The 55303-nt window shown below is 73.4% G+C and carries 54 protein-coding genes (1 of these 54 only partly in view); 12 read left to right on the top strand and 42 right to left on the bottom strand.

Annotation, left to right across the window (positions count from 1 at the left end; translation table 11 throughout):
• The 8 genes from ACFC0Z_RS16600 to ACFC0Z_RS16565 form a co-directional block, all read right to left on the bottom strand.
• Window positions 1-200, bottom strand: partial view of an ABC transporter substrate-binding protein gene (locus ACFC0Z_RS16600; RefSeq protein WP_376437894.1) — the beginning only. 1507 nt of this gene lie to the left of the window's left edge; the window shows 200 of its 1707 coding nt (coding positions 1-200); the start codon lies at window positions 198-200; the stop codon falls past the left edge of the window.
• Between the two features lie 185 nt (window positions 201-385).
• Window positions 386-1399 (bottom strand): agmatine/peptidylarginine deiminase, encoded by a 1014-nt coding sequence (locus tag ACFC0Z_RS16595; protein WP_376437892.1) that lies wholly within the window; start codon window positions 1397-1399, stop codon window positions 386-388.
• A gap of 161 nt (window positions 1400-1560) precedes the next feature.
• Window positions 1561-3339 carry an urease subunit alpha gene (locus ACFC0Z_RS16590; RefSeq protein ID WP_376437890.1) on the bottom strand — a complete coding sequence of 593 codons (1779 nt, stop codon included), beginning with the start codon at window positions 3337-3339 and terminating at the stop codon, window positions 1561-1563.
• Window positions 3336-4043 (bottom strand): urease subunit gamma, encoded by a 708-nt coding sequence (ureA, locus tag ACFC0Z_RS16585; protein ID WP_376437887.1) that lies wholly within the window; start codon window positions 4041-4043, stop codon window positions 3336-3338. Before ureA ends, ACFC0Z_RS16590 begins: the two co-directional genes overlap by 4 nt.
• A gap of 121 nt (window positions 4044-4164) precedes the next feature.
• A complete protein-coding gene (locus ACFC0Z_RS16580; protein ID WP_376437885.1) occupies window positions 4165-5442 on the bottom strand; it encodes an ABC transporter permease in 1278 nt (425 codons plus the stop codon).
• Window positions 5439-6182: an ABC transporter ATP-binding protein gene (locus tag ACFC0Z_RS16575; RefSeq protein ID WP_376437882.1), complete on the bottom strand. Its 744-nt coding sequence runs from the start codon at window positions 6180-6182 to the stop codon at window positions 5439-5441. The genes ACFC0Z_RS16580 and ACFC0Z_RS16575 overlap by 4 nt, the downstream gene beginning before the upstream one ends.
• Window positions 6179-7318, bottom strand: coding sequence for a peptidoglycan-binding protein (locus tag ACFC0Z_RS16570; protein WP_376437880.1), 1140 nt, complete (start codon window positions 7316-7318; stop codon window positions 6179-6181). Before ACFC0Z_RS16570 ends, ACFC0Z_RS16575 begins: the two co-directional genes overlap by 4 nt.
• A 5-nt stretch (window positions 7319-7323) precedes the next feature.
• Window positions 7324-7857 (bottom strand): hypothetical protein, encoded by a 534-nt coding sequence (locus ACFC0Z_RS16565; RefSeq protein WP_376437877.1) that lies wholly within the window; start codon window positions 7855-7857, stop codon window positions 7324-7326.
• Between the two features lie 177 nt (window positions 7858-8034).
• On the opposite strand from ACFC0Z_RS16565, the gene ACFC0Z_RS16560 reads away from it, so the two are divergent.
• Both ACFC0Z_RS16560 and ACFC0Z_RS16555 read left to right on the top strand, forming a co-directional pair.
• Entirely contained in the window at window positions 8035-8691 is a 657-nt protein-coding gene (locus tag ACFC0Z_RS16560; protein WP_376437875.1) for a response regulator transcription factor, read from the top strand.
• Window positions 8688-9935 (top strand): sensor histidine kinase, encoded by a 1248-nt coding sequence (locus tag ACFC0Z_RS16555; RefSeq protein WP_376437872.1) that lies wholly within the window; start codon window positions 8688-8690, stop codon window positions 9933-9935. Before ACFC0Z_RS16560 ends, ACFC0Z_RS16555 begins: the two co-directional genes overlap by 4 nt.
• Before the next feature lie 19 nt (window positions 9936-9954).
• Here the strand turns inward: ACFC0Z_RS16555 and ACFC0Z_RS16550 are convergent, their stop codons facing one another.
• From ACFC0Z_RS16550 to ACFC0Z_RS16540, 3 genes are all read right to left on the bottom strand, one after another.
• Window positions 9955-10536 (bottom strand): TetR/AcrR family transcriptional regulator, encoded by a 582-nt coding sequence (locus ACFC0Z_RS16550; protein ID WP_376437869.1) that lies wholly within the window; start codon window positions 10534-10536, stop codon window positions 9955-9957.
• A gap of 257 nt (window positions 10537-10793) precedes the next feature.
• Window positions 10794-11954 carry an agmatine deiminase family protein gene (locus tag ACFC0Z_RS16545; RefSeq protein ID WP_376437867.1) on the bottom strand — a complete coding sequence of 387 codons (1161 nt, stop codon included), beginning with the start codon at window positions 11952-11954 and terminating at the stop codon, window positions 10794-10796.
• A gap of 144 nt (window positions 11955-12098) precedes the next feature.
• Window positions 12099-13649 (bottom strand): serine/threonine-protein kinase, encoded by a 1551-nt coding sequence (locus ACFC0Z_RS16540; protein ID WP_376437864.1) that lies wholly within the window; start codon window positions 13647-13649, stop codon window positions 12099-12101.
• A 142-nt stretch (window positions 13650-13791) separates the two neighbouring features.
• Between ACFC0Z_RS16540 and ACFC0Z_RS16535 the strand changes: the two genes are divergently transcribed.
• The 3 genes from ACFC0Z_RS16535 to ACFC0Z_RS16525 all read left to right on the top strand — a co-directional run bounded on the left by ACFC0Z_RS16535 (window position 13792) and on the right by ACFC0Z_RS16525 (window position 16664).
• Window positions 13792-14343 (top strand): TetR/AcrR family transcriptional regulator, encoded by a 552-nt coding sequence (locus ACFC0Z_RS16535; RefSeq protein WP_376437862.1) that lies wholly within the window; start codon window positions 13792-13794, stop codon window positions 14341-14343.
• Between the two features lie 219 nt (window positions 14344-14562).
• Window positions 14563-15744 (top strand): agmatine/peptidylarginine deiminase, encoded by a 1182-nt coding sequence (locus ACFC0Z_RS16530; RefSeq protein ID WP_376437859.1) that lies wholly within the window; start codon window positions 14563-14565, stop codon window positions 15742-15744.
• 47 nt (window positions 15745-15791) lie between these two features.
• Window positions 15792-16664: a DUF4436 family protein gene (locus ACFC0Z_RS16525; protein ID WP_376437857.1), complete on the top strand. Its 873-nt coding sequence runs from the start codon at window positions 15792-15794 to the stop codon at window positions 16662-16664.
• A gap of 7 nt (window positions 16665-16671) precedes the next feature.
• Here ACFC0Z_RS16525 and ACFC0Z_RS16520 read toward each other — a convergent pair whose 3' ends face one another.
• Genes ACFC0Z_RS16520 through ACFC0Z_RS16500 form a run of 5 tightly spaced genes read right to left on the bottom strand, consistent with a single transcriptional unit; the run spans window position 16672 to window position 21356 of the window.
• Window positions 16672-17250, bottom strand: a complete 579-nt coding sequence (locus ACFC0Z_RS16520; protein WP_376437855.1) for a hypothetical protein — start codon at window positions 17248-17250, stop codon at window positions 16672-16674.
• On the bottom strand, window positions 17247-18422 hold the full coding sequence (locus tag ACFC0Z_RS16515) for an ROK family glucokinase (RefSeq protein ID WP_376437853.1): 1176 nt from the start codon (window positions 18420-18422) through the stop codon (window positions 17247-17249). The genes ACFC0Z_RS16520 and ACFC0Z_RS16515 overlap by 4 nt, the downstream gene beginning before the upstream one ends.
• 47 nt (window positions 18423-18469) lie before the next feature.
• Entirely contained in the window at window positions 18470-19285 is an 816-nt protein-coding gene (locus ACFC0Z_RS16510) for an ATP-binding cassette domain-containing protein (RefSeq protein WP_376437850.1), read from the bottom strand.
• Window positions 19282-20340, bottom strand: coding sequence for an ABC transporter permease (locus ACFC0Z_RS16505; RefSeq protein ID WP_376437848.1), 1059 nt, complete (start codon window positions 20338-20340; stop codon window positions 19282-19284). Before ACFC0Z_RS16505 ends, ACFC0Z_RS16510 begins: the two co-directional genes overlap by 4 nt.
• Window positions 20337-21356, bottom strand: coding sequence for a sugar ABC transporter substrate-binding protein (locus ACFC0Z_RS16500; RefSeq protein WP_376437846.1), 1020 nt, complete (start codon window positions 21354-21356; stop codon window positions 20337-20339). The genes ACFC0Z_RS16505 and ACFC0Z_RS16500 overlap by 4 nt, the downstream gene beginning before the upstream one ends.
• 160 nt (window positions 21357-21516) lie before the next feature.
• On the opposite strand from ACFC0Z_RS16500, the gene ACFC0Z_RS16495 reads away from it, so the two are divergent.
• Window positions 21517-22512 carry a Gfo/Idh/MocA family oxidoreductase gene (locus ACFC0Z_RS16495; protein WP_376437843.1) on the top strand — a complete coding sequence of 332 codons (996 nt, stop codon included), beginning with the start codon at window positions 21517-21519 and terminating at the stop codon, window positions 22510-22512.
• Between the two features lie 14 nt (window positions 22513-22526).
• On the opposite strand, the gene ACFC0Z_RS16490 is transcribed toward ACFC0Z_RS16495, so the two are convergent.
• The 3 genes from ACFC0Z_RS16490 to ACFC0Z_RS16480 are packed head-to-tail and all read right to left on the bottom strand — an operon-like array spanning window position 22527 to window position 25632.
• Window positions 22527-23705: a cytochrome P450 gene (locus ACFC0Z_RS16490; RefSeq protein WP_376437840.1), complete on the bottom strand. Its 1179-nt coding sequence runs from the start codon at window positions 23703-23705 to the stop codon at window positions 22527-22529.
• Between the two features lie 17 nt (window positions 23706-23722).
• Window positions 23723-24406 carry a response regulator gene (locus ACFC0Z_RS16485; protein WP_376437837.1) on the bottom strand — a complete coding sequence of 228 codons (684 nt, stop codon included), beginning with the start codon at window positions 24404-24406 and terminating at the stop codon, window positions 23723-23725.
• Window positions 24403-25632 (bottom strand): sensor histidine kinase, encoded by a 1230-nt coding sequence (locus ACFC0Z_RS16480; RefSeq protein WP_376437834.1) that lies wholly within the window; start codon window positions 25630-25632, stop codon window positions 24403-24405. Before ACFC0Z_RS16480 ends, ACFC0Z_RS16485 begins: the two co-directional genes overlap by 4 nt.
• Window positions 25633-25778: 146 nt before the next feature.
• On the opposite strand from ACFC0Z_RS16480, the gene ACFC0Z_RS16475 reads away from it, so the two are divergent.
• The gene (locus ACFC0Z_RS16475; protein ID WP_376437831.1) at window positions 25779-26003 is read left to right on the top strand and encodes a hypothetical protein; all 225 of its coding nucleotides are present in this window, start codon (window positions 25779-25781) and stop codon (window positions 26001-26003) included.
• Here the strand turns inward: ACFC0Z_RS16475 and ACFC0Z_RS16470 are convergent.
• The 12 genes from ACFC0Z_RS16470 to ACFC0Z_RS16415 all read right to left on the bottom strand — a co-directional run bounded on the left by ACFC0Z_RS16470 (window position 25972) and on the right by ACFC0Z_RS16415 (window position 38724).
• Entirely contained in the window at window positions 25972-26874 is a 903-nt protein-coding gene (locus tag ACFC0Z_RS16470; RefSeq protein ID WP_376437828.1) for an NAD-dependent protein deacetylase, read from the bottom strand. The genes ACFC0Z_RS16475 and ACFC0Z_RS16470 overlap by 32 nt on opposite strands.
• A gap of 238 nt (window positions 26875-27112) precedes the next feature.
• Window positions 27113-28534, bottom strand: coding sequence for an amino acid permease (locus ACFC0Z_RS16465; protein ID WP_376437826.1), 1422 nt, complete (start codon window positions 28532-28534; stop codon window positions 27113-27115).
• Window positions 28535-28570: 36 nt separating this feature from the next.
• On the bottom strand, window positions 28571-30337 hold the full coding sequence (locus ACFC0Z_RS16460) for a hypothetical protein (protein WP_376437823.1): 1767 nt from the start codon (window positions 30335-30337) through the stop codon (window positions 28571-28573).
• Window positions 30338-30392: 55 nt separating this feature from the next.
• The gene (gene kynU, locus ACFC0Z_RS16455) at window positions 30393-31688 is read right to left on the bottom strand and encodes a kynureninase (protein ID WP_376437821.1); all 1296 of its coding nucleotides are present in this window, start codon (window positions 31686-31688) and stop codon (window positions 30393-30395) included.
• A gap of 5 nt (window positions 31689-31693) precedes the next feature.
• The gene (dmpG, locus tag ACFC0Z_RS16450) at window positions 31694-32722 is read right to left on the bottom strand and encodes a 4-hydroxy-2-oxovalerate aldolase (RefSeq protein WP_376437818.1); all 1029 of its coding nucleotides are present in this window, start codon (window positions 32720-32722) and stop codon (window positions 31694-31696) included.
• Window positions 32719-33651 carry an acetaldehyde dehydrogenase (acetylating) gene (locus ACFC0Z_RS16445; RefSeq protein WP_376437816.1) on the bottom strand — a complete coding sequence of 311 codons (933 nt, stop codon included), beginning with the start codon at window positions 33649-33651 and terminating at the stop codon, window positions 32719-32721. The genes dmpG and ACFC0Z_RS16445 overlap by 4 nt, the downstream gene beginning before the upstream one ends.
• Window positions 33648-34694: an amidohydrolase family protein gene (locus tag ACFC0Z_RS16440; RefSeq protein ID WP_376437814.1), complete on the bottom strand. Its 1047-nt coding sequence runs from the start codon at window positions 34692-34694 to the stop codon at window positions 33648-33650. Before ACFC0Z_RS16440 ends, ACFC0Z_RS16445 begins: the two co-directional genes overlap by 4 nt.
• Window positions 34691-35263 (bottom strand): 3-hydroxyanthranilate 3,4-dioxygenase, encoded by a 573-nt coding sequence (locus ACFC0Z_RS16435; protein ID WP_376437811.1) that lies wholly within the window; start codon window positions 35261-35263, stop codon window positions 34691-34693. Before ACFC0Z_RS16435 ends, ACFC0Z_RS16440 begins: the two co-directional genes overlap by 4 nt.
• Complete coding sequence (locus tag ACFC0Z_RS16430; RefSeq protein WP_376437808.1) at window positions 35260-35703, bottom strand: RidA family protein; 444 nt, start codon at window positions 35701-35703, stop codon at window positions 35260-35262. Before ACFC0Z_RS16430 ends, ACFC0Z_RS16435 begins: the two co-directional genes overlap by 4 nt.
• Window positions 35700-36470: a 2-keto-4-pentenoate hydratase gene (locus ACFC0Z_RS16425; RefSeq protein WP_376437806.1), complete on the bottom strand. Its 771-nt coding sequence runs from the start codon at window positions 36468-36470 to the stop codon at window positions 35700-35702. Before ACFC0Z_RS16425 ends, ACFC0Z_RS16430 begins: the two co-directional genes overlap by 4 nt.
• A complete protein-coding gene (locus ACFC0Z_RS16420; protein WP_376438006.1) occupies window positions 36467-37261 on the bottom strand; it encodes a 2-keto-4-pentenoate hydratase in 795 nt (264 codons plus the stop codon). The genes ACFC0Z_RS16425 and ACFC0Z_RS16420 overlap by 4 nt, the downstream gene beginning before the upstream one ends.
• Before the next feature lie 47 nt (window positions 37262-37308).
• Complete coding sequence (locus ACFC0Z_RS16415) at window positions 37309-38724, bottom strand: 2-hydroxymuconic semialdehyde dehydrogenase (RefSeq protein WP_376437803.1); 1416 nt, start codon at window positions 38722-38724, stop codon at window positions 37309-37311.
• Window positions 38725-38901: 177 nt separating this feature from the next.
• Here ACFC0Z_RS16415 and ACFC0Z_RS16410 point away from each other — a divergent pair, with 177 nt between their 5' ends.
• The gene (locus tag ACFC0Z_RS16410) at window positions 38902-39849 is read left to right on the top strand and encodes a LysR substrate-binding domain-containing protein (RefSeq protein ID WP_376437801.1); all 948 of its coding nucleotides are present in this window, start codon (window positions 38902-38904) and stop codon (window positions 39847-39849) included.
• Between the two features lie 4 nt (window positions 39850-39853).
• Here ACFC0Z_RS16410 and ACFC0Z_RS16405 read toward each other — a convergent pair whose 3' ends face one another.
• From ACFC0Z_RS16405 to allB, 3 genes are all read right to left on the bottom strand, one after another.
• Window positions 39854-40783: a DMT family transporter gene (locus tag ACFC0Z_RS16405; protein WP_376437798.1), complete on the bottom strand. Its 930-nt coding sequence runs from the start codon at window positions 40781-40783 to the stop codon at window positions 39854-39856.
• A gap of 195 nt (window positions 40784-40978) precedes the next feature.
• Window positions 40979-42094: an allantoicase gene (gene alc, locus ACFC0Z_RS16400; RefSeq protein WP_376437795.1), complete on the bottom strand. Its 1116-nt coding sequence runs from the start codon at window positions 42092-42094 to the stop codon at window positions 40979-40981.
• A 1-nt stretch (window position 42095) separates the two neighbouring features.
• Entirely contained in the window at window positions 42096-43430 is a 1335-nt protein-coding gene (gene allB / locus ACFC0Z_RS16395; protein WP_376437793.1) for an allantoinase AllB, read from the bottom strand.
• 209 nt (window positions 43431-43639) lie between these two features.
• On the opposite strand from allB, the gene ACFC0Z_RS16390 reads away from it, so the two are divergent.
• Window positions 43640-44449 (top strand): IclR family transcriptional regulator, encoded by an 810-nt coding sequence (locus ACFC0Z_RS16390; protein WP_376437790.1) that lies wholly within the window; start codon window positions 43640-43642, stop codon window positions 44447-44449.
• A gap of 128 nt (window positions 44450-44577) precedes the next feature.
• Here ACFC0Z_RS16390 and ACFC0Z_RS16385 read toward each other — a convergent pair whose 3' ends face one another.
• On the bottom strand, window positions 44578-45258 hold the full coding sequence (locus tag ACFC0Z_RS16385) for an ABC transporter ATP-binding protein (RefSeq protein ID WP_376437787.1): 681 nt from the start codon (window positions 45256-45258) through the stop codon (window positions 44578-44580).
• Complete coding sequence (locus ACFC0Z_RS16380; protein WP_376437784.1) at window positions 45255-46340, bottom strand: ABC transporter permease; 1086 nt, start codon at window positions 46338-46340, stop codon at window positions 45255-45257. The genes ACFC0Z_RS16385 and ACFC0Z_RS16380 overlap by 4 nt, the downstream gene beginning before the upstream one ends.
• A gap of 124 nt (window positions 46341-46464) precedes the next feature.
• Here ACFC0Z_RS16380 and ACFC0Z_RS16375 point away from each other — a divergent pair, with 124 nt between their 5' ends.
• Both ACFC0Z_RS16375 and ACFC0Z_RS16370 read left to right on the top strand, forming a co-directional pair.
• Window positions 46465-47634, top strand: a complete 1170-nt coding sequence (locus ACFC0Z_RS16375) for a sensor histidine kinase (RefSeq protein ID WP_376437781.1) — start codon at window positions 46465-46467, stop codon at window positions 47632-47634.
• Window positions 47631-48257 carry a response regulator gene (locus tag ACFC0Z_RS16370; protein WP_376437778.1) on the top strand — a complete coding sequence of 209 codons (627 nt, stop codon included), beginning with the start codon at window positions 47631-47633 and terminating at the stop codon, window positions 48255-48257. Before ACFC0Z_RS16375 ends, ACFC0Z_RS16370 begins: the two co-directional genes overlap by 4 nt.
• Before the next feature lie 51 nt (window positions 48258-48308).
• Here ACFC0Z_RS16370 and ACFC0Z_RS16365 read toward each other — a convergent pair whose 3' ends face one another.
• The 6 genes from ACFC0Z_RS16365 to ACFC0Z_RS16340 form a co-directional block, all read right to left on the bottom strand.
• Entirely contained in the window at window positions 48309-48731 is a 423-nt protein-coding gene (locus tag ACFC0Z_RS16365) for a hypothetical protein (protein ID WP_376437775.1), read from the bottom strand.
• A gap of 28 nt (window positions 48732-48759) precedes the next feature.
• A complete protein-coding gene (locus tag ACFC0Z_RS16360) occupies window positions 48760-49221 on the bottom strand; it encodes an SHOCT domain-containing protein (RefSeq protein WP_376437772.1) in 462 nt (153 codons plus the stop codon).
• A gap of 15 nt (window positions 49222-49236) precedes the next feature.
• Window positions 49237-49434: a hypothetical protein gene (locus tag ACFC0Z_RS16355; protein WP_376437770.1), complete on the bottom strand. Its 198-nt coding sequence runs from the start codon at window positions 49432-49434 to the stop codon at window positions 49237-49239.
• A 105-nt stretch (window positions 49435-49539) separates the two neighbouring features.
• A complete protein-coding gene (locus tag ACFC0Z_RS16350; RefSeq protein ID WP_376437767.1) occupies window positions 49540-51147 on the bottom strand; it encodes an MFS transporter in 1608 nt (535 codons plus the stop codon).
• 81 nt (window positions 51148-51228) lie between these two features.
• A complete protein-coding gene (locus ACFC0Z_RS16345) occupies window positions 51229-53931 on the bottom strand; it encodes a LuxR C-terminal-related transcriptional regulator (RefSeq protein ID WP_376438004.1) in 2703 nt (900 codons plus the stop codon).
• A 191-nt stretch (window positions 53932-54122) separates the two neighbouring features.
• Window positions 54123-54455 (bottom strand): DUF5955 family protein, encoded by a 333-nt coding sequence (locus ACFC0Z_RS16340; protein ID WP_376437764.1) that lies wholly within the window; start codon window positions 54453-54455, stop codon window positions 54123-54125.
• A 141-nt stretch (window positions 54456-54596) separates the two neighbouring features.
• Here ACFC0Z_RS16340 and ACFC0Z_RS16335 point away from each other — a divergent pair, with 141 nt between their 5' ends.
• Entirely contained in the window at window positions 54597-55211 is a 615-nt protein-coding gene (locus ACFC0Z_RS16335; RefSeq protein ID WP_376437762.1) for an NTP transferase domain-containing protein, read from the top strand.
• Window positions 55212-55303: the final 92 nt, after the last annotated feature.

The following is a 55303-nucleotide window of genomic DNA, read 5'->3' as shown; positions in this document are numbered from 1 at the left end:
TTCGGCGTCGAGGCGGAGAGCTTCACCTCGGGGCCCGTGCCGGTGCCGCCGCCGCTCTTCGGCGGGCCCGCGCAGGCCGCGAGGGCGGCGAGGGCGGTGAGGGCGGCCGTCGTCGCGGCGATGGCGCGCGTGGTGCGCCGGGTGCGCTCGGCGGTCCGGGCGCGGGGGCGTCTGGCGCCGGGGGGCGGGGGTGTGGTCATCGTCGCGCTCGCTTTCCGTGGAGTGGGTCGGGGCGGGTCGATCGAGGGGCCGGACATCCGTCGGGAAGTCGGGAAGTACGGGGTGGGGGCCGCCGGCCCCGGGAGGGCACGGGTCCCGGGGCCGACGGCCGCCCGGGTGGGCGGCTGTCGGGTCGCGCGGCTGTCGGGTCGCGCGGCCGCCCGGGTCAGGCGGTGGCGGGGACCATGGGGATCTGCTGCGTGATGCAGTGGACCCCGCCGCCGCCGTACGCGATGGCCTGCGCCTGTACGCCGACGACCTCGCGGCCCGGGTACGCGGCGGCGATCACCGCGAGGGCCTCCTCGTCCTGCGGCACACCGGCCACCGGGACGACGACGCCGCCGTTGACCACGTAGTAGTTGAGGTACGAGACCTCGACCTCGCCGCCGGCCACCTCGGCGAAGGCGGTCTGCGGGACGTCGACGATCTCGAACGACCGGCCCCGCGCGTCGGTCGAGGCCTCCAGGACCGCCCGGTTGGCGCGCATGCGGGCGTAGTCGGGGTGCGCGGGGTCGTCGGGCAGGGAGACGACGACCTTGCCGGGGGCGGCGAAGGCGCAGACGCCGTCGACGTGGCCGTCGGTCTCCGTGTCGAGCAGACCTCCGTACGGAAGCCAGACAACCTTCTCGACGCCGAGGCGGGATTTCAGCTCGGTCTCGATCGCGTCCCGATCCATCCCCGGGTTCCTGTTGGGGTGCAGGAGACACTGCTCGGTCGTGATGAGGGTGCCCTCGCCGTCGACGGTGATGGCGCCGCCTTCGAGGATCATGTCGGAGGCGATCCGGTCGACGTCGAGGTGGTCCAGGATCAGGGCGCTGACGTGGTCGTCGGAGTCCCACGGGTGGTGCTTGCGGCCCCAGGCGTTGAAGCGGAAGTCCACTCCGGCGCGGTTGCCGGCGCCGTCGAGCACGAAGAGCGGGGCGGAGTCGCGGAACCAGGAGTCGTCCTGGGCCAGCTCGACGACGGTGACGCCGTCGCCAAGGTGCTTCCGGGCGTCGTCGCCGTGGCCGGGCGGGGCGATCATGGTCACGGGCTCGAAGGCCGCGATGGCGCGGGCCACGTTCGCGTACTCCACCTTGACGTCGTCCAGCACGCCGGCCCACAGGTCCTCCCTGACGGGCCAGGCCATGAGGGTCCCCTCGTGCGCGGACCACTCGGCGGGCATACGGAATGCAGTCATCTCGGGTCTCTCTTCGTTTCGCCAGAAGTACCCGTCGGCGTGGCCGGCTCTGCCTGGCGTGATGCGGGGGACGGGTACGCGGTGTGAACAGCATCCTCCTCCCGACTGAAAATTCAGTCAAGAGGCGGAACATGCCAGGATCGGAGGAACGGGGAAGTGGATCAGAGGAAGTACAGGCGGCTCAGGGACACCTGCTGGGCCGGTTCCGAGCGCATCGGAGCGCCGTCGAGCGTCACGAGCCCGCTGCGCGGATCGACGTCGACCCGGCCGAGCCGGGCGTTGCTCACCATGTCGGCCGGGCCGATGCCCCGGGTGCCCTTGACGGCCACCCGCCTGCGCCGGGTGTCGAGGGTGTCGTACGGCGAGCCGAGCGCGCCCGCGTCGGCGGCGGCGCGGCTGACGAACGCCACGGAGAGCTCGGCGGGAGCGGCGCCGTGGCCGCCGAACAGCGGACCGAGGACCAGCGGTTCGCAGGCGTCGGTGGCCGCGTTCGGGTCGCCCGTGACGCCGTACGCCGGGAAGCCCATCTTGACGACCATCTGCGGTTTCGCGCCGAAGAACGCGGGCCGCCAGAGGACGATGTCGGCCATCTTGCCGACCTCGATCGACCCGACCTCGTCGGCGAGGCCGTGGGCGATGGCGGGGTTGATGGTGAGCTTCGCGATGTAGCGGAGGACGCGCTCGTTGTCGTCCCCGGCGCCGTCGCCCTCCAGCGGGCCCAGCTCGGCCTTCATCTTCCCGGCCATCGCGAACGTCCGCCGGACCGTCTCCCCCGCCCGGCCCATGCCCTGCGCGTCGGACGAGGTGATGCCGATCGCGCCGAGGTCGTGCAGGACGTCCTCCGCGCCCATCGTCCCGGCCCGGATCCTGTCCCGCGCCATGGCGGCGTCGCCGGGCAGGTCGGTCTTGAGCGCGTGGACGGAGACGATCATCCCGTAGTGCTCCGCGACGGCATCCCGGCCGAAGGGGAGCGTCGGATTGGTGGACGAGCCGATGACGTTCGGCACGCCCGCCATCTTCAGGACGTTCGGGACGTGTCCGCCGCCGCAGCCCTCGATGTGGAAGGCGTGGATCGTCCGCCCCTCAAGGACGGCGAGGGTGTCCTCCACCGACAGGCACTCGTTCAGGCCGTCGCTGTGCAGCGCCACCTGGACGTCGTACTCCTCCGCCACGCGCAGCGCCGTGTCCAGGGCCCGGGTGTGGGCGCCCATGTCCTCGTGGACCTTGAAGCCGCAGGCGCCGCCCTCGGCGAGCGCCTCGACGAGCGGACCCTCGCGGGAGGCGGAGCCCCGGGCGAGGAAGCCGATGTTGACCGGCCAGGCGTCGAAGGCCTTGAAGCCGAGCTTCAGCGCCCACGGGGAGTTCACGCCCACGCCCCAGGCCGGGCCGATCTCCTGGCCGATGATCGTCGTCACGCCGGAGGCGAGCGAGGCCTCCATGATCCGCGGGGAGAGCAGGTGGACGTGGGTGTCGATCGCGCCGGCGGTGGCGATCAGGCCCTCGCCCGGGATCATGGTCGTGCCCGTCCCGACGACGACGTCGACGCCGTCGAGGGTGTCGGGGTTGCCGGCCCGCCCGATGGCGTGGATCCGGCCCTCGCGGATGCCGATGGACACCTTGCGGATGCCGAGGACGGCGTCGATGACCAGGACGTTGGTGATGACGGTGTCGCAGGTCTGCCGGACGGGGGCGGCCCGCAGGTGCATGCCGTCGCGGGCCGTCTTGCCGAATCCGGCGAGGAACTCGTCCCCGTACGCCTGCGCGTCCGACTCCACCCGGACGACGAGCCCGGAGTCGCCGAGCCGGACCCGGTCCCCGGCGCGGGGCCCGTGGACGGAGGCGTACTCGTGGGGGTCGATGTGCCGGCTCTCGCCGGGCGCGCAGTGAGCGCTGTGGCCGGTGTGGCCCCTGTGATCGGTGTGCCTGGTGGGCTTGCTCATCGCGCCACCCCTTCCGTTCCGAGGTAGCCGCAGGCGGCGGCGCGCCGCAGGGCCTCTTCCTTCGCGCCCGGCGCGTCCAGCGGGCCGTCGACCAGGCCGGCGAAGCCGATCGCGATCCGCTCGCCGCCCATGGGCACGAGCCCGACCTCGACGAGGGCGCCGGGGTCGAAGCGGGTCGACGCGCCCGCCGGGGCGGCGAGCCGCATGCCGTACGCGGCGGCGCGGTCGAAGTCCAGGCGGGGGTTGGCCTCGAAGAAGTGGAAGTGCGAGGTGACGCTCACCGGGACCGTCGCCGTGTTCCGTACGGAGAGGGTGACCGCCGGCTCCGGTTCGGGCAGCGCCTCCGCGTGGGGCAGGACGGCGCCGGGCGCGCCGTCCTCGGCCTCCGCGTCGGCCTCCATGTCGCCGAAGGGAGCGCTGATGACGGCGAGCCGTGTGCCGTCCTCGAAGACGGCCTCGACGTGGATCTCGGTGACGATGTCGGTGACGCCGGGAAGCACGTCGTCCGGACCGAGCACGCTCCGGCCCCGGTCGAGCGCCTCGGCCAGCCGAAGGCCGTCACGGGCCGCCTCGCACACGGTGTCGGCGATCAGCGCGGTCGCCTCCGGTACGTTGAGCCGCAGCCCGCGCCCGAGGCGCGTCCGCGCGAGTTCGGCCGCTGTGAAGAGCAGCAGCCGATCCCGCTCGGTCGGGGTCAGAGGCATGGTGCGCCCTCCCTGTTCGTTCCCCCGGTTCGTTCTCCGGTGGATGTGCGGCTCACTGTGACACTGACTGAAATGTCAGTCAAGAGTCGTGACAGGAGCCGCAGGGAGAAAGAACACGAGGTCAGGCCGACCGCAACGCGTCCGTCGGCGAGGCGCTCGCCGCCCGCAGCGCCGGGTAGAGACCGGCCACGGCCGCCACCAGGACGGAGACCACGGGCCCCGCGACGACCGTCAGGAGGGGCACGGCGAAGGGCCAGCCCTGGGCCAGGGCGTACCCGTAGACGGCGAGACCGCCCAGGACGAGCCCGCCGAGCCCGCCGATGAACCCTATCAGGACGGCCTCCAGGAGGAACTGGGCGGCGATCTGCCCGCCCCGCGCGCCCAGCGCGCGGCGCAGCCCGATCTCGCCCCGCCGCTCCATCACGCCCACCACCATGGTGTTGGCGATGCCGACGCCGCCGACGAGCAGGGCGACCCCGGCGAGGGAGAGGACGAGGCCGGTCAGCGCGCCCTTCGCCTCCGAGCGCGCCGTCAGGAGGTCGGAGGGGCGGCTGACCGCGACCTTGCCCGGGTCGGCCGGGTTGGCGGTGGCCCCGGCGACGGCCTGCACGTCCGGTACGCGTTCGGGGTGGGCCCGCAGGTAGACGGTGGCGGCGGTGCCGTCCGCGCCCAGGTGCTTCGTCGCCTGCGGCCAGCCGACGAGCGCGGCCGTGGCGAGCTCGGGGGCCAGGTCGTTCGGCGCGAGGATGCCCCGGACGACGTACGTCTGTCCGCCGAGCCAGATCCGCTCGCCCGGCGCGGTCACGCCGAGCCGCTGGGCGGCCTGGTCGCCGAGGACGGTCACCGGGAGGTTCTCGGCGGCCTTGTCGAACCACCGCCCCTCGCGCAGCTTCGCGTGCAGGACGTCCAGGAGGTTGGACCGCGCGGCGAGCACGGAGATGCCGCCGGTCTGCTCCTTAGGCACCAGGTCGTTGCGGTAGACCTCGGCCTTGGTGGCCCCGGTCGCCGTGACCTGCTGGACGGGGGCGATCCGGCCGAGCATCCGCTCGGCGGTCCGCGGCAGCGGTACGGACTGCTCCTGGGCGTCCTTGCCGGGCGAGACCGTGATCAGGTTGGAGCCCAGCGCGTCGAGGCGGGAGAGCAGGTGCGCCTGGTTGGACGAGGAGATGCCGGTCACGGCGATCACGGCGGCGATGCCGAGGGAGATGCCGAGGGCCGAGAGGGTGGAGCGCAGCTTGCGGGTGCGCGGGCCGATCATGCCGAGACGGAGCAGGTCGGAGGGGCGCAGCCGGGTACGGGTGGGGGCGGGGGCGGGGCCCTGGGTACGGGTACGGTCTGGGCCCTGGGTGCGGGTACGGGCGCGGCGCTTCCGGCGGTCCGGGGTCGTGGTGGTGCTCATCGGGCGGCTCCAGCGGAGGCGGACGCGGACGCAGAGGCGGAGTACGGAAGGCGTTCGTCGAAGTCGAGCCGTCCGTCGCGGATGCCGATGCGCCGGGGGAACGAGGCCGCGAGGTCACGGTCGTGGGTGATGACGACGACGGTCGTGCCCTGGGCGTTCAGTCCGTGCAGGAGGTCGACGACGGCCGCCCCTGACGCGCTGTCGAGCGCCCCCGTGGGCTCGTCGGCGAGCAGCAGCGCGGGCCGCCCGACGAGCGCCCGCGCGATGGCGACCCGCTGCTTCTCGCCGCCGGAGAGCTGGTCCGGGTGGTGGCGCAGACGATGACCGAGCCCCACCTCGTGCAGGGCCTCGACGGCCGCCGCGCGGCGCCGCGCGGCGGGGGCGCCGCTGTAGAGGAGGCCGGTGGCGACGTTCTCGACCGTGCTGAGCCCGGAGAGGAGGAAGAACTGCTGGAAGACGAAGCCGATCCGGTGCGCGCGGACGGCCGCGAGATCGCGGTCGCCGAGCCCGGACAGCTCCCGTCCCTCGAAGCGCAGCCGGCCGGCGGTCGGCCGGTCGAGCGAGCCGAGGAGGGCGAGGAGGGTGGACTTGCCGGAGCCCGAGGGGCCGACGACCGCGAGGAGTTCACCGGCCTCCACGGTGAGGTCGATGCCGTGCAGGACCCGCAGCGGGGGCGAACCCGGGTACTCCTTGGTGACGCCGGAGAGTTCGAGGACGGGGTGGTGCGAGGCGGTGGTCACGTGGGGATCACCACCCGGTCACCGCTCTTCACTCCCCCGCTGATCTGCGCCTTCGCGTCGGCGACCAGGCCGAGCGTGACCTTGACCAGGCGGGTGGTGGTGCCGGTGACGACCTTGACGCCGTAGCCGCCGCCGTCCAGGGCGAGCAGCGCGGTGACCGGCACGACGAGGGCGTCCTTCGCGGTGTCCCCGACCACGCCGACCGTCACGGCGGAGGGACCCGCCGCGCGGGCCGTCCTCTGGTCGTCGAGGGTGACGGTGACGGTGGTCTTCTCCTCGCCCCCGCCGGAACCGCCGCTTCCCTCGCCGCCGCCGTCCCCGCCCCGTATCAGGGAACGGATGCGGCCCTTCACCGTGCCGCCGTCGGCGAGCCGCACCACGGCCTCGCCGTTCGGCCGGAACCGGGACAGCTGGTTCTCGGCGGGCCGCACGACGGCGACGAGATCGGTGCCGCTCACGGTCACGGCCGTGGTCCCGCCGACCGCCGCGCCCAGCTGCGCGCCGACCTTGTGGACCCGTACGGCCGCCTGGGGCAGCATGACGACGGTGCCGAGCGCGACCGTACCGGTCGGCTTCCGCTCGCCCATGGCCTTCTGCCAGCGCTTGACGGCGGTCTCGGTGCCCTTCGTGAACTTCTCGTCGACGGCGAGGCCGAGCCCGTCCGCGTACCCGAGGTCGACCAGGTTCCGCTTGAGCTGCCGGACGTCGGGGCCGGGGGCCGCCCCGGGGCCCAGGTCGCGCCAGAGGGGCCGGTCGCCCCGCATGAGGACGACGGGGCGCCCGTCGACCTCGTACAGCCGCTCCCCCGCCCTCACGACGGAACCGACGGCGGGCAGCGCGGTGAACGTGCCCCGCCCGCCCGCGACGACGGGGACGGGCGCGTCGTACGCGAGCGAGCCGGCGACCTGGATGCCGCTGGACAGCGAGCCGCGCTCCACCACCGCCGTGCCGTGGGCGAGGGGCGGCTGCTCGACGACGGGGCCCGACCGCTCCCAGGGGCGGGCGGTGCCGAGGGCGGCCGCGCCGCCGATCGCGGCGACGAGGACGAGCGGGAGGACGACCTTGCGGCGCTTCCGGCGGGCCGGCCCGGTCTCGGTCTCGGTGGTGTTCTTCTCCGTGCTGTTCTCCTCGGTCACGGCGGTCACTCCCCGATCCGGTAGCCGGGCAGCGGCAGCTTGCTGCACGCCGGCTGGACCGCGTCCCACTTGGCCGCGTCGAACGACTTCGAGGGGATCACGAGGACGCCGTCCTTCGGGTCGGGGTCGGGGAGGTCGGCGTAGCCGTGCTTGCGCGCGCACGCGACCCAGGCGCGCCCCATCTCGGCGAACTTCCTGTCGACCTTCTCGTTGACCTGGCGGATGCCCGGGTTCTTCGCGTCGCAGACCTTGACCGCCGCCTCGTACGCGGCGATGTTCCCGCTGCCGTCGGTCCCGGCGGCGGGCGTGTAGATGTTGCCGTCCTTGTCCTGCTGGACCTGGTTCTGTCCCTGCCCGTGCATGCAGGTCACCCACGACCGGCGGATCGCGTTGCCGTCCTGCGGCGCGCTCGCGGCGGAGCCGTCGTCCCCGGCGACCCTCGGGGCGCCGTCCTCGGCGGAACAGCCGCTCATCACCAGGGTCACGGCCAGCGCGGCGGTCGCCATGAGGGCCCTTGCGGTCAGGTTGCGTCGTCGCATGTGCGCAGCTCCTTGGATGTCGATGTCGCGCGTGGAGCCAGTTCTACGGAGCGCGCGGTGAGCCGTCGGTGAGCGTGCGCCTAACCGCGGGCTAACGCGCGGCTCGGGCATCCTGGGGTTCTCCTGGGGTTCCCGAACAGAACCGCGTCCGGCGCGGGTGAGTGGAGTGGTACGGACATGCGCGTGCTCATCGTCGAGGACGAGACGGAGCTGGCCGCGATGCTCGCCGACGGCCTCCGGGAGGAGGGCATGGTCCCCGAGGTCGCCCACGACGGGGCCCGCGCCCTGGAGATGACGGCCGCCGCCTCGTACGACGTGCTCGTCCTCGACCGGGACCTGCCGGGGCTCAGCGGGGACGCCGTCTGCCGGGCGCTCAACACGGCCGGCTATCCGGCCCGGATCCTGATGCTCACCGCCGCCGGCGGCCTGGAGGCCCTGGTCGACGGGCTCGGGCAGGGCGCCGACGACTACATGGCCAAGCCCTTCTCGTACCTGGAGCTCGTCGCCCGGCTGCGCGCGCTCGGCCGGCGCGGGGCCGCCGGGACCACTCCGACCGTCCTGAGCCGGCACGGCATCAGCCTGGACACCGTCCGCCGGGTCGCCGAGCGCGACGGGCGGCCGCTGAGGCTGACGCCCCGGGAGCTCGGCGTCCTGGAGCTGCTGCTCGCGGCGGACGGCGCGCCGGTGAGCACGGAGGAGCTGCGGGACCGGCTGTGGGACGCGGCGCTCGATCCGGCCACCACGGCGGTACGGGTCACGGTGCACGCGCTGCGGCGCAAGGTCGGGGAACCCTCGCTGATCCAGCACGACCCGGGCTTCGGGTACCGGCTGTGAGCGGCGCCGGCCGTCCGCGCGGCTCCCGCTCCTCGTACCGGCTGCCGCTGCGGGGGCGGTTGACCCTCGCGACGACGTCGGTCTTCGTGGTCCTCGGCACCGGGCTGCTGCTCTTGAACTGGCTGAGTTCCCGCCAGCTGATCGAGGAGAACCGTTCTCTCGTCGTCCCGACGGTCGACCCGTCCGAGATCCCCGAGGCCCAGCCGCTGGAACCGGCGCAGAGCCCGGCACCCGTGCCGCCGGGCACACAGACCGGCCAGGCCATGCCGGCCGCGACGACCACGCCCTCCGAGGCCTTCGAGGACTTCCGTGACCAGGTCCTCGCCGAGCTGCTCACCCGGTCGGTGCTGCTGCTCGTCGTCTTCACGGCCCTCGCCGCCGCCCTCGCCTGGTGGGCCGGGCGCCGCTCGCTGCACCGCCTCACCCAGGTCACCGCCGCCGCGCGGCGGATCAGCGCCGACAGCACGCTCGGCGAGCGGCTCGACCTGCGCGGACCGCACGACGAGGTCCGCGAGCTCGGCGACACCTTCGACGCGATGCTCGACCGGCTCGACCGGAGCTTCACGGCGCAGCGGCACTTCACCGCGCACGCCTCCCACGAGCTGCGGACGCCGCTGACGCTGCAACGGACCGCTCTGGAGATCCCGTTGGCTCAGGGACGGGTACCGGCGGAGCTCGAACCCGCGCTCCGGCGCGCCTTGGACGCCAACGCCCGTACGGAGCGGCTCATCGAGTCGCTGCTGACCCTGGCCCGGGGGGAGAGCGCGCCGTCGGCCCTGCTTCCGGTCGACCTCGCGGAGGTCGCCGGGGCAGCCGTGGAGGACCTGGCGGACGAGGCCCGGGGCGCGGAGGTCCGCGTCACGACCCGGCTCGGCCCGGCGCCGGTCGCGGGCGATCCGTCGCTGCTCCGGCACGTCGCCCTGAACCTCGTGGCCAACGCCGTACGCCACAACCACGCGGGCGGTACGGCGACGGTGACGACCGGCACCGCGGGGCCGTCCGCGTTCGTGGAGGTCACCAACACCGGTCCCGTCCTGGGCCCGGAGGAGCTCCCGGCCCTCTTCGAACCGTTCCGGCGGGGACCGGAGGAGCACCGGTCCGCGGGGGGCCGGTCCGCGGGGGGACTGGGCCTCGGCCTCGCGGTGGTCCGCGCCATCGCCCTGAACCACCGGGGCACGGTCACGGCGGAGCCCCGGCCGGGCGGCGGCCTGACGGTACGGGTCGAGGTGCCGCGCCGGGGATGATCCCCCGGCGGGGGGGCCGCTACTGCTTGGCGAGACGGTCGAGTTCCGCCTCGATCGCCTCGCTCATCAGCGTCCGGGCGTGGGAGATCTGGAGCGTGCCGCTGAGCCAGCGCATGCTGAGGCCCTCCAGGAGGGCGGTGAGGCGCTCGGCGGCGGCCGCGAGGCCGACGGCGGGGGCCATCGGCGTGATCTGGCCGAGGAGGGCGGCGACCTCCTGGACCCAGACCAGCGTGGCGCGGGCCAGGTCCTCGCGGAGGACCTCGTCGAAGACGGCGCTGGCACGCAGCTCGCCCCAGGCGCTGCTGTTCTCGCGGACCTCGGTGGTGTCCTGGAGTTCGAGCAGGAGCGTCTGGTCGAGCTCCTCGCGCGGGCTGAGCGGCTCGGCGCCGGGGATCCGCTCGGTCGTGTAGCGGTCGGCGCGGTCGCTGATGAACTCCAGGGTCTTCCGGAGGATGCCGGTCCGGTCCTTGAAGTGGTAGTAGATCAGCGCGGTGGACACGCCCGCCTCCGCGGCCAGCTCCTCCACGCGCAGGCCGCGGACCCCGCGCCGGGCGATCACCCGGGCGGCGGCTTCGAGGATCTGAGTGCTGCGAGACGCCATGGTCCGCACCCTACCGGGCGTCTCCGACCGGCGGTGAGTCTCCCCCGCGATCCGGACGGATCGCGGGGGAGGTGGGACGGCCCGGCCCGCTCCTTGCGGCGGGGGCGAGGGACGGACGGCCCCGCCGGGAGGGGAGGGACCCCTGGGGGCGGGCCCGCGGGCCGGGCCGGGGACGTGCCGGGCGCCGCCGGGGGAGAGCGACCGGCACGTCGTCGGTGGGCGGTCCGTCGGACCGCGCGTCGTCAGACCGCGCGTCGTCAGACCGCGGGCGGGACGACCGGCTGCGACTGGGTGCCGCAGTGGATGCCGCCACCGCCGCTCGCGATGTTGTCGATGTTCAGCTGGACCACGGTCCGGCCGGGGTACGCGGCCCGAAGGATGTTGTACGCCGTGTCGTCGGCGTACGAGTCACCGAACTGCGGCACGAGCACGGCGTCGTTGGCCGTGTAGTAATTGGTGTAGCTGGAGAGGAAGGCGGAGCCGGTGCCGCGGATGTAGCGGCGGTCGGGGCCGGGCAGCTCGGTGATCGTCAGGCGGCGGCCCTTCGCGTCGGTCGCGCTCTGGAGGATCCGCTTCGTCTCCTCGTACACCGCGACCCACTTGGGGTCGGTGCGGGGACCGGGCTGGTCCAGGATGACGCGGCCGGGCCCGACGAAGCGCGCGAGGCAGTCGATGTGGCAGTCCGTGATGTCCTGGCCGGCGAGGCCCGGCACCCAGATCACCTTGTCGGCGCCGAGCGAGGACTTCATCGCCCGCTCGACCTGCGCCTGGCTCATGCCCGGGTTGCGGTTGGCGTTGACGAGCGAGCTGACCGTCGCCAGGACGGTGCCCTCGCCGTCGGTCTCCAGGGAGCCGCCCTCGCCGACGAACCCGGCCCGCACGCGCGGGAGGCCCCATTCGGCGAGCAGGGTCGCCGCCGCGGCGGCGTCGTTGGCGTAGGGCTGGGCGTACGAGGTGCCCGTCTTGCCCCAGCCGTTGAAGTTGGTGTCCACGCCGGCGACGGCCCCGGGGGCGACCACGAAGGTCGGGCCGAAGTCCCGTATCCACAGGTCGTCGACGGGGATCTCGACGACCTCGATGCCGTAGTACGCGCCGGGTCCGCACTCGTACCGGGCGTCGGCGGCCTGGGTCGGCCGGGCGAGGACGGTGACGGGCTCGTACCGGGAGAGCGCGTGGGCGACCCGCGCGATGTCGCGGCGGACGCCGGTCAGCTGCGTGGACCAGATCGACGAGAGGGCGGGCCAGGCCATGAAGGTGCGCACGTGGCGGTCGTGCTCGGCGGGCATCCGCAGGGTCGCGCCGGAGGGGCTGGTGGCCGCGCGGGCCGCCGTGGGGAGGGCCACTCCGAGGGCCGCGAGCGGCAGCGCCGCGGCGCCGACCTGGAGCAGGCGACGCCGGGACGTCATGGGCGTGTCCATGGGACTCCTTCTGAGGGGGGAAGGGGAGGTGGGGGCTCCCTGGCGGGGATCCCCGCTGCGCCGCATGCTGCCCCAGACTGAAAATTCAGTCAATAATCTACGCGGGTGGCGCGATCAAGGTGTGGAGGAAGCTCCTAAGACCCGTCAGGGCGCGGCCCGGTAGTGGGTGAAGGCCGCCGTCACGGGACCGTCGTCCGCCTGCGCGTCGATCAGGTGGACGACGACGAGCTCCTTGCCGTCGGCGCTGCGGATGCAGAAGGGGCGCTCGTCGGCGACGTCCTTGAAGGCGACGGAGGTGACCGGCTCGGTCTCGATGCCCTTCACGCAGTCGGCGGGGCCGAGCTCGTACCCGGTGGCCACGAAGGCGTCGCTGTCCTCGGGCAGGACGAACTCCGTGCGGTCGCGCGCCAGGTACCAGGTGGCCGTGTCCGCCGGGACGACCTTCCCGGCCTTGAGGTCGAACTCGTACGTGCTGTCGGGAGCGGTCAGCTCGGCCTCCGCCCGGCCGGGGACGTACGTCACCGGGGCTTCGGCGGCGGAGTCCCCGGACGGGGAGGTGACGTAGTACACCGCTCCCCCGGTCAGGGCCAGGGCGGAGACGGCCAGGACGACGGTCAGGGTCCGCCGGCGCCCGCGCTTGCGCGATCTTCGCGGCGCGTCCCCACTTCTCGGCGCCGGGACCGGCGCCGGAATCGGGGTCGGAACCGGGGTCGGTGCCAGCGTGGGCGTCGGGGGCGGGGTCGGCGTCATCATCGTCGGCTGCGCGTGGACCGGGAGCGGCGGTACGGCCCTGCCGGCGACCTCGCTGCTGATCGGCGAGGGCAGCCACCCCTCGCCGAACTCCGGGCGCGGCCCCACCAGCGGGTGCCGGTGCACGGCCTCGATCAGCTCGTCCGTCGTCGGGCGGTCCTCCGGCCGCTTGGCCAGGCACCAGACGACCAGGTCCCGCAGCTCGTACGGGATTCCCGTCAGGTCCGGCTGCTCGTGGACGACCCGGTAGAGCGCCGCCGACTCCGGGCCCGCGCCGAAGGGGGCCTGGCCGCTCGACACGTACGCGACGAGGGCGCCGAGTGCGAAGACGTCGGTGGCCTCCGACACGGGCCGGCCGAGCGCCTGCTCCGGCGCCATGAAGGCGGCGGTGCCGACCCGGAGACCCGTACCGGTGAGGGCGCTGGCGTCGGCGGCGCGCGCGATGCCGAAGTCGATGACCCTGGGGCCGTCCTCCGCGATCAGGACGTTGGCCGGCTTGAGGTCGCGGTGGACGACCCCGGCCCGGTGGATGGCCTGGAGGGCCTCGGCGATCCCGGCGACGAGGAGCAGGACCGTGCGCTCGGGGAGCGGGCCGTGCCGCTGGACGACCTGCTGGAGCGAGGGCCCGGGGACGTACGCGGTGGCGAGCCAGGGGGTCGGGGCGTCCACGCCCGAGGCGACGACCTGCGCGGTGAAGAGGCCGTGGATGCGCTCGGCGCTCGCGACCTCCTGCGCGAAGCGCATGCGGAACTCGGGGTCGCCGGCGAACTCGTCCCGCACCACCTTGAGCGCGATCGGCCGCCCTCCGGGCGTGTGGGCCAGGTACACCACCCCCATCCCGCCCGCGCCGAGGCGGGCCTGGAGGCGGTAGCCGCCGATCTCGTGGGGGTCGTCGGCCGTCAGCGCCGCGTGCGCGGGCTGGATTCCGGGGAGCTGAGCGGACATGCGGGGGCTCTTTCGACGAGGAGACCGGCCGGAAAACATCGGCCGCATCGTGCATCTAACTAAAGATTCAGTCAATATGCGACACTGATGGTAGAGACCACCAGGAGGGGATCACGTGGGGACGGACCGTAGAACGGCCATCTTGGAAGGCGCCGCCCGGGTCATCGCCCGGCGCGGGGTGCGCGGGCTGCGGATGGAGGAGCTCGCGGCCGAGGCCGGGGTGTCCACCGCGCTGATCTACTACCACTTCAAGGACCGGGCCGGCACCCTGCGCCACACGCTGGAGTTCATCAGCGACCGCGCCGACCGCTACACGGCGGGCGAGGAGGAGGGCGAGGAGGGGGACGCCCGGCAGGAGCTGGAGCAGACCCTCCTCCTGGAGTTCCAGGACGCCCCCGAGGTCCGCGAGAACAGCACCGCCTGGGGCGAGCTGCGCGCCACCGCGGTCTTCGAGCCCGAGCTCCGCGCCGACCTGGCCCGCGCCACCCTCGCCTGGATCCACGACGTCGCCGACCTCCTCGGCCGGATCGAGCCCACGATCCCCGCGCCCGAGCTCACGGCCTCGGCCGAGCGGCTCACCGGCCTCCTCGAAGGGCTCAGCACGCGCTGGCTGAGCGGAGCCCTGCCGCTCGCCCACGCGCGCGAGCTGGTGAGCGAGGCGGTGGCCCTGGAGGTCGAGCGCCTGAGCCGGTAACCGGACCGGACGCCATGGGGTCGGAGCGGCCCGGATCGGCCCGGATCGAACACAGGGAAAAGTTGACTGAATTTTCAGTCAGTGCCACAGTGTGGACACGAAAGGCCGTATCCGCCCTGACGGTGCCCGGGTTTCCCGGGCCGGTGCGTGCACGCTGTTTCCAGGCCACGCGCCCCCCACGACCCCAAGGTCCCGCAGGCTCACGATCGGAGACCCCCCATGTTCGACTTCCCGCCCTCCCGCCGCACGGCGCTGCGTGCCCTCGCCGGATTCGGCGCCTTCGCCCTCGGCGCCGCGGCCTGTGGCCCCAACGACCCGGACGCCTCCGCCGCCGGCACGGGCGCCGGTACGGGAACGGCCCCCTCCCCCAAGGCGTCCGCCGGAGCCGAGGGCCGCCGCTTCGGCGCCGAGTGGGAGAGCCACGCCCGGACCTTCATGTCGTGGCCCGCCCTCGCCTCCGTCTGGGAGGACGACCTCCCCTATGTACGGGAGGACATCGCGCGGGTCGCGCGGGCCATCGCGAAGTACGAGTACGTCGTCATGATGGCCAGGCCCGACCAGCTCCGCGCCGCCCAGAAGGCCTGCGGCAACGACGTCGAGGTCATCCCGCTCGCCGTCGACGACCTGTGGGCCCGGGACACGGTCCCCGTCTTCGTCGAGCAGGGCGGAAAGGTGGAGGGCGTCGACTTCCACTTCAACGGCTGGGGCAACAAGCAGGTCCACACGAACGACGGCACGGTCGGCGAGCGGCTCCTCAAGCGCTACCGCATCCCGCGGATCGACGCGCCCCTCGTCGCCGAGGGCGGCTCCTTCGAGACCGACGGCGAGGGCACGCTCCTCGTCACCGAGAGCTCGCTCGTCAACGACAACCGCAACCCGGGCATGAGCCGCGACGAGATCGAGGCCGACCTCAAGGAGACGCTCGGCGTCAAGAAGGTCATCTGGTTCAAGGGCGTGCGGGGCGAGGACATCACCGACGCCCACATCGACAGCCTCGTGCGCTTCACCGCCCCCGGCGTCGTCCTCCTCGACCGCGCCTTCCCGGGCACCCCCGCCGACTCCTGGTCGCGCTCCTCCGACGAGGCGGCGGACGTCCTCGCCGAGGCGACCGACGCGCGCGGCCGGTCCTTCGAGGTCATCGACCTGCCGCAGCCGAACCCCGACAAGATCACCGGCTACAGCGACGACTTCCTGTCCACGTACGCCAACTTCTACATCGGCAACGACGCCGTCTACATGCCCAAGTTCGGCGACCGGAAGGCCGACGACCGGGCGCGCGGAATCCTCCAGGAGCACTTCCCCAAGCGGGACATCGTGCAGATCAACATCGACACGATCGCCACCGGGGGCGGCGGCATCCACTGCGCCACCCACGACGAGCCCGGCAAGCCGATCGACTGATCCCCGCACCGGATCCCCACCCCCCACCGAACGACCCGAGGAGCCCCGTGTCCACCACCCGACGCCAGGAGCCGACCCGTGCCCGGCGCTTCCCCGCCGTGCTCGCCGGCTGTGCGATCGTGGCGGCCGTCGTCCTGGGCGCCACGCTCCAGTACGGCGAGCGCCAGGCCCTCGACACGGTGTACGAGGCCGGGGGCACCGCTCCCGACCGGGTGGACGTCGCCGCGACGGTCCAGCGCGTCGACGCCGCCGCCCGGGAGCTGGTCCTGCGCGTCCAGGTCACCCCGCGGGGCGAGCTGGCCGAGGCCGGGGGCCTCTCCCCCACCGAGGACCTGACGCTCCAGACCTCGGCCTCGATCAAGGGCGACCTGTCCTTCCCCGCGCACAGCCGGATCGCCGGCCGGGACCTGCCCGTCACCCTGACGGGCGGCTCGATCACGGACTACCCCTTCGACGCCTACGACGCGGCGATCGAGTTCAGCGCGACCCAGGGCGGCCAGGAGGTCCCGGTCCGCATGACGCTGAAGAACAACGACGCGCTCTTCGCCGCCTCCGTGGACGCCGCGGAGGACGAGGGGACCGCCGTCTTCGACGTCGGCCTCGGCCGGTCCAACAGCGTGCTCGTCTTCGCCGTCTTCATGATGCTCGCGATGTGGGCCCTCGCGATCGCGGTGCTCACCGGCGCCTGGTTCCTGGTCACCCGCCGCAAGGGCCTCACCTGGCCCGCCCTCGGCTGGATGGCCGCCACGCTGTTCGCCCTCGCGGCCTTCCGCAACACCGCCCCCGGCCAGCCGCCGATCGGCAGCCTCCTGGACTGGATCGCCTTCCTCTGGGCGGAGACGGTCGTCGCGTTCTGCCTGGTCACGGTGGTCGTCACCGGCTTCCGCGCCGAGCGCGCGGAAGCCGCCGAGACCCCTTAGAAGGGTCTCAGGGCGTGGTCGTGGAGACCGCGTACACCTTCGGGAAAGCCGGGTCCGTCATGTCGACAGCGATGTCGGTGGTCGGGCGCGGCTTTTCGCGGTTCACCGTGACGCCCTGCCAGGTCGCGCCCTCGGCGAACTTCCACCCGGTGATCTCGACGGCCTTCTCCCCGATGGGGTTGAGGCCGGGCGTCAGCGCCGAGCGCGAGGTGCCGGACTCCTCCAGGAAGACGTCGAGGCCGACGGCGTCCGTCGTGAACTCGGCGTAGAACCGGCTGGTCTTCCAGTTGCTGGTCTCGTAGTACTTCACGGCCCAGGCGTCCCACGGGACCGGGACCTCGAAGATCCGGCGCTTCATCCCGGACGGCCGGTTGGTCTGGAGCCCGGAGGCGGAGGCCTCCTGCTCCTTCATCCGGCCGCTGTCGCGGCTCTGGCCGGCGGAGATGACGAGATACCCGGCGGGGATGCCGACGAGCAGCACGATCGTGACGGCCGTGAGCCACCGGCGGCGGATCATGTGCCGCCGGTCCTCGGGCATCTTCTCGGGTCGTGGGCGGGACTGCGGGGACGGGTTCTGCGTGGTCATGAAGAAGGATCCTCGGGGGCGCGCGCGGCCTTGCCCTGGGTCCCGCTGCGCAGGGCCTGGGCGTACCGCTCGTACCGTTCGTACCGCTCCACCCGGCGCCGGTTGGCGCGGCGGAAGCGGCGGGCGACGAGCCGGGCGAGGTCGGCGGCGCCGACCATCCCGGCCTCGGGGCCGAGCTGGGCCCGGGTGATACGGGCCTCGGGACGGTAGCCGCGACCGGTGAGGTGGCGGCGGAAGGCGTCCCTGGCGGGCCCGATGAGCAGGTCGTCGGCGGCGGAGACGCCTCCGCCGATGACGAAGCAGGAGGGGTCGAGGGCGGCGGCGAGGTTGGCGATGCCGACGCCGAGCCACTGGCCGATGTCCTGGAGGAGCTCGACGCACATGGCGTCGCCCTCACGGGCGAGCTCGGTGATGAGCGGTCCGGTGATCTCGGGGACGTTCCCCTTGACCCGTTCGATGATCTCGTACGCCACCGGGGAGTCGGCGGCGGCCAGCTCGCGGGCCTCGCGGACCAGGGCGTTGCCGGAGCTGTACTGCTCCCAGCAGCCGCGGTTGCCGCAGGGGCAGCGGTGCCCGCCGGGGACGACCTGCATGTGGCCGAACTCCCCGGCGACGCCGAACTTGCCCCGCTTGACCTGGCCGTCCTCCAGGATCGCGCCGCCGATGCCGGTACCGAGCGTGATCATGACGAGGTGGTCCTCGCCGCGGCCCGCGCCGAAGCGCCACTCGGCCCAGGCGGCCGTGTTGGCGTCGTTGTCGACCATGACGGGCACGGCCAGACGGCCCTGGAGGGAGTCCCGGAGGGGCTCGTTGCGCCAGGCGAGGTGCGGGGCGAAGAGGACCCTGGCCCGGTCGGCGTCGACCCAGCCGGCCGCGCCGATGCCCACCGCGTGCACGTCGTGCCGGTCGGAGAGGTCGAGGACCAGCTCGACGATGGTGTCCTCGACGACCTTGGGGCTCTTGGACTTGTCGGGGGTCTCGGTGCGGATCTTCTCCAGGATGTTGCCGTCCGCGTCGACGACCCCGGCCATCACCTTCGTACCGCCGATGTCGATGCCGACGGTCGGCACGCGGGGCGCCGTCAGGTGGGAGCGGCGCTCCCGGGTCCCGACGGTGCGCAGCACGGTGCCGCGGGCGGAGCCGCGGTGCGTCAGGTCACGGTAGGTACTCATCGGCTCCGATTCTGCCAGGTGGGGTGGGCGGGGGGCCGGGTCCTCGGCTACGTGGCCGAGGGCCGTTCCAGCTCGTGGCGGAGGTCCTCCAGCTCGCTGCCGCCGGCCATCTGGCGGGTCAACTCGTCGAGCGTGACGGAGTCCTTGGTGTGGCTGCCGGCCATGACGCCCCGCTTGAGGAGGACGAAACGGTCGCCGACGAGGTACGCGTGGTGGGGGTTGTGCGTGATGAGGACCACGCCGAGGCCCTGGTCACGGGCGGCGGCGACGTACTTCAGGACGACGCCGGACTGCTTGACGCCCAGGGCGGCGGTCGGCTCGTCGAGGACGAGGACCTTCGCGCCGAAGTGGACGGCGCGGGCGATGGCCACGCACTGGCGCTCGCCGCCGGAGAGGGTGCCGATGGGCTGGTCGACGTCGCGGAGGTCGATGCCCATGCGGAGCAGGGCGTCGCGGGTGGTGGTGCGCATGAGGTCGACGTCGAGCCGCTTGAAGGGGCCCGCGCCCTTGGTGGGCTCGGAGCCGAGGAAGAAGTTCCGCCAGACCGGCATGAGGGGGACGACGGCGAGGTCCTGGTAGACGGTGGCGATGCCCCGGTCGAGGGCGTCGCGCGGGTTGGCGAGGGTGACCTCCTCGCCCTCGATGCGGAAGGTGCCGGCGTCGTGCCGGTGGAGCCCGGCGACGATCTTGATGAGGGTGGACTTGCCGGCGCCGTTGTCGCCGAGGACGCAGGTGATCTCGCCGGAGCGGACCTCCAGGGAGACGCCTTCGAGGGCGCGGATGTTGCCGTAGTACTTGCTGACGTCGGCCAGCTCGACGAGGGGGGTCGCCACGGGTGCGGTGTCCACGGGTGCGGTCGTCACTTGGTGGCCTCCACGCGCTTGCGGATCCAGGCGTTGAGCAGGGTCGCCAGGAGGAGCATCGCTCCCAGGAAGAACTTGAACCAGTCGGGGTTCCATTCGGCGTACACGATGCCCTTGCTCGTCATGCCGAAGATGAGGGCGCCGACGGCCGAGCCGATGGCGGAGCCGTACCCGCCGGTGATCAGGCAGCCGCCGATGACGGCCGCGATGATGTAGATGAGCTCGTTGCCGACGCCTTCGCCCGACTGGACGACGTCGAAGGAGAAGAGCAGGTGCTGCCCGGCGATCCAGGCGCAGAAGGCCACGGCCATGTAGAGGCCGATCTTGGTCCGGTAGACCGGGACGCCGACCGCGCGGGCCGCGTCGGCGCCGCCGCCGACGGCGAAGATCCAGTTGCCGAAGCGGGTGCGCAGGAGGATCCAGGTGGCGACGGCGACGAGGCCCAGCCACCACAGGATGGTGACCTTGAGCTCGACGCCGCCGACGGTCAGCGTGGAGGCGAAGACCTTGCGGGCGGAGGGGAAGCCCTCCATGTCGGCGATGGACTTCGTGGAGACCGTGCCGCTGATCAGCTTGGTGAGGCCGAGGTTCAGGCCGGTCAGCATGAGGAAGGTGCCGAGCGTGATGATGAAGCTGGGCAGCTTGGTGCGGGTCAGCATGAAGCCGTTGAAGACGCCGATCGCGAGGGTGACGAGCAGCGAGACGCCGACGCCGACCCAGACGTTCGCCGTCATCTGGTAGCTGAACATCGAGGAGACCAGCGCCGAGCTGGTGACGAGGACGCCGGCGGAGAGGTCGAACTCGCCGCCGATCATCAGGAGCGCGACCGGGACGGCCATGATGCCGATCGTCGAGGCCGCGTAGAGCACGGTGCCGAGGCTCGCGGGGCGCAGGAAGCTGTCGGCGGCGACCGAGAAGAAGACGAAGACGGCGATCGCGCCGACGACCGAGCCGAGCTCGGGGCGGGCGAGGAGCTTCTTCAGCGGGGTCGTCCGCAGGAGCCGTTCGTCGACGTGGTCCACGCCGTCCGAGGGCGGCGCCGTGGGGCTGCTCATCGGGTACCCCGCTCGGTGTACTTCTCCAGCTCGGCCGCCTGGTCCTTGGTGATGATCTGGGGGCCGGTCAGGACGGGCTTGCCGCCGCCGAGGACGTCGGCGTTGTAGCGGTAGAGCCAGAGCAGGTCGACGGCCTCGTACCCCTGGAGGTAGGGCTGCTGGTCGACGGCGAAGCCGAGGGTGCCGGCCTGGAGGGCCCCGGCGACCTTGGCGTTGAGGTCGAAGGTGTCGACCTCGGCCTTGCTGCCGGCGCTCTTGGCGGCCTGGACGGCGGCGTCGGCGAAGGGGGCGCCGAGGGTGACGACGGCGTCGACGGACTTGTCGGACTGGAGCTTGGCCTCGATGGACGCCTTGACGTCGGGCATGTTGGTGCCGTCGACGTACAGGTTCACGAGCTCGCCGTCGAAGGTCTTCTTCGCTCCGGCGCAGCGCTGCTCGTGGCCGACGTTGCCCTGCTCGTGCAGGACGCAGAGGGCCTTCTTCCTGCCGCGCCCGTTCAGCTCGTCGCCGACGGCCTCGCCGGCGACGACCTCGTCCTGGCCGATGTGGGTGAGGGCGCCGAAGGCCTTGGACTGCTCGGCGCCCGAGTTCACGGTGATCACCGGGATGCCGGCCTTGACGGCCTTCTCCACGGAGGCCTTCATCGCGTCGGGCTTGGCGAGCGTGACGATCAGGCCGTCGACGCCCTTGGCCACGTACGAGTCGATGAGCTGGGCCTGCTGCTGGGCCTCGTCGCTGTGGGCGTAGAGGAAGTTGATGTTGTCCTTGACGGCGGCCTGCTTGGCGCCGTTCTGGACGATGTCCCAGAAGGTGTCGCCGTCACCGGAGTGGGTGACCATGGCGAAGGTCCAGCGGGGGGTGTCGACGGCCGCCCTTCCCTGGGCGGCGGCGGCCTTGCGGGCGTCCTCCGCCCGCTTGCCGCCGGTGCTGCTGCACCCGGCGAGCGCGCCCGTGAGCGCGAGCGCGAGCACGGTGCCGATGACGGCCCGCACCCCTCCTGAACGAAGCCTGGTCACGAGCCCGTGCCCTCCTTTGTCTCCTTCTGCGTGCATTGCAGTATCGGTCATGGGGGTCTCCGTGTTCGTCAGGGGGCCTGCCCGCGGTGTCCGGGTCGGGTCCGGGTGGGTGTCCCGAGCCGTCCTTGACAGGGGCATCGGGCCGCTTCACGGTGGGGCCATGCGCATCGGACTGATCGGTACGGGACGGATCGGGAGTTTCCACGCGGGGGTCCTGGCCCGCCATCCGGAGGTCGCCTCGCTCGTCGTGGCGGACGCCGACCCGACGCGGGCGGCCGGGGTCGCGGGGGCGCTCGGGGCGGAGGCCGCGCCGGACGTGGCGGCGCTCCTGGACCACGCCCTCGACGCGGTGGTGATCGCCTCGGCGACGGCCGCGCACGCGGAGCTGATCGCCCGGTCCGCGCGGGCGGGCCTGCCGGTCTTCTGCGAGAAGCCGATCGCCCTGGACGTGCCGGGGACCCTGGCGGCGCTCGACGCGGTGGCGGAGGCGGGGACCGAGCTCCAGATCGGGTTCATGCGCCGGTTCGACGCCGGGTACGGGGCCGCGCGGGAGGCCGTGCGCTCGGGCCGGCTCGGCCGGCTGCACACCGTACGGGCGGCGACCTCCGACCCGGAGCCGCCGCCCGCCGCGTACCTGCCGCTCTCCGGCGGGCTCTTCCGGGACTGTCTGGTGCACGACTTCGACATCGTGCGGTGGGTGACGGGCCGGGAGGTCGTCGAGGTGTACGCGACGGGCTCGGACGCGGGACCGGCGATGTTCCGCGAGGCGGGCGACGTCGACACGGCCGCCGCGCTGCTCACCCTGGACGACGGGACGCTCGTCACGGTGACGGGGACCCGGTGCAACGGCGCCGGGTACGACGTGCGGATGGAGCTGGCCGGGGAGCTCGACCAGATCGCGGTGGGCCTGGACGACCGTACGCCGCTGGCCTCGGTGGAGCCGATGGGGCCGCCCGCCCCTGGCAAGCCGTGGGCGGGGTTCCTGGAGCGGTTCGCCCCGGCGTACGAGGCGGAGCTCGACGCCTTCGTCCGGCTCGTACGGGACGGGGCGCCGAACCCGTGCGACGGGCGGGAGGCCCTGGCGGCGCTGCGGGTCGCGGAGGCGTGCGAGCGCTCGCGGCGGGAGCGGAGGCCGGTGGAGGTGGCCGCCGCCTGAGTTCCGGGCGCCCGTCACCACCGGACCGGGAGGCGGCGGACCCCCCGGATGAGCAGCCCCGGGACCCACTCCCACGGGTCGCCGTCCCGGTCGAGGTCCAGCCGGGGGAAGCGGTCCAGGAGGGTGCGGAGCGCGATCCGGCCCTCCAGCCGGGCGAGCGGGGCGCCGAGGCAGTAGTGCAGGCCGTGGCCGAAGGCCAGGTGGCCCCTGGTGTCGCGGCGGATGTCGAAGCGGTCGGGGTCGGGGAAGCGGCCCGGGTCGCGGTCGAGCGCGCCGAGCCCCACGAGGACGTTCTGCAGCGCGGGTATCTCGGTGCCGCCGAGGACGACGGGCTCGCGGGTGAAGCGGATGGTGGCGGTCTCCACCGGCCCGTCGTAGCGCAGGGACTCCTCGATCGCGCCGTCGAGGAGCGCGGGGTCGGCGCGCAGGGCGGCGAGCTGGTCCGGGTGGGTCAGCAGGTTGCGGACGGTGTTGGAGACGAGGTTGACGGTCGTCTCGTGTCCGGCGACGAGCAGCAGATAGGCCATGGCGCGCAGCTCGGGCCCGGAGAGCCGGTCGCCGTCCTCGGCGCGGGCGGCGAGGAGCCCGGAGAGCAGGTCGTCGGAGGGGCCCGCGGCCCGCTTGTCCTCGATGAGCTCGTCCAGGTAGCCGGCGAAGCCTTCGAGCGCGCCGACGAGTCCGCGCTCGTCGGAGGGGGCCACGAGCTCGCTCGACCAGGCGCGGAAGGAGTCGCGGTCCTCGACGGGGACGCCGAGGAGTTCGCAGATGACGGTGATCGGCAGCGGGAAGGCGTAGGCGTCGACGAGGTCGGCGCGGCCGGCCGGCTCCATGGCGTCGGCCAGCTCGTGGGTGAGCCGCTCGATCCGGGGGCGGAGGCCCTCGACGCGGCGGCCGGTGAAGACGCCGGTGACCAGACGGCGCAGACGGGTGTGGTCGGGCGCGTCGGCGCCGAGGAGGTGGACGCCGATGATGTCCTCCTCCGGCGGCCGTACGCCGACGACGGAGGGCGACTTGGCGAGCCGGGGGTCGGCGAGCGCGGCGCGCCCCTCCTCGTGGCCGACGACCAGCCAGAACTGGAAGCCGTCGGGAGTGCGGACCTCGTGGACGGGCCCGGCGGCCCGGAGCTTGGCGTAGTAGGGGTACGGGTTCGCGGTGAAGTCCGCGCCGTACTCCCCCAGTTCGATGACGGACATCTCGTCAGACTATCGGCTTACTCCTTTTCGTCCAGGGCGCCCGCGTCGTGGACGAGGAGCGCGATCTGGACGCGGTTGTTGAGACCGAGCTTGGCGAGGATCCGGGAGACATGGGTCTTGACGGTGGGGACGCTCATGTAGAGCTCGGCGGCGATCTCGGCGTTGGCCTGGCCCTTGCCGACGGCGACGGCCACCTCCCTTTCGCGCCCGGCGAGTTCGGCGAGGCGCTCGGCGGCGACGGCGCGGCGGGACCCCTCCGCCCGGTCCGGCCGGTCCGGCTCCCCCGCGACGTGGGTCATCAGCTGGCGGGTGACGGCCGGGGAGAGCACCGGGTCCCCGGCGGCGATCCGGCGGACGGCGGCGAGGATCTCGACGGGCGGGGTGTCCTTGAGGAGGAATCCGGCGGCGCCCGCCCGGAGGGCGCGCAGCACCTGCTCGTCGGCGTGGAAGGTGGTGAGGACGACGACCTCGGGGGCGCCGGGGAGCGCGCGGAGGCGTTCGGTGGCGGTGATCCCGTCCACGTACGGCATGCGGATGTCCATGAGGACGACGTCCGGGACGAGCCGCTCGACGAGGGCGGGGACCTCGCGGCCGTCGGCGCCCTCGCCGACGATCTCCAGATCGTCGGCGGCGCCGAGCATGAAGGTGAGGCCCGCGCGGACCAGGGGGTCGTCGTCGACGAGGAGCAGCCGGATGGTCATGAGGACCACGGTAGCCAGGCGTGCACGGAGAACCCGCCGTCGGGGGCCGGGCCGTGTTCGAGACGGCCGCCGGCGAGGGTCGCGCGCTCGGTGAGTCCGATGAGGCCCTGGCCCGATCCGGGCACGTGCGGGACGGGGCCGGCGGGCGCGGGGTTGGTGACCGTGACGTCGAGGCCCCGGCCCGGCCGGCCGCTGACGGTCACGGTGACCTTGGTGCCCGGGGCGTGCTTGCGGCAGTTGGTCAGGGCCTCCTGGGCGATGCGGTAGGCGGTGCGGCCGGTGGAGGCGGGGACGGCGGGCGCGTCCCCGGCCGTGTCGACGTCGAGCAGCAGGTCGACGTCCGTACCGGCCGCGCGCGACTCGGCGACGAGCGCTTCGAGCGTGGCGAGGGTCGGCTGCGGCCGCTCGCCCTCCCCGTACGCGCCGTTCTCGCCGGGTGTGCGCAGGACCCCGATGATCTCGCGGAGGTCCTGGAGCGCCTCGTGGGCGCTGTCGCGGATGACTCCCGCCGCGCGGGCGATCTGCTCGGGCGGGGCGTCGGGGCGGAACTCCAGGGCGCCCGCGTGAACGCTGAGCAGGGTGAGGCGGTGGGCGAGGACGTCGTGCATCTCGCGGGCGATGGCCTCGCGGGCGAGCCGCTGGGCCTCCGCGGCCCGCAGCTCGGCCTCGGCCTCGGCGCGCAGGGCCCGCTCGCGGAGGGCCTCGACGAGCCGGCGCCGGGAGCGGACGAGCATGCCCCAGGCGGTGACGAGGAGGATGAAGACGAAGCCGAGGCCGATCGACACCCCGGGGTTGAGCTCGGGGTCCGGGCGGAGGAAGACCTGGACGGTGGAGGCCGCGGCGGCGAGCGCCCCCAGCCAGGCGACCTCGCGGAAGGGCCGGCGGACGGCGACGCTGAAGAGGCTCGCGAGCACGGCGCCGCCGGCGACCGGGGCGACGACGCTGACCAGCGAGAGCCCGACCGACAGGCCCACGGGCCACCGGCGGCGCAGCCACAGGGCGCAGCAGGCGGCCGCTCCGACGAGCTGGTCGAAGAGGACGACGGGCTCGCTGGAGTACTTCGCGGAGGTGTCGGCGGCGGCGAGCCCGACGAGCGCCGCGAGGAGGAAGAGCGTGGTGTCGACGATCCAGTCGCGGACGGTTCGGCGGGGCCGGGCCGCGCCGCTCTCGCCCGGTTCGACCAGGTGGGAGGGGTGGAGCCACCTCTGTCGTTCCGTACGGGTCATAGCGGCAATGTACGCAGCCGGGCGCCCCGGACGGGTGAACGGCGGGCCCCGCGCTACCGAAGTCGCGGCGGTCGATACTTCGGTAGGGGGTCGGCGTGGACCGGAGTCGGACGCGGTGCGGGCCGCCTCCCGATCATGATCGGGACATGAAGCGATTCCTGGAGACCGCCGGTGCCCTGCTCGCCCTGTTCGGGGTCTGCGGGGTGATCCGCGAGCTCACCGACGGGTGGTTCAAGCTGATGGGCCTGACCCGCTACCTGACCGAGAACGTGGCCTTCATGGAGGGCCGGGAGGTCTACGTCAACCTCGTGATCGCCGCGCTCGGCGTGGTGCTGGTGGTCATGTCGGGCCGGATTCCGAAGTCCCGGTGACGCCGAGCAGCTCCGCCACCCCGGTGAGCGTCTCCCCCAGGGGCAGCGCGACCCGGGTGACCGCGTGCGCGTCCCCGCGCGTCGGGTCCCGGTTGACGATCACGACCGGCTTCCCCTCGTCGGCGGCCTGCCGGACGAAGCGGAGCCCCGACATCACGGTCAGGGAGGAGCCGAGGACCAGCACCGAGGCGGCCTCGCGGACCAGGCGGCGGCAGTGCTCGACGCGTTCCGGAGGGACGTTCTCGCCGAAGAACACCACGTCGGGCTTGAGGACGCCGCCGCACTCCACGCAGGGCAGCACCCGGAAGTCCGCGACCTGTTCGTCGGTGAGGTCGGCGTCGCCGTCGGGGTTGATCCCGGCCCCGACCGGGTCGAAGCCGGGGTTGGCCTGCTCAAGCCGGGCGGTCAGCTCGTGGCGCGCGGTGCGGGCACCGCACCCGAGGCACACGACCCGGTCCAGGCCGCCGTGCAGCTCCACGACCCCCTCGCTGCCCGCGGCCTGATGCAGGCCGTCCACGTTCTGCGTGATCACGCCCGAGAGGAGGCCGTGGCGGCCGAACGCGGCGACGGCCCGGTGCCCGGCGTTGGGCCGGGCCCGGCCGAAGGTCCGCAGGCCGAGGTGGCTGCGCGCCCAGTACCGGCGGCGGGCCTGCGGGGCGGCGAGGAAGTCCTGGTAGGTCATCGGGGTGTGCCGGCTGAGGCTGCCTCCCTCGCCCCGGTAGTCGGGGATCCCCGACTCCGTGGAGATCCCCGCCCCGCTCAGCACCAGCACCCCGCCCCGGCCCAGCGCGTCCGCGACCGGGCGGGGGTCCGTGGTGCCCGGCGGCAGACCGGCGGGCGGTGTCCAGGTGAGCGTGGGACGCATGCGCATGCGCCCCAGGGTACGGATACGGGGGCGGGAACGCCGAGGTCCAGGTCACACGGCGCCCCGGGCGCGCGACACCCCGGGCGCGCGACGGCGCCGGGCCCGGAGACGCCGCACGGGCACACGACGGCGCCGCGCCACGGACCCTCGGCCGTGGCGCGGCGCCGCCGTCCCCCTGCCGCCGGCCCCCTCCGGCGGGTTCTCCTCGGTCCTCGCGATCAGACCTCCCGATCAGACCTCCCGATCAGTCCTCGCGCGTCGTCCTGCGGCGCAGTGCCGTCAGCGCGTAACAGACCAGGAGCACGGCGGTGAACGCCAGGCCGATGCCCGCCGCCTGCCGCATGTCCGGGACCTCGACGGCGGTGGCGCCGACGACCAGCACCCCGGCCCCGGCCACCCACGCGAGCTTGCCGCCGCCCCGGACGCTGAAGCCCGTGAACTCCGTCGGATGCGCGTCCCGGTGGCGGCGGAAGGCCACGTACGAGGCGAGGATCAGGAGCCACACGAGCAGCACCGCGAAGAGGGCGATCGACATCAGGATGGAGAAGATCCCGCCGACCTCGTAGAAGGCGAGCAGCGCCGCCGCCGCGATGCCCAGGGTGGAGGCGGCCAGCGCCCACGCGGGGACGCCCCGTGCGGTGAGCCGGGCCGTCGGCGCCGGGGCGAGGCCGTCGTCACCGAGCGAGTGCAGGAGCCGGGAGGCGCCGTACAGGTGGGCGTTGGCGGCGGAGATCGCCGCGATGAGCACCACGAGGTTGGTGAGGGTCGCCGCCGCCGGCACGCCGACCTCGGAGAAGACCCGCACGAACGGGCTCGCCTCGACGCTGCCGTCGCTGTCGGCGAGCTGCCGCCACGGGATCAGCGCCACGACCAGGGTGATGGCGAGGACGTAGAAGACGCTGAGCCGCCAGGCGAGCTGGCGCATCGCGGTCCTGATGGAGCGCTGCGGGTCGGTGGCCTCGGCCGAGGCGATGGCGACGACCTCGAAGCCGGCGTAGGAGAACATCACCACCGACATCGCGATCCAGACGGACTCGACGCCGTGGGGCATGAACCCGCCGTCGTCGGTGAGGTGGGCGAGGCCGGTGGCCTCCGTGCCCGGCAGGCCGAAGAAGACCAGCAGCGCCGCGCAGAGGATGAAGGCGCAGAGCGCGGTCACCTTGATCGTGGAGAGCCAGAACTCGGTGGTCCCGAAGGACTTCACGTTGATGACGTTCACCGCGAGGACCACGGCGGCGATGACGAGGATCGCCGCCAGCATCGGCACCTCCGGCCACCACCACCGGATGTAGAGCGCGGAGGCGACGACCTCGGTGCCGATGACCACGACGGCGCTGAACCAGTACATCCAGCGGGTGACGAACCCGGCCCACGGCCCGAGGTACTTGTGCGCGATGGCGCCGAACGATCCCTGGACGGGGTGGGCGGCGGACATCTCGCCGAGCAGCACCGCGATGATCGCGACCAGCACCGCCCCGATCGCGTACGAGACGATCACGGCCGGTCCGGCGATGGATATCGCCGTGCCGGAGCCGAGGAACAGACCGGTGCCGAGGGCGGAGCCCAGGCCGATCATCGTGGTCTGGCGGTGGGTCAGGGAGCGGACGAGGCCGCTCTCCCGGGTCTCGGATGCGGAGGCCGGGGCGGGTCTTTCCTGAGTGGCCATGCCTGGGTGTCCTTACGGGTACGGGGAGGGGGACGGTCAGAACTCGCTGTTGCGGAACGGCTCGGCCGGGCGGTCGAGATCGGGCTTGCCCAGGACCTTCGGCGAGGACAGCGCGTAGATGCCGTGGTTGGTCAGCACCCAGGCGATGTTCCGGTCCCACTCCACGTACACGCCGTGGGTCTGGTTGCCGTAGGCGTAGTCCGGGGTCCCGGGGCCGTACGCCTTCGGGACGAAGTAGGCCTCGATCTCCGGCTCGGCGGGGTCCGAGACGTCGAAGAACTGCACGCCCGCGTTGTAGAAGCCGTAGCCGAGCACTCCGGGGGTGTGCCGGCCCGGGTTCGTGTAGGAGCCGGTGCGCTTGGGGCCGAAGCTGCCGCGCCGCTGGCAGAAGTCCGTGATGCCGGACGCCTTCGGCGGGACCGGGCGGGGCAGGGCGCCGACGACGCGCGGGTTCCTCGGGTCCTTGGCGTCGATCTGGTAGACGTCCTTGTACGGCTCGTAACAGTCCTCGGTGAGCGGGTAGCCCGAGTAGTAGATGATCCCGGTCCGCTCGTACTGCGAGACGTCGATGTTGTCGCCCTCGGTGCCGGCGACGGACGGCGGCAGGTCCAGGTGGGAGACGGTCCGCAGGTTCGCCGGGTCCGAGATGTCGAGCACGGTCAGGCCGTAGCCGCCCATCGCGGCGAAGGCGTAACGCCCGCCCTTCTCCACGGGCTTGGGCACGAACAGCGGCATGCGCGCGCCCATCCAGCTCGTGCGGTTGCCGCAGCGCGGGTTCTTGCGGTACGCCGCGTCCTCGCCGGTCCGCTGCCCCGGCAGGTGCCAGGTGTCGAGCAGCTTCGGGTGGGCCGGGTCGGCCATGTCCCAGGACTGGTAGCCGGCCGAGTGCAGGTTGGTCGGGTACTCGGTGCGGGAGTACGTGTCGTCCGGCGCCGTCGCGACGAACATGTACCGGTCGCCCGTCCAGTACGGGGTGTCGAGCGATCCGGAGCCCTGCTGCGCCGCGTTCGGGTCGCTGCGCAGCGGGTCCTTCTGCGTGGAGTCGGTGGAGACCGTGGCGAGCAGCTTCCAGTCCTTCTTCAGCGGCCCGTCGAGCCGGAAGACCTTGAAGCCCTTCAGCCCCGGCTTCTCGCGCAGCTTCCGGACGCCCTCCGGGTTGGCGTACTTGTCCTCCGCCGGGTCGTCGGTGAGCTCGTGGATCTGCCGCTTGTTCTCGAAGCTCTGGACCATGACGTACGCGCCGAGCTTCTTGTTCCACTGGATGGTGGAGGCGCCCCAGTAGTCGTTCGCCGCCCAGTCCCCGTTGGCCTTCGTCTCGTCGCCGTCCACGTCCTCGCGGCTCACCCGCTCGACGACCCGCACCTTCTTCACGTCGGTGATGTCGTAGACACGGCCCTCGGAGCGGTCGTACTGGAACATGTACCGGCGGCCGTCGAAGTCGACGATGTTCTGCCAGGTGTGGAAGTAGTCGGGGGTGAAGTCCGGCCCCTCGTAGGCGGCTTCGACCTTCATGTTCTTGATGTACGAGCGGGTGTCGTACTCCGCGTTGCGGCCGGGGAAGGTGTGCTCGTGCTCCTCGTCGACCGGGGTGAGGGCGGGGTGCCGGAAGGTCCCGTCCAGCTGCATGCCGTACGCGCCGGGGTCGGCCTGGCCGGGGCGGCGGTCGGCGCAGACCTCGGGGATGTCCGGGTCGGTGGCGCCGGCGGCGGTCGTGGCGCCGGAGCTGCCGGGCACGAGGAGGGTCGCGGCGGTGGCGGCGGCGACGGCCGTGGCCAGGGCCGCCTTCGTACGGAGTGATCTCATGGGGGTCCTCGGGGTTCTCGGCGGTGAGAGACGGGTGAGAGACGGGTGAGAGGGATCAGGTGACCGTCGGGCGCTGCTGGTACTCGGCGGCCAGGTGGGCGCCGGAGGTCACGACGGACCGCAGCTCGGACACCGCGCGCAGGACGTCCGCGTGGGTGAGGTACAGGCCGTTGAAGCCGAAGCGCAGCAGGTCGGGGGCGCGCATGTCCCCGATGACGCCCCGCGCGGTGAGCGCGGCGATCAGGGGGTACGCCTCCGGGTGCCGCAGGGCGACCTGGCTGCCCCGGCGGCCGGGGTCGCGCGGGGTGGCCATGGTGAAGTCCAGGCCGTCGAGGAGGGAGTCCGCGCACTCCTGGAAGAAGCCGGTCAGGGAGAGGCTCTTGGCCCGCAGGGCCTCCATGTCCACGCCCTCGTACGCCGTCAGGGCGGCCTCCAGGGCGATGAGCGAGAGGAGCGGGGGCGTGCCGATCCGGGCGCGGGCGACCCCGGGTGCCGGGGCGTACGTGCCGGACATGGCGAACGGCTCCGCGTGCCCGTGCCAGCCGGTCAGCGGGTGGTCGAACTCGGCCTGGTGGCGGTGGGCGACGTACGCGAACGCGGGCGCGCCCGGTCCGCCGGACAGGTACTTGTAGCCGCAGCCGATCGCGAAGTCGGCCTCGATCGCGTCCAGTCGCACGGGCAGGGCGCCCGCCGCGTGGCACAGGTCCCAGTGGACCAGGGCCCCGGCCGCGTGCGCGGCGGCCGTGAGCGCGGCCATGTCGTACAGCTCGCCGGTGCGGTAGTCCACCGGGGCGTACGCGGCGACGGCGACGTCCGCGCCCTCGGCGGCCAGCACGGCGGCGGCCTCGCGGGCCGGCACCCGGCGGACGTCGAGCCCGAGCAGCCGGCCCACCGAGTCCGCGATGTACTGGTCGGTGGGGAAGTGGTCGGGGTCGGTCAGGAGCAGGCGGCGGCCGGGGCGCAGCCGGGCGGCGGCGAGCAGGGTGTTGAAGAGCTGGACGCTGGTGGAGTCCCCGGCGATCACCTGGCCGGGGGCGGCGCCGACGAGCCGGCCGATGGCGTCGCCGGTCCGCAGGGGCGCCTCCCACCAGCCGTTCGCGTTCCAGGAACGGATGAGGTCGGTCCCCCACTGGCGGTGCACCGCGTCCTCCACCGCGGCGGGCACGGCGGCGGGCAGGACGCCGAGGGAGTTCCCGTCGAGGTAGACGACTCCCTCGGGGAGGAGGAAGCGGTCCCGGACGTGGGCGAGGGCGTCCGCGGCGTCGAGCGCGGCGGCGCGGTCGGCGAGATCCGCCGTCGTGGTCGTGGTGGTGCCGGTGGTGTCAGTGGTGCCGGTGGTGTCGGTCTGCATGGCGGTCACTCCGTCGTGACGTCGATGGGGGATGCGGCGGCGAGGTCCAGCGCGATGTCCGCGAGCAGGTCCTCCTGTCCGCCCACGAGGCGTCGCCGGCCGGCCTCGACCAGCAGGTCGCGGGTGTCGAGGCCGTGGCGCAGGGCGGTGGTCTCCGCGTGCCGCAGGAAGCTGGAGTACACGCCCGCGTAGCCGAGGGTGAGCGTCTCCCGGTCGACCCGCACGGGCCGGTCCTGGGTGGGCCGTACGAGTTCCTCGGCGGCGTCCATCAGCGGGAAGAGCGAGCAGCCGTGCTCCCAGCCGAGGAGGTCGAAGACGGCGACCGTCGGTTCGAGCGGGGCGTTGCCCGCTCCGGCCCCCTGGCCCGCGAGCGAGGCGTCGACGCGGTGGGCGCCCGCCTCCACGGCGGTGATGCTGTTGGCGACGCCGAGGCCGAGGTTGTGGTGGGCGTGGATGCCGATCTCGGTGGCCGGGTCGAGCACGTCGCGGTAGGCGCGGACCCGGTCCCGTACGCCGTCCATGGTCAGCCGGCCGCCCGAGTCGGTGACGTACACGCAGTGCGCGCCGTACGACTCCATGAGCCGGGCCTGGGCGGCCAGTTCGGCCGGCGGGGCCATGTGGGACATCATCAGGAAGCCCGACACGTCCATGCCCAGGTCCCGGGCCAGGCCGATGTGCTGGGCGGCGATGTCCGCCTCGGTGCAGTGCGTCGCGACCCGTACGGAGGTGACGCCGAGGGAGTGCGCGCGGCGGAGGTCCTCCGCCGTGCCGACCCCGGGGAGCAGCAGCGTGGTGAGCCGGGCGCGGTCGAGCACCTCGGCCGCCGCCTCCAGCCACTCCCAGTCGGTGTGCGCGCCGGGTCCGTAGGTGACGGAGGAGCCGGAGAGGCCGTCGCCGTGGGCGACCTCGACGGCGTCGACGCCCGCGGCCTCCAGGGCGGCGGCGATGGCCCTGACCTGGTCGAGGGTGTAGCGGTGCGAGACGGCGTGCATGCCGTCGCGCAGGGTGACGTCCTGGACGTAGACCGAGGTCATCGGACCGGGCTCCGTTCGGCCAGGCGCTCGGCGGTGCGCAGCGCGGCGGAGGTCATGATGTCGAGGTTTCCGGCGTAGGCCGGGAGGTAGTGGGCGGCGCCCTCCACCTCCAGGTAGACGGAGACGAGGAGCCGCGCGCCGCCGGTGGGCGGGGCGCCGCCGGCCAGCCGGGCGAGCGGGTCGTCCTCGGTGATCCGGCGGAACTGCGGTTCCTGCTTGAGCCGGTAGCCGGGGACGTACGCGGCGACGGAGTCGGCCATCGCGCGCACGGAGTCGGCCACGCGGTCGGTGTCGCAGTCGTCGACGAGGCAGTGGACGGTGTCCCGCATGAGCAGGGCGGGCTCGGCCGGGTTGAGGACGATGATCGCCTTGCCCCGGGCCGCGCCGCCGACCTGTTCCAGCGCGCGGGAGGTGGTCTCGGTGAACTCGTCGATGTTGGCGCGGGTGCCGGGGCCCGCCGACCGCGAGGCGATCGAGGCGACGATCTCCGCGTAGTGCACGGGGGTCACCGCCGAGACGGCGGCGACGATCGGGACCGTGGCCTGGCCGCCGCAGGTGACCATGTTGAGGTTGGGGGCGTCGAGGTGCTCGTCGAGGTTGACGGGCGGGACCACGTACGGGCCGATGGCCGCCGGGGTCAGGTCGACGATCCGCTTGCCGTACGGGGCGAGCGCGGCGGCGTTGCGGTGGTGGGCGGCGGCGGACGTGGCGTCGAAGACGAGGTCGAGGGAGTCGAACTCGTCGAGGGCGATGAGCCCTTCGACGCCGTCGGAGCTGGTCGTGACGCCCAGTCGGCGGGCCCGGGCGAGTCCGTCGGACTCCGGGTCGATGCCGATCATCGCGGCGGCGGTGACCGTCCCCGAGCCCCGGATCATCTTGACGAGGAGGTCGGTGCCGATGTTGCCCGACCCGATCACGGCGGCCCTCATCGGACGGCCTCCTTCACTGCGGGGGCTCCCGCGGGGACTCGTGCGGGGGTGAGGCCGAAGAAGCGGACGGCGTTTCCGCCGAGGACGGCGTCCCGTTCCGCCGGGGTGAGGCCGCTCTCGCGGACGAGCCGGCCGATCTCCTCCTCGCCGAGCGGGAACGGGTGGTCGGAGCCGAGGAGGACCCGCTCCGCACCCATCACGTCCACGAGCAGGCGCAGCGCGCCGGGGTCGAAGACGGCCGAGTCGACGGAGAAGCGGTCGGTGTAGTGAGAGGGCGGGTGCGGGCTGTCCGCGCGGACCAGGTCGCGGCGGTGCCAGGCGTTGTCGGCCCGGCCCAGGAGGTACGGGAAGCTGCCGCCGCCGTGCGCGAAGAGCAGCCGCAGGGAGGCCGGGAGCCGTTCGAAGGCGCCGGAGAGGATCAGCGAGAGGATGGTCAGATGGGTCTCGCCCGCCATGCCCGCGAGCCAGGCCAGCATGTAGCGGGAGTAGCGGGGGCCGGACGGCAGGTCCCAGGGGTGGACCAGGACGGCCGCGTCCTCCTCGGCGCAGTGGGCGAGGAACTCGACGAGCGCCCCGTGGTCGAGGTCGCGGTCGCCGAGGTGGTTGCCGATGTGGACGCCGTGGAAGCCCTGCGCCATGGCCTCGGTGACCATCGCGCAGGCCGCTTCGGTGTCCTGGAGCGGCACCTGGCACAAGGGGGCCAGGCGGTGCGGGGCGTGGGCACCGTACGCGAGGAGGTGGGAGTTGACGGTACGGCACCAGTCGGCGGCCCGTCCGGCCTCCAGGTGGTAGCCGAAGAGCAGGGGCGTGCTGGACAGCACCTGGACGTCCACGCCGAGCCGGTCCAGGTCGGCGACGCGTTCCGCCGGGTCCCACAGGGTGCGCCGGACCGGCCGGTACTCGGTGGAACCGGCCATCATCATCCCGGCGTCCGGGCCGTCCGTGGTCCGCAGCCAGGGGGCGTCCTCGGAGCCGGTGAGGCGCTCGGCCTCGGCGCGGCCGATCTCCGGGAAGACGTGCGCGTGGATGTCGACGACGGTCACGCCGGGTCCTCCTCGTCGCGGCGGGTGCGCGGACGGAGCGCCTCGGGCCAGTCCTTGCCCGGGTGCACGGCGGCGCAGTTCCGGCAGGTGCGGGCGGTCTCGTCGCCGTAGAACGCCTCGAACACCGGCGGCAGGTCGTCGACGATCGAGGTGAGCTGGACCTCGCTGCGGTGCACCAGGTGGTGGCACTCCACGCAGTACCACTCGAAGGCGTCGCGCTGCCCCCGCGGCCGGGCGAACTCGACGACCAGGCCGACGCTGTCCTCCTCCGGCCGCTGCGGGGAGTGCCGCACGTGCGGCGGGAGCAGGAAGACATCGCCCTCGCGGATGTGGATGTCGCGCGGCGGCCGGCCCTCCTCGTCCATGACGCGGAGCACCATGTCGCCCTTGAGCTGGTAGAAGAACTCCTCGATCGGGTCGTCGTGGAAGTCGGTGCGCCGGTTGGGGCCGCCGACGACCGTCACCATCAGATCGGCGTCCTGCCAGATCTGGACGTTGCCGACCGGCGGCTTCAGCAGGTGGTGGTGCTCCTCGATCCAGGCCTGGAGGTTGAAGGGTTTCATGGTCATCGGGATGGTTCCTTGTCCTGCGGAATGTGCTGCGGAATGCCCTGCGGGATGTGGGCGACGGCGCTGATCTCGATCAGCAGGTGCGGGTGGGGCAGCTGGTGGACGGCGACCGTGGTGCGGGTCGGTCCGGTCTCGTCGAAGTACTCGGCGTAGACCTCGTTGTAGCCGCCGAAGTCGTTCATGCTGACCAGGTACGTCGTCACGGAGACCAGGTCCTCCAGGCCGCCGCCGGCGGCGGCGAGGAGGCGGCCGACGGTCTCGATCACGGCGCGGGTCTGGGCGCGGATGTCGAGGTCCGTGACCCCCATCGGGTCGGCGCTCGCCCCCACGAAGGTCCCGTCGGGCCGGCGGGAGCTGGTGCCGGAGACGTACACGAAGTCACCGGCGCGCCGGATGTGCGGGAAGCGGCCGCGCGGCGGCGCGGCACCGGGCACGATCACGCGTCCCCCCTCGTGGTCCGCGCGGCTTCGGCCGGTTCCGTCGTGAAGGCGACCGTGCCGAGTCCGGCGACCGTGGCCCGCACGTACGTCTCCGGCGGCAGCGGCACGGCGGCCGTCGCCGCGCCCGCGAGGATCACCGTGCCGGGCTCCAGCGGACCGCCGAGCCGGGCGGCGGCGGCCAGCGCGCGCAGCGGGTGCCCGAGGATCGCGGAGGTCGACCCGGTCTCCACGGGACGCCCGTCGAGCTCCAGGAGGACCCCGAGGCCGGACAGGTCGCGCGGGGCCCGCCAGGCACCCACGGCGTAGTGCGCCGCCGAGGTGTTGTCGGCGATGACCTCCGGCAGCGAGAAACGGAAGCCGTCGTAGCGGGAGTCGATGACCTCCAGGGCCGGGGCGATGGCGGCGACCGCCGCCATCGGGTCCCCGCCCGGCAGCAGCGTCCCGCCGAGCAGGAACGCCACCTCGGGCTCCACCCGGGGGTGGATCAGCCCGGAGACGTCGAGCCGGCCCCCGTCCGGGACCTCCATCCGGTCCGTCAGGCGTCCGTGGATCAGGTCGGAGACCCCCATCTGCCGCATCTTCGCCACGCTCGTGAAGCCCAGCTTGAAGCCGGTGAGCCGCTCCCCCCGGGCCAGCCGCCGCGCGACCAGGGCCTCCTGGACCTCGTACGCCTGAGTCGTGTCCGTCAGCCCGCTGCGGCCGCCGGCCAGCGGACGGCCGCCTTGTGCCGCGATGTCGAGGGCGTCGGCCAGTGTGCCGGTGTTCATCGGGCGTCTCCTTCCGTGGCGGGGCGGCCGAAGGCCGCGCGGACCGAACCGAGACCGTCGATGCGGGCTTCGAGGACGTCGCCGGGCGCGACGGCCGTCATCGGTCCGAGCGCCCCCGTGAGGACGGTGTCCCCGGCGCGCAGCGGGCGGCCGAGCCGTGCCAGCGTGTCCGCGAGCCAGACGGCCGCGTGGAGCGGATGGCCCAGGCAGGCGGCGCCCGCCCCGGTGGAGACCGGCTCGCCGCGTCGTTCGAGGACCATCCCGGCGGTCCTCAGGTCGAGTTCCCGCAGGAGTACGGGCCGGGTGCCGAGGACATACACGCCGCTGGAGGCGTTGTCGGCGACGGTGTCCACGGCCGTGATGTCCCAGTCGCGGATCCGGCTGCCGACCACCTCGACGGCGGGCAGCGCGAAGTCCGTCGCCCGGATCACGTCGGCGACGGTGTGCCGCTCGTGCGTGAGGTCCCGGCCGAGGACGAGGGCGACCTCGGCCTCGGCCCGGGGCTGGAGCACCGTCCCCCAGGGGATCTCGGCACCGTCCGGGACGGCCGTGTCGTCGAACAGGGCGCCGAAGTCCGGCGTGTCGACGCCGAGTTGCGCCTGCACCGCGGGTGAGGTCAGCCCGATCTTCCAGCCGGTGATCCGGCGTCCTTCGGCGATCAGCCGGTCGTTCAGGATGCTCTGGACGGCGTAGGCGGCGTCCAGGTCCCCGGGCGGCAGCAGGTCGCGGACCGGGGCGCACGGCACGCCCGTCCGGCGCGCGGTGCCGAGGCGTTCGGCGGCCAGGGCCACCGTCCGGTCGACCGCGCTCGTGACGGTCTCGCTGGTGACGATCTCGCTCACAGTTTCACGCACACATTCATCGGTTCGGAGAAGAAGTCGAGGGAGTGGTCGCCGCCCTCGCGGCCGATGCCGGAGGCCTTCACGCCGCCGAAGGGGGTGCGCAGGTCCCGCAGGTTCCAGGTGTTGACCCAGGCGATGCCGACGTCGAGGGCCGGGGCGACCCGGTGCGCCCGGCTCACGTCGCCCGTCCAGACCGTGGCGGCGAGCCCGTACGGTCCGGCGTTGGCGAGCGACAGGGCCTCCTCCTCGGTGTCGAACGGCGCCAGGTGGACGACGGGCCCGAAGATCTCCTCCCGTACCGCCGGGTGGTCCTCGGGCAGTCCGGTCAGCACGGTCGGCTCCACCCAGAACCCGCCGTCCCGCTCGTCCCCGAACGAGGGCACCCCGCCGCCGGCCAGGACCCGGCCGTCGGCCGCCGCCTTGCCGAGGTAGCCGAGCACCTTGTCCCGGTGGGCGGCGGAGACCATCGGGCCGTATCCGGTCAGCTCGCGCGCCCCGGCCGCCAGCGCCTCGGCGAACCTGTCGAACACCGGCCGTTCCACGTACACCCGCTCGGTGCACAGGCAGACCTGCCCGCTGTGGGTGAACGCCGAGCGGAGGGTGCCCTCGACGGCCCGCTCCAGGTCCGCGTCGGCGAAGACGAGGCCGGCGTTCTTGCCGCCCAGCTCGAAGGAGACGGGGGCCAGCCGTCCGGCGGCGGCCCGCATGATCGTGGAACCGGTGCGCGACTCGCCGGTGAACGCGATGGCGTCCACGCCCGGATGCTCGGTCAGCCACTGTCCGGCGGCGCCCCCGCCGCCTCCGTGCACGAGGTTGAAGACGCCCGGCGGAAGCTCCGCGTCGGCCATCACCTCCGCGAGCAGACAGGCCGTGCCCGGGGTGAGTTCGGAGGGCTTGGCGACCACGGTGTTGCCCGTCGCGAGCGCCGGGGCCACCTTCCAGGTGAGCAGGAGCAGCGGCAGGTTCCACGGCGAGATCACCGCGACCACGCCGAGCGGCTTGTGCACCGTGTAGTTGAGGGCGCCGCGGCCGTCCGGGGTGGGGGTGTTCCAGGACCGCTCGGCACGGCCGACGAGGAGGTCCGCGTACGAGCGGAAGTTGGCGACGGCGCGGGGGATGTCGACCGTCGAGGCCAGCTCCCGGGGCTTGCCCGTGTCGGCGCACTCGGCGTCGACGAACTCCTCGAACCGCGCCTCGATGCCGTCGGCGATCCGGTGCAGCAGCCGGGCGCGCTCGGCCGGGCCCCAGGAGGCCCAGGGCCCGCGCAGGGCGGCCCGCGCCGCGTCCACCGCGCGGTCGACCAGCTCGCGGGGGGCCTCGGGCGCCTCGCCGACGGCGATGCCCCGAACCGGGTCGACGAGCGGGAACGGCGTGCCCGAGGCGTCGAACCCGCCCCCTACGTAATGCCGCACAGGTGAGCGCACCTTGCAGACCTCCGTTGCGTTGCCAGGCCGGGGTCTTCGGATCAGTTGTCCCGGCGTGTGCCGGTATCATGCGCCCATCGAGCTATGCCGAACCAATGCCAAAAGCCATCACTCGCATACCGACTTCGGTATGCGAGCCGTCCCAGTCGCGAGGAGCCCCCGCCGATGGACCTGCTGGACGGCCGGCTGAAGTTCCGTCACCTGACCCTGCTCGTCGCGATCGTCGACCACGGCAGCGTGGCGAGGGCCGCCGAGAGCCTCCACCTGACCCAGCCCGCCGCCACGCGCACCCTGCGCGAGCTGGAAGTCATCGCCGACCTGCCGCTCTTCGTCCGCGTCCCGCGCGGCATGCGGCCCACGCTCTACGGCCAGGCCCTCACGGAACACGCCCGCGCCGTCCTCGCCGAGATGCGGCGCGCCGCCGAACACCTCACCGGGCTCCGTCAGGGCCGGGAGGGCACGGTCACCGTCGGCACGCTCCTCGCCGGCACCAACGTCCTGCTGCCCCGGGCCGTCGCCCGGCTGAAACGGGAACGGCCCCGGCTCACGGTCGTCGTCCGCGAGGGCACCCCGGACGTCCTGCACCCGGCGCTCCTCGCGGGCGAACTCGACGTCATCGTCGGCCGGGTGGGCCCCGCCCCGAAGGAAGGCGACGTGCTCCGCCAGCACCGCCTCTACCGCGAGCGCATCCGGCTCGCCGTCCGCTCCGGCCATCCCCTGCTCGACGCGCCCGGCGTCACCCTCACGGACACCCTCGGCCATCCGTGGATCCTGCCCGTCGAACAGACCGCGCTGCGCCAGGAACTCGGCGCGCTCTTCGCCGACCGGGGGCTCGCGCTCCCCGCCGACCGGGTCGAGTGCACGTCCATCCTCACCATGCGGGCCCTGCTCCTGCAGACCGACATGGTCGCCCTCCTCCCCGAACTGGTCCTCCGCGAGGACGAACAGCTCGCCGCCCTCCCCGTCGAACTCCCCTCGGTGGGGCGCACCGTGGGCACCACCGAGGTCGCCCACCGCACCCGCAGCCCGGCCCTCCAGGCGCTGCTCCACCACCTCGACGAGGAGGCGGCCGTCCTGCGCGAGTCCCTCGGCGGGCTCCCGGCGGAGAACTGACCGGTCAGGCCCCGTCGGCCGCCCGGCGCCCCCAGCCCGTACCGGCGAGGACGAGGACCGCGCCGACCAGCCCCAGGACGCCGGGGCGGTCGCCCGCCAGGGCGATGCCGACGGCGGCGGCCCAGAGCGGCTCCGTACCGAGGAGGAGGCTGACCCGGGACGGGGAGCTGCGGCGGACGGCCCACATCTGCACGAAGAAGGCGAAGAGCGTGCAGAAGACGGAGAGGAAGAGCAGGCCGGCCCACTCGCCCGGGCCGAAGTCGAGCGCGACGGCCCAGGGCGAGGCGCCGGTGCCGGGGAAGGCGGCGATGACGGCGAACACGGCGACGGCCGAGCCGAGCTGGACGGTGGTGAGGGAGAGCGAGTCGGCCGACTCGACCGCCTTGATCCGGGACATGGCCAGGACGTGGACGGTACGGGCGAGGGCGGCGAGCAGCATCAGCAGGTCGCCGAGGGACGGGGCCGTGAACCCGCCGCCCTGGGTGAGGAGGACGACGCCCGCGACGGAGAGCCCGGCGGCGGCGAGGAAGGCGCGGGGCGGCCTGACGCGGGTGACGGCGGCCTCGGCGAGCGGGGTGAGGATCATGGTGAGGCTGATGATCAGGCCCGCGTTGGTGGCGGAGGTGTGGACGACGCCGTACGTCTCCAGGAGGAAGATCCCGCTCAGGATCAGCCCGAGCGTGGCGGCCCCGCGCCACTGGGCCGCGCTCAGCGCGCGGAGCCTGCTCCACCCGGCGACGACGAGGACGGGCAGCACGAGGGCGAAGCGCAGCACGAGGACCGCGATGACGGTGTGGGCGGTGGTGATGCCCTTGGCCGCGAGGTAGCTGGCGCCCCAGACGACGGCGACGAGCAGAACGGGCAGGTCGGTGAGCCAGGCGCGGCGCGGGGCGCCGAGGGGCAGGGGTGCGGCGAACGTCGGTGAGGCTGACACGGGCCGTGTCTCCAACTCTCTGGGTGGGGTGGAGACTTCGGCGGCTCTCACTCGGAACGATCACGGTAGCGGGCCGGGCCCGTGGTGGCTACACCAAAAAAAGGGGGACGCGAGGGCGCACCGTTGCTGTCGGCCGGTGCGCCCTCGCGGGCCGGGCGGGGTGTCGTGCCCGCCCAGTTCAGGGGAGGTGCCGGCTCAGCCGCCGAGCTCCTGGTGGCGGGCGGTCAGCCGTGCCGTGCCGGCCTCCGTGAGGGAGCCGAAGAGGCGGAGGCGGGAGATGCCGCCGTCGGGGTAGATGTCGATCCGGATCCGGGAGCCGACCGCCGGGGCGTCGAGGACGAACCGGTGGTTGGTGTCGGGCTGGAGGCGGGTCCGGGGCAGGATCTCGGTCCAGTCCTCGGAGCCCTCGGCCGCGATCGACAGCGCGGCCCAGCCGGCGCTGTTGCCCTTGAGGTAGGCGGTGTCGATCTCGACGGCGCGGATCTCGGACTCGGCGACGAGCGCGTACCGGATCCAGTCGTTGCCCTTGTCGCGGCGGCGGCGGGTCTCCCAGCCGTCGTCCATCTTGCGGGAGCGGCCCGGCTGGATGGTGTTGGTGGCCGGGGAGTAGAAGCGGTCCGAGGCGTCCTCGACCTGGCCGCCGTTCTCCAGGGCGGCGAGGTCGAAGGTGCCGAGGACGCCGAGCCAGCGCGGGTCGGGGGCGACCTCGCCGTACACGCGGAGGCGGGCGATGCCGCCGTCCGGGTGCTGGTTGACGCGCAGGTGCGTGAAGCGCTGCTCGACGTCGACGGCGAAGCCGTTGGCGGCGTGGCCGCCGACGGCGGTGCGCGGGACGAGGGTCGTCCACTTCACGTCGTCGGCGAGGAGCTCCTCGGGCGAGGGCGAGCCGGCGACGGAGGTGGCCTCGACGGAGACGGCCTGCGGGTAGTTGCCGCGGAAGTGGGCGGTGTCGACGACGATGCCGCGGACCACGCCGGGGGCGCCGAGGCGGACGAGCGCCCAGTCGTGGTCGTCCTCGGTGGGGTGCGGCTGCTGGGCGGAGACGCCGCGGCGGCGGCGGGTCTCCCAGCCGTCCATGATCTTGCCCTTGTGGCCGAAGTGCTCGGGGTCGAACTCGGCGGCCTCGGGCTTGAGGAGGTTCTCGCGCTCGGCGAAGAACTCGTCGTTGGCGGCGATCACGCCCGCGCCGAGGCGGCGGTCGGCGAGGTCGGCGTACTGGGTGAAGGGGAAGTCGGCCGTCCGGTAGTCGGCGTACGGGTCGCCGCCGCCGTAGGGGCTGGCGTCACCGGTGAAGCTGGGGAGGGACGACACGTCAGTTGGTCCTTTCGAGAAGGCGGCCGGAGGGCTCGGCGAGGGTGCCGCGGTCGGCGATCCGCTCCCCGCGCAGCCAGGTGGAGGTGACGACGCCGTTGAGGGTCCTGCCCGCGTAGGCGGTGATCCGGTTGCGGTGCTGGAGCTCGGCCGGGTCGACGGTGAAGGTGGCGTCCGGGTCGAGGACGGCGAAGTCGGCGTCGCGGCCGGCCTCGATCGCGCCCTTGCGGGTCAGTCCGGCGAGCCGGGCGGGCCCCTCGGACATCCAGCGGACGACGTCCGTCAGGTCGAAGCCGCGGCGGCGGGCCTCGGTCCAGATGGCCGGCAGGCCGAGCTGGAGGGAGGAGATGCCGCCCCAGGCGGAGGCGAAGTCGGGGGTCTTGAGGTCGGCGGTGGACGGCGAGTGGTCGGAGACGATGCAGTCGATCGTCCCGTCCGCGAGGCCCTGCCACAGCGCGTCCTGGTTCGAGGCCTCGCGGATGGGCGGGCAGCACTTGAACTCGGTGGCGCCGTCCGGGATCTCCTCGGCCGTGAGGGTGAGGAAGTGCGGACAGGACTCGACGGTGACCTTGACGCCCTCGGCCTTGGCGGCGGCGAGGAGCGGCAGCGCGTCGGAGGAGGAGAGGTGCAGGACGTGGACGCGGGCGTCGAAGCGGCGGGCCTGGGCGATCAGGTTCTGGATCGCGGTGTTCTCGGCGTCCCGGGGGCGGGAGGCGAGGAAGTCGGCGTACGCGCCGCCGGAGCGCTGGGGCGCGGCGTCGAGGTGGTGGGGGTCCTCGGCGTGGACGATCATCAGGCCGTCGAAGCCGGAGATCTCGGCGAGCGAGGTCGCCAGCTGGTCCTGGTCGAGCGAGGGGAACTCGTCGACGCCGGAGGGCGAGAGGAAGCACTTGAAGCCGTAGACGCCGGCGTCGTGGAGGGGCCGCAGGTCCTTGACGTTGTCGGGGAGCGCGCCGCCCCAGAAGCCGACGTCGACGTGGGCCTTGGCGCGGGCGACGTCCTGCTTGACGCGCAGGTTCCCGACGGTGGTGGTCGGGGGCAGCGAGTTGAGCGGCATGTCGAGGAGGGTGGTGATGCCGCCGGCGGCCGCGGCGCGGGTGGCGGTCCAGAAGCCCTCCCACTCGGTGCGGCCGGGGTCGTTCACGTGGACGTGGGTGTCGACGAGGCCGGGGAGGACGACGTCGTCGCCGACGTCCTCCAGACGGGCACCGGCGGGTACCTCGGCGTCGTACGGCAGGACAGCCGCGATCGTCTCGCCGGAGACGGCGATGGAGGCCGGACGCGTCCCCTCCGGAGTGATGACGCGAGTCGACCGCAGGACCAGGTTGACGTCCACCCGTACCCCTTCACCTGTTGATTCAACGAACTGTTGAAGGAGTCTCGCGGCGGAAGGACACCTCGTCAAGGGTGCGCCCCCTTCTTGGGTCATTCCACAAAGCGAAAGTGGAATTCCGTAGAGTAGAATGTAGCTCTCCACAGGGGGGTCGGCGGGAGAACGGCCCGGTAGGCTGCTGCCTTGCCCGCCTGCCTCGAAAGGACCGAGACGTGCCGACGTCCAGCGCTAGGACCACCGACGCCGCCAAGCCCGCCGCCGCGAGCGGTGGCGTCCAGTCCCTGGAGCGCGCCTTCGATCTCCTGGAGCGGATGGCCGACGCCGGAGGCGAGGTCGGCCTGAGCGAGCTCTCCGCGAGCAGCGGACTGCCCCTTCCGACCATCCACCGCCTCATGCGTACCCTCGTGGCCTGCGGTTATGTCCGCCAGCAGCCCAACCGGCGGTACGCGCTCGGCCCCCGCCTCATCCGGCTCGGCGAATCCTCCGCCCGCCTCCTCGGCACCTGGGCCCGCCCCTACCTCGCGCGGCTCGTCGAGGAGACCGGCGAGACGGCGAACATGGCCCTGCTCGACGGGGACGAGATCGTGTACGTCGCCCAGGTGCCGTCCAAGCACTCGATGCGGATGTTCACCGAGGTCGGCCGCCGCGTCCTGCCGCACTCCACCGGCGTCGGCAAGGCGCTCCTCGCGCACACCCCCGCCGAGGACGTGCGCGCCCTCCTCGCCCGTACGGGCATGCCCGCCGCGACCGAGAAGACGATCACCACGCCCGAGGGCTTCCTCGACGCGCTCGCGGTCGTCCGCGACGCGGGGTACGCCGTCGACGACAACGAGCAGGAGATAGGGGTCCGCTGCCTCGCGGTCTCCGTCCCCGACTCCCCCACCGCCGCCGCCATCTCGATCTCGGGCCCCGCCGGCCGGGTCACCGAGGCGGCCACCGAGAAGATCGTGCCGATCCTCCTCGAAGTGGCCCGCGAGCTGTCCGCCGCGCTGGCGAACACCTCGGGGAACGGCCAGGGCTGAGCCCGCAAGGACACGACGGAACGGCCTGATCCCCGAGGGGGTCAGGCCGTTCCGTCGTACCGTGTGCGGGTCAGGCCGTTCCGTCGTACCGGGTGCGGGTCGGCCCGTTCCGTCGTCCCGGGTGCGGATCAGGCCGCCTGCGCCTCCGTCAGGCGCCCGTCCGTGACCGTCACCATGTGGTCCGTGCGCGCCAGGTGCGTGCGGTCGTGGGTGACGAGGACCGTCGCCGTGCCCCGCTCCGCCGTCAGGCCGGCGAGCAGGTCCATGACGGCCGCGCCCCGCTCGTGGTCGAGGGCGCTCGTCGGCTCGTCGACGAGGAGGACGGACGGCTCGTTCATCAGCGCCCGCGCGATGTTGACGCGCTGCCGCTGACCGCCCGACAGCTGGTGCGGCCTGCGGTGGGCCTGGTCGGCGAGGCCGACCGCGTCGAGCAGCTCCAGGGCCCGTGCCCGTACCGTCTTCGGCGCGCGCCCGGACAGGTGCGCCATCACCTGGAGCTGCTCCGCCGCGCTGAGCGAGGGCAGCAGGTTGGGCTGCTGGAAGACGATCCCGATGTGCTCGCGCCGCAGCTCGGCGCGGGCCGCCTGGGACAGCGGCCCCGTCTCCGTACCGGCGACGACGACCCGGCCCTCGTCGGGCGTGACCAGGGTCGCGGCCACCGCGAGGAGGCTCGACTTGCCGGAGCCGGACGGGCCGACGACGGCCGTGAGCGTACCGGCGGGGACGGTGAGGGAGACGGAGTCGAGGGCGGTGAGCCGGCCGTCTCCGTCGGGGTAGGTCAGGGTGACGGCGTCGAGGACGAGGCTCATCGGGCGCTCCCGAGGGCGGTGAGGGGGTCGACGGCGGTGATGCGCCGGATGGACAGGGCCGCGCCGAGGACGCCGAGGACGATGATCACGGCGGCGGGGCCGAGGACGGTGAGCGGCTCCAGGACGAAGGGCACGTTCCCGCCGCTGACCAGGGCGCCGATGCCGACCGCGAGGCCCGTGCCGAGCAGGGTGCCTGCGGTGAGCATGAGGACGGCCTGTCCGAGCGCGTCCTTCAGGAGGTACGGGGTCGAGGCGCCGAGCGCCTTGAGGACGGCGACGTCGCCGCTGCGCTGGATGGTCCAGACGGTGAAGAAGGCCCCTATGACGAGCGCGGAGATCGCGAAGAGGAAGCCGCGCATGAGCTGGAGCGAGCCGTTCTCGGCCTGGTAGGAGCCTATGGCGGTGAGGGCGTCGTCGATGGTCCGCGCCTCGGTCCCGGCGGCCTTGTCGCCGGCCGCCCAGTCGACGTCGGCTCCGTCCTCGGAGCTCAGGGCGATGACGGTGGCCTGCTCCTCGGGGCTCGTGCCGTTGTGACCGAGCTTCTGCCAGTCGTCGAGAGAGGTCCACACGACGGGGGTGTGGCTGTACGAGGCGTCGCCGGAGACGGCGCCGACGGTGGCGTCCAGGGAGCCGAGCTTCAGCGCGTCGCCGACGCCGACGCCGAGCTCCTCGGCGGCCGACTCGGAGAGGACGACCTTGCCGGGGCCGACGGGCGCGGGCGCGAGCCCGGCGTCCGGCTCGGAGCCGAAGGCCGAGACGGCGGCGGTCCGGTCACCGGCCGCGCCGTTGAGCGTGCGGATGCCGAGCGGCGCGGCCTCGGCCACGCCCGGCCGGTCCGCCCACGCGTCCCACTGGTCCTCCGTCACCGTCGAATTGGTGAAGGAGACGGACTGCCCGGCCGGCGGGGCCGCGAAGGCGAGCCGGTCGGCGGGCAGGCCGGTGATCGCGGAGATGTTCTCTCGCGCGAGCCCGGCGGTCAGCCCGGACAGCAACCCCACGAGCAGGGTGATCAGCACGATCACGGTGCCCATGAGGGCGAAACGCCCCTTGGCGAATCTCAGGTCTCTCCATGCCACGAACATGCTGACCAGAGTGGTCGGAGGAGGCCGGTGCGGGCATCGCGCCACGGATGGCTCCGTAATCAAACTTTCGGTTGAGTCCGTTTTGTCCGACCCGGCGCCGGAGGCTGTCTACGCTGGTAGGGATATGGATCCGCGCTCCCTGACCCCCGCCCTCCGCGCCGTGCGCCTCTGCCTCCACCTGCTCATGGCCGGGCTCCTCGTCCTCGCCGCCGTACGGGCCGACTCGGCCGCCGGCGCGGTCGCGGCCGCGCTGGTGGGCGTGGTCTACGCGGCCGGCTCGTTCGTGCCCGCGGTGGGTGCCTCGCGGCGCGGCTCCGCGATCTGGCTCACCGCGCTCGCCCTCTCCTGGCTCGGCCTGCTGTGGCTGACGCCGGAGGGTCTGTGGGTCGCGTTCCCGCTGTACTTCCTCCAGCTGCACCTGCTGCCGGTGCGCTGGTCGCTCCCGGCCGTCGCCCTGACGGCGGGCGCGGCGATCCTCTCGTACGTGCGCCACGGGGCGCCCCTCAACCCGGGGGTCTTCATCGGGCCGCTGCTCGGCGGCGCCGTCGCCGTGGCGACCGTCCTCGGCTACCAGGCGCTCTACCGGGAGAGCGAGCGACGGCGGCGGCTCATCGAGGAGCTGATCGAGACGCGGGCGGAGCTCGCGGCGGCCGAGCGGCACGCGGGAACGCTCGCGGAGCGCGAGCGGCTCGCGCGGGAGATCCACGACACGCTCGCCCAGGGCCTCTCCTCCATCCAGCTGCTGCTGCGCGCGGCGGAGCGCGCGCTCCCGCCGGACTCCCCCGCGGCCGGGCACATCGACCGGGCGCGGCAGGCGGCGCAGGACAACCTGGCGGAGGCCCGGCGCTTCGTCCGGGCGCTGACGCCGCCGGACCTGGAGCACGGTTCGCTGGCCGGAGCCCTGGAGCGGCTGTGCGAGCCGGTCGCGGCGGGCGGCGGGCCGCGGGTCCGTTTCTCGGCGAGCGGTACGCCCGTCGAGCTGCCCACCCCGTACGAGGTGGCGCTGCTGCGGATCGCGCAGTCGGCGCTCGCGAACACCGTGCGGCACGCCTCGGCCTCGCGCGCCGAGATCACGCTCTCGTTCATGGACGCCTCGGTGACCCTGGACGTCGTCGACGACGGCAAGGGCTTCGAGCCCGGCTCCGTACGCCCCTCGTCCGAGGGCGGGTTCGGGCTTCCGGCGATGCGCTCGCGCGCGGAGTCGCTGGGCGGCACCTTCACCGTCGAGTCGGCGCCCGGCCAGGGGACGGCGGTCGCCGTCTCCCTCCCCCTTCCGGCAGGAGATTCCGCATGACGATCCGCCTTCTCCTCGCCGACGACCACCCGGTGGTACGGGCCGGCCTGCGCGCGGTCCTCGACACGGAGCCGGACTTCGCCGTGGTCGCGGAGGCCGCCACGGCGGAACGCGCGGTCGAGCTCGCGGCCGCCGGGGGCGTGGACGTGGTCCTGATGGACCTCCAGTTCGGCGCCGGGATGCACGGCTCGGAGGCGACGGCGGCGATCACGGCGGTGCCCGGCGGGCCGAAGGTGCTGGTCCTGACGACGTACGACACGGACGCGGACATCCTGGCCGCGGTGGAGGCGGGCGCCTCCGGCTACCTCCTGAAGGACGCGCCGCCGGAGGAGCTCGCGGCGGCGGTACGGACGGCGGCGGCCGGCCAGTCGGCGCTCGCCCCGGCGGTGGCGCACCGGCTGATGGACCGGATGCGGACCCCGGCGGAAGCGCTGACGAAGCGGGAGCTGGAAGTGCTCCAGCTGGTCGGGGAGGGTCTGTCGAACCAGCAGATCAGCAAGGCGCTGTTCCTGAGCCAGGCGACGGTGAAGTCCCACCTGGTGCACATCTTCGCGAAGCTGGGCGTCGACTCCCGTACGGCGGCGGTGGCGGCGGCGACGGCCCGCCGGCTGATCAGACGGTGAGCCGCCGGGCCGATGGGCCGTCGTGGAACCCCGCCCCGAGCGGGGACCTGCTCAGGAGCCGGGCCCGGCCTCGCCCCGGTCGACGCACAGGGCCCAGATGACGAATCCGGACATCACCATCATGATGACGGACCACCACGGGTAGTACGGCAGCGACAGGAAGTTGGCGATGATCACCAGCGCGGCGATGCCGATGCCGGTGTACCGCGCCCAGGTGGCCGCCGTGAACAGTCCGAAGCTCACCAGCAGGGCGACGATGCCGAGGATCAGGTGGATCCAGCCCCAACTGGTCAGGTCGAACTTGAAGACGTAGTTGGGCGTCGTGACGAAGACCTCGTCCTCGGCGATGCCCATGATCCCGCGGCAGACGGCGAACAGTCCCGCGAGGGAGAGCATGACGGCGGCGAAGATCCGCAGGCCCCCGGCCCAGGCGAGTTTCGCCGACGAGCCGTGAGCGGTGTGCGTGGCGTTCATCTCGGTCTCTCCTTCTCCCCGGCCCGACTCACTGGGGGGCCGTGGTGGTGCCGGCCGGCGGGGACGGCGCGTCGTCGTTCAGGACGAGGGCCTTGGCCCGCTGGAACTCCTCCTCGCTGATGTGGCCCCGGCTGCGGAGGTCGGCGAGCCGGTGGAGTTCGGCGGCGGGGCTGGGCTTGCCGGAGCCGCCGGCGGTCTCGCGGACGTACTCGTCGAAGGCCTGCTGCTTGGCGCGGGCGTGGTCGATCTCGCGGCGCCCCATGCTCTTGCCACGGGCGATCACGTAGACGAACACGCCGAGGAACGGCAGCAGGATGACGAAGATCGTCCAGCCGGCCTTGCCCCAGCCGCTCATGGAGTCGTCGCGGAAGATGTCCCCGAGGATCCGGAAGAGCAGGATGAACCACAGGACCCACAGGAAGAACCACAGCATGGTCCAGAACATGCTCAACAGCGGATAGTCGTAGGCGAGATACATCTGCGTGTCCATGTCTTCTCCGCTCCGTCATTCCGGCAGCCGCCGCATTTCCACCAGGTGCAGTCCGAGGGACTGGAGGCGGGCCAGAAGTCCGTAGAGGTGGGCCTCGTCCACGAGAGGGCCGAACAGCACCGTCTGGCCGGACATCATCACGTGCTCCAGCTCGGGGAAGGATCCGATCAGCGTCTCCGACATGAGTCCGTCGATCCGGATCTCGTACTGCATGATCTGCCCCTCCAATGGATGGGGGGTTGCCGTCCCGGGCCCTTCGGCCCCTCCTGTGATGATCCGTCGTCCCCTCCCCGGCGGGCCTCACCCTCCACGGGTGACTCAGGAGTCTTCGGAGCGGGTTCCCGCGGCCCCGCCGGCCCCGCCCGCACCGGGGAGACCGCGGGTGACCAGGAGACTCGCCAGGGTGATGCCCCCGGTCGCGAGCACCGCCACCTTGAGTCCGTCCAGCTGGGCCGAGGCGTACGCGTCGGTGACGGCGTCCACCTCCCGGGGCGGAAGTCCCGCGTCCTCCGCCGCCGCCCGGACCTCGTCGGTGGGCACGAAGGCGATCCCGGCCTCCAGGGCGACGCTCGTCTTCTGGCGCGCCTCGTCCGAGAGCCTCGGGTCGTCCGCCACCTGGGTGGTGAAGGCCTGGGCCAGGGCCCCGATCAGCAGGGATCCGATGAGGGCCGTGCCCAGCGCGGACCCCAGGTTCTGGGCGGTGAACTGGAGGCCGCCGACCTCGCTGCGCTCCCGTTCCCCGACGCTGGACTGGACGACGTTGCCGAGCTGCGAGGCGAGCAGGCCCATGCCCAGGCCGAGGAGCGCCATGGCCCAGAAGAACTGGGCGTCGTCGATGACGGGGTCGATGGTGCCGAGGAGCCAGGCGATGGCGGCGAGGAGCAGCAGCAGGGCCGTCCGCACGATCCGCCGGGGCCCCAGCCTGCGTCCGAGCTTCGCCGCGCCCAGGGAGGCCGCGAGCATGGTGACGGAGACCGGCACCAGCCGCAGTCCCGTCTCGAAGGCGTCGAGCCCCTGCACGACCTGGAGATAGAGCGGGATGGTGAAGAACAGCCCCAGCAGGATGAGGTTCTGGCTCAGCAGGGTCATCAGCCCCGAGCGCAAGGGCGGCTTGTGGAGCAGGGACAGGTGGACCAGGGGGTCGGCACCGGCCGCCTCCCGCCGCTCCTCCCAGACCCGGAAGAGGAACAGGACCACCACCCCGGCCGCGACGACGAACAGCGTGGGGGCGAAGCCGAAGACGGTGAAGGGCGGGTTGCGCGGCTCCACCCATCCCCAGGTGCTGCTCTGCAGCACGCCGAGCACGCCGAGGCCCAGACCGGCCGCCGACAGCACGGCGCCGACGACGTCCAGGCCGGGAGGCCGGGCCGCCCGGGGCGTCTCCGGGATCACCCGCCGCAGCAGCAGCACGGCGAGGACCACCACGACCTCGCCCGCGAAGACCAGACGCCAGGTGAGGTACGTGGTCACCCAGCCGCCGAGCAGCGGACCGACCGCGATGCCGGCACCGGCCAGGCCGCCGACGACGCCGTACGCGACGGAGCGGTCGCGGCCCCGGTAGGACTCGGCGACGAGGGCCGCCATGGACGGCAGCACCAGGGCGGCACCGAGACCCTCGATGACCGACCAGCCCAGGGTCAGCACCCACAGCTGGGGCGCCACGGCGGTCAGCGCCGAGCCGACCCCGTAGACGGTCATGCCGATCAGGAAGACGCGGCGGCGGCCCAGGACGTCCCCGATCCTGCCTCCGATGATCATGAAGGCGGCCATGACCAGGGCGTACAAGGTGATGACGGCCTGGATGGCCGTCACCTCGGTGTCGAAGTCCTCGACGAGCTGGCTGATGGAGACGTTCATGACGGCGGTGTCCAGCACCATCAGGAACTGGGCCGCTCCCAGCACGATCAGAGCACGCCACTTCTTCACGTCGCCATCACAGCCGAAACGGTCGCCGCGCACCTCACCCGGAGCGGGTGAGCGTCACGGCGGTCACCGTGGTCACGGCGGTCACAGCAGTTTCAGCTCGCGGGCGCGGCGGACGGCGTCGTTGCGCCGGTGCACGGACAGCTTCCGGTAGGCGCTCTTGAGATGGGTCTTCACGGTGTTCACGGAGACGTACAGGTCGGCGGCGATGTCCTCGGTCGACATCGCCCGGGCCAGCCGCTCCAGGACCTCGCGCTCCCGGACGCTCAGCTGCTCCGGTGGGATGCCCGGACCGTACGCCTCCGCCTGCGCCTCTGGTTCCGGTTCCGTTTCCGGTACGAGCCATCCGACGGCGGACGCCCGCAGCGCGGGCTCGGCCAGGAAGGGGACGAGCCAGGGTCCGGCGAGCCGGAAGGCGCGCCTGAGCCGCTCGCGGCGGCCGTCGGCGAGGGCTTGCGCGAGCGCCCTGCGGGCGGTGGCGGTGTCCCCCTCCAGCGCGGCGGCCTGCGCCCGTACCAACGCGGCCGGTACGGACACCGCCGGGCCGACGCTCCCGTGGGCCGCGAGGCCGTCGAGCAGGCGGAGGGCCGTGCCGGGGTCACCGGCGGCGAGGTGGGCCCGCGCCGCGCCGACGGTGCACTCCGGCAGCTCGCCGGCGACCCGGCGGAGGACGTCGACGGCCGCGTCCGGGCGGCCCTCGGCCAGATGGGCTTCCGCGGCGGCGAGGGCGGCACGGCCCTCCGCCCAGGGCGACGGCTCGGCAGCGGGGACGGGGCGGGCCGCGACCGCCAGCGCCTCCCGCGTACGGCCCCGGGCCAGGAGCACCCCGGCCGTCACGGCACGCCGGACGGCGGCCGTCACCGGGTCCGCCGGCCGCTGGTCGGCCGTCCCGGCGAGAAGGGCCTCGGCGCGGTCCGCCTCGTCCCGGTCGAGGGCGACCGCGGCAAGCACCAGCTGTCCGAGCCCGGAACCCGACGGCTCGGCGAGGCCGTACCGCTCGGCCTCGGCCGTCATCGCGAACACCGTGCGTTCCGCCGCGCTCGGCCGGCCGTCGAGGTGCTCGACGAGGGCCAGGTGTTCGCGCGCCTCCCCGCGCGGGAGGACCGTGGCCGCCGTGCGGGGGCCGTGGGTCACGGCGGTGAGGGCGGCCCTCGCCTCGTCGAGGTGTCCGGCCCACAGGCGCGCGGAGCCCACGTGGGTCAGCAGGAGAGCGGGGAGTTCCGGGTGCCCGTCGAGGAGCCGGGAAGGCATCCGCGGCATCAGCCGCCGGGCCGCCCGGGTGGCGAGCTCGGCCTGGTGCGCCGAACCGGCCAGCCGTCCGGCGAGCGCCTCCAGGAGGGCGCTGCTCAGCAGGGCCGCCGGAGAGCCGCCGCCGTCGGCCGCGAGCTGCCGGTCCGCGCGGCGCAGATGCGCGAGGCCGCCGTCGAGGTCGGAGCGGGACAGCTCGCGCGCGGCGCGGACGAGGTCCAGGAAGGGCCCGGGCGCCTCGCCCGCCGTCCCGGCGAAATCCGTCCCCTCGGACCCCGTCCCCCCGGACTCCATCCCGGCGAACCAGTCCGCCGGGCTGCCCGAGCCGAGCCCGGTGAAGAGCTGTCCGATCGCCAGGTCCTCGACCAGGGCCTCGGCCATGAAGGTCCAGTCCCGGGCGGCGGCGCCGTGCGCCAGCATCTCGGGGAGGGTGCCGGAGCGCCGCAGCCAGCGCGCGGCGCGCCGGTGCAGTTCCGGTTCGAGGCCGGGTGCGCGGCGGCGCAGATGGGCCCGGAGGATCTCCCGGAACAACGGGTGGAGCCGGTACCAGCCCTGCCCGAAGTCCTCGACGAAGGCGTTGGCGCGGTGCAGCGCGGCCAGGATCGTCGCGGCGTCCCGCCGCCGGGTCAGCTCGTCCGCCACCTCGGGGCGGAAACGGTCGAGCACGCTGACCCGCAGCAGCAGGTCCTGCGTCTCGGGGGGCTGCCGTTCCAGCACCTCGGCCAGCAGGAAGTCGGCGATCGTGCCCCGCCCCGCCTCGAACTCCTTCAGATAGCGCTCGGGGTCCGCGGTCGACCGCGCGGCCAGGGCGCTCAGCCGGATCCCGGCCGCCCATCCCCGGGTGCGCTCCACCAGCCCCCGGACCACCGGGGCGGCCAGCGTCAGCCCGTGGCGTTCGAGGAGTTCGACCGCCTCCTCGGTGGTGAAGGCCAGTTCGGCGTCCCGGATCTCGGTGACCTCTCCGGCGAGGCGGTAGCGGTGCAGCGGGAGGAGCGGCTCGGTGCGGCTGACGAGGACGAGGCGCAGCCCCGGTTCCGCGTGCCGCAGGACGAACTCCAGCTGCCGCCCGATCTCGGGGTCGGCCACCCGCTCGAACTCGTCGATCACCACGGTGACGGGCCGCTCGCGCCCGGCGAGTGCCCAGGCGAGCCGGCTCAGGAGCGTGCGGGGGACCCCGGTCGCGTCGACGGGGGAACCGACGGCGGCGGGTACGGGTGCGCCGGCGGCGTTCAGGGCCTGGAGCAGCTGGGCCCAGAACATCCCCGGCCCCTCGACCGCCGCGTCGAGCGTGAGCCAGGCGACGGGCCGTCCCAGGTGCGCGGCCCAGTCGGCGACGAGGAGGGTCTTGCCGGCCCCCGCGCTGCCGTTGACCACGGTCAGCGGGGTCAGCCGGGACTGTTCGAGGTGCTCGACCAGCCGGTCACGACGGAGGAACGTGCCGGGGCGGCCCGGCAGGGCGAACCGGGTCCTCAGGTACGGGTCTCCCAGCGGGTCGGCAGCGCCGGAGGCCGCGCCTCCGGGAGCCGGGCTGCCGGGCACCGGGCCGCCCCGCGGCTGATCCTCGCCCGTGGCCGCCACGTCCGCCACATCCGCCACCGCCTTCCGGTCGGGCCCGCCGTGGCGGGCCTGCCTTCAGGATGGAAGCATTCTCTCCGGTTCGCCCATCCGGCAGAGCCCGGTGAACCCCTCCCGGGTATCCAAACGTCCCGGCAGCCGCCCGTCGGCCCCGGCTACTCCCCGGCCCGCGGGGTGCCGAAGAGCTCGACCGCGCGCCGGACCCCGGCGAGTCCCTCCGCGAGGGCGCTGACGGAGCCGACCGAGCCCGCGACGATCAGCAGCGAGCGGCGCAGCCGGCGGATCTCGGGCGCGCCGCCGAGCGCCATGGCGTCGAGCGCGGCGAGCTCGTTCTCGGCGATGTCCCGGTCGGCGAACTCGGCTCGGTGTCCGGCCAGTTCCCGGCGGAGCCGGGACACGGCGGACCGCAGTTCGGCCACCCTGGGGTCGGCCGCCCTGGGGTCCACGCCCTCGCCGGTCACTCGCCTCTGCCCCACGCTTCGCAACATGGTTCTCCCCCTCGCACGCCTCTGTGCGCGGGTCAGTTAACTCCTCCGCCACCCCGGCGCGCCACCCCGCACGACGGGAATTCAGGCGAGCGTGTCATTCCGCTCGGACGGCTGCCGCGGGGCATGAGGTATGCACTCCCCATGACCACAGATGAGAACCGAACCCCCGTCGTCGCCGGCCTGCTGCTCGCCGCCGGGGGCGGGCGCCGCCTCGGCGGCCGCCCCAAGGCGCTCCTCCCCCACCGGGGCCGCCCCCTCGTCGAGAACGCGGTGCGCGTGCTGCGCGAGGGGGGCTGCGAGGTGGTGCACGTCGTGCTCGGGGCCTCCGCCGGGACCGTACGGGAGCGGGCGGAGCTGCCCGGCTGCGTGCTGGTCGACAACCCGGACTGGGCCGAGGGGATGGGTTCCTCGCTGCGCGTCGGGCTGGCCTCGCTCGCGGCGGATCCGCGTGGGGTGGACGCGGCGCTCGTGTCCCTGGTGGACCAGCCGGGGATCGGTCCCGCCGCGGTGGCCCGGGTCCTGGCCGCGTACCGCTCGCGCGACACGCTCGCGGCAGCCTCGTACGACGGGGAGCGCGGCCATCCGGTGCTGTTCGGCGCGGGGCACTGGGCCGGGATCGCCGAGGGGGCGGTGGGCGACCGGGGCGCGCGGGACTACCTGAGGGCGCACCGGGCGGCGATCACTCCGGTGGAGTGCGCGGACGTGGCGGAGCCGTACGACATCGACACGGAGGCGGACCTGAAGCATCTGACGTGAGGGCGGGAGCGAGGGCGGGAAGGAAACCGGGAGGGAAGGTGGGAGGGAAGGCGGTGCGTGAGGGGAATGGCACGGGGCGCCACGGTCTGTCG

The sequence above is a fragment of the Streptomyces sp. NPDC056144 genome (assembly GCF_042264145.1).
GTDB lineage: Bacteria > Actinomycetota > Actinomycetes > Streptomycetales > Streptomycetaceae > Streptomyces.
This window is presented reverse-complemented; position numbering and strand designations above follow the sequence as displayed.

Bases quoted from the DNA above. Each gene is read 5' to 3' on its own strand.
- ACFC0Z_RS16595 (WP_376437892.1), bottom strand. From the start codon at position 1,399: ATGACTGCATTCCGTATGCCCGCCGAGTGGTCCGCGCACGAGGGGACC.
- ACFC0Z_RS16590 (WP_376437890.1), bottom strand. From the start codon at position 3,339: ATGAGCAAGCCCACCAGGCACACCGATCACAGGGGCCACACCGGCCAC.
- ureA (WP_376437887.1), bottom strand. From the start codon at position 4,043: ATGCCTCTGACCCCGACCGAGCGGGATCGGCTGCTGCTCTTCACAGCG.
- ACFC0Z_RS16580 (WP_376437885.1), bottom strand. From the start codon at position 5,442: ATGAGCACCACCACGACCCCGGACCGCCGGAAGCGCCGCGCCCGTACC.
- ACFC0Z_RS16565 (WP_376437877.1), bottom strand. From the start codon at position 7,857: ATGCGACGACGCAACCTGACCGCAAGGGCCCTCATGGCGACCGCCGCG.
- ACFC0Z_RS16560 (WP_376437875.1), top strand. From the start codon at position 8,035: ATGCGCGTGCTCATCGTCGAGGACGAGACGGAGCTGGCCGCGATGCTC.
- ACFC0Z_RS16550 (WP_376437869.1), bottom strand. From the start codon at position 10,536: ATGGCGTCTCGCAGCACTCAGATCCTCGAAGCCGCCGCCCGGGTGATC.
- ACFC0Z_RS16545 (WP_376437867.1), bottom strand. From the start codon at position 11,954: ATGGACACGCCCATGACGTCCCGGCGTCGCCTGCTCCAGGTCGGCGCC.
- ACFC0Z_RS16540 (WP_376437864.1), bottom strand. From the start codon at position 13,649: ATGTCCGCTCAGCTCCCCGGAATCCAGCCCGCGCACGCGGCGCTGACG.
- ACFC0Z_RS16530 (WP_376437859.1), top strand. From the start codon at position 14,563: ATGTTCGACTTCCCGCCCTCCCGCCGCACGGCGCTGCGTGCCCTCGCC.
- ACFC0Z_RS16520 (WP_376437855.1), bottom strand. From the start codon at position 17,250: ATGACCACGCAGAACCCGTCCCCGCAGTCCCGCCCACGACCCGAGAAG.
- ACFC0Z_RS16515 (WP_376437853.1), bottom strand. From the start codon at position 18,422: ATGAGTACCTACCGTGACCTGACGCACCGCGGCTCCGCCCGCGGCACC.
- ACFC0Z_RS16505 (WP_376437848.1), bottom strand. From the start codon at position 20,340: ATGAGCAGCCCCACGGCGCCGCCCTCGGACGGCGTGGACCACGTCGAC.
- ACFC0Z_RS16495 (WP_376437843.1), top strand. From the start codon at position 21,517: ATGCGCATCGGACTGATCGGTACGGGACGGATCGGGAGTTTCCACGCG.
- ACFC0Z_RS16490 (WP_376437840.1), bottom strand. From the start codon at position 23,705: ATGTCCGTCATCGAACTGGGGGAGTACGGCGCGGACTTCACCGCGAAC.
- ACFC0Z_RS16485 (WP_376437837.1), bottom strand. From the start codon at position 24,406: ATGACCATCCGGCTGCTCCTCGTCGACGACGACCCCCTGGTCCGCGCG.
- ACFC0Z_RS16480 (WP_376437834.1), bottom strand. From the start codon at position 25,632: ATGACCCGTACGGAACGACAGAGGTGGCTCCACCCCTCCCACCTGGTC.
- ACFC0Z_RS16475 (WP_376437831.1), top strand. From the start codon at position 25,779: ATGAAGCGATTCCTGGAGACCGCCGGTGCCCTGCTCGCCCTGTTCGGG.
- ACFC0Z_RS16470 (WP_376437828.1), bottom strand. From the start codon at position 26,874: ATGCGCATGCGTCCCACGCTCACCTGGACACCGCCCGCCGGTCTGCCG.
- ACFC0Z_RS16465 (WP_376437826.1), bottom strand. From the start codon at position 28,534: ATGGCCACTCAGGAAAGACCCGCCCCGGCCTCCGCATCCGAGACCCGG.
- ACFC0Z_RS16460 (WP_376437823.1), bottom strand. From the start codon at position 30,337: ATGAGATCACTCCGTACGAAGGCGGCCCTGGCCACGGCCGTCGCCGCC.
- kynU (WP_376437821.1), bottom strand. From the start codon at position 31,688: ATGCAGACCGACACCACCGGCACCACTGACACCACCGGCACCACCACG.
- dmpG (WP_376437818.1), bottom strand. From the start codon at position 32,722: ATGACCTCGGTCTACGTCCAGGACGTCACCCTGCGCGACGGCATGCAC.
- ACFC0Z_RS16445 (WP_376437816.1), bottom strand. From the start codon at position 33,651: ATGAGGGCCGCCGTGATCGGGTCGGGCAACATCGGCACCGACCTCCTC.
- ACFC0Z_RS16435 (WP_376437811.1), bottom strand. From the start codon at position 35,263: ATGACCATGAAACCCTTCAACCTCCAGGCCTGGATCGAGGAGCACCAC.
- ACFC0Z_RS16425 (WP_376437806.1), bottom strand. From the start codon at position 36,470: ATGAACACCGGCACACTGGCCGACGCCCTCGACATCGCGGCACAAGGC.
- ACFC0Z_RS16410 (WP_376437801.1), top strand. From the start codon at position 38,902: ATGGACCTGCTGGACGGCCGGCTGAAGTTCCGTCACCTGACCCTGCTC.
- ACFC0Z_RS16385 (WP_376437787.1), bottom strand. From the start codon at position 45,258: ATGAGCCTCGTCCTCGACGCCGTCACCCTGACCTACCCCGACGGAGAC.
- ACFC0Z_RS16380 (WP_376437784.1), bottom strand. From the start codon at position 46,340: ATGTTCGTGGCATGGAGAGACCTGAGATTCGCCAAGGGGCGTTTCGCC.
- ACFC0Z_RS16375 (WP_376437781.1), top strand. From the start codon at position 46,465: ATGGATCCGCGCTCCCTGACCCCCGCCCTCCGCGCCGTGCGCCTCTGC.
- ACFC0Z_RS16370 (WP_376437778.1), top strand. From the start codon at position 47,631: ATGACGATCCGCCTTCTCCTCGCCGACGACCACCCGGTGGTACGGGCC.
- ACFC0Z_RS16365 (WP_376437775.1), bottom strand. From the start codon at position 48,731: ATGAACGCCACGCACACCGCTCACGGCTCGTCGGCGAAACTCGCCTGG.
- ACFC0Z_RS16360 (WP_376437772.1), bottom strand. From the start codon at position 49,221: ATGGACACGCAGATGTATCTCGCCTACGACTATCCGCTGTTGAGCATG.
- ACFC0Z_RS16355 (WP_376437770.1), bottom strand. From the start codon at position 49,434: ATGCAGTACGAGATCCGGATCGACGGACTCATGTCGGAGACGCTGATC.
- ACFC0Z_RS16340 (WP_376437764.1), bottom strand. From the start codon at position 54,455: ATGTTGCGAAGCGTGGGGCAGAGGCGAGTGACCGGCGAGGGCGTGGAC.
- ACFC0Z_RS16335 (WP_376437762.1), top strand. From the start codon at position 54,597: ATGACCACAGATGAGAACCGAACCCCCGTCGTCGCCGGCCTGCTGCTC.